We start from the raw sequence: 51,366 nt of genomic DNA on the forward strand, positions 1-51,366 counted from the left end.
CGTCCCGCATCACCTCGTACTCCAGCTCGACCCAGCCCGCGATGGACTCGGTGATCAGCACCTCGCTGTTCCGCGAGAGGCGGAGCCCCTTGCGGACGCGCTCGACGAGCTCCTCGAACTCGTCGACGACGCCGGAGCCGGAGCCGCCGAGCGTGTAGGTCGTGCGGGCGATGACGGGGAGGCCGCCGACCGCGTCGACCGCGTCCTGCACGCGCTCGCGGAAGTACTCCTCGTCGAAGTCGGTGACCGACTCGTCCTCGTCCAGGGAGATGGTCGTCGACTTCGGCACCGGCTGCCCGAGGTCCTCCATCCGCTGGCGGAACAGGTCCCGGTCCTCGGTCGCGTAGATGGTGTCGAGCGGCGTCCCCATCACCTCGACGTCGTACTCCTCCAAGATGCCCTCCTCGGCGAGCTCCGCGGTGACGTTGAGTCCGGTCTGACCGCCGAGCCCCGCGATGACGCCGTCGGGCTCCTCGATCCGGATGACCTCCGAGATGGCCTCGGGCGTGATCGGCTCGATGTACACTCGATCCGCGGTCTCCGGGTCGGTCATGATCGTCGCCGGATTCGAGTTCACTAGGACGACGCGGGCCCCCTCCTCTTGGAGGGCGCGACACGCCTGCGCGCCGGAGTAGTCGAACTCGGCCGCCTGTCCGATCTGGATCGGTCCGCTGCCGATGAGTAGAATCGTCCGGTCCTCGCTCATTACGCGGACGGAATACGCTCATCGTAATAAGGCCGGCGGTAGAGTACGAATCTCGCAGCGAGTTTTCGATTTTCGCAAGTGAGAGCGTACCACGGTGGTCGGTACACCGTGGCACGTGGAACGGTATCGTCCCGTCGTCTCCACCCGTCAGGGCCGGTTCGATCGCCGCGTCACCGTCCGCCCGTCGGTCCGAGCAACTCGCCGCAAGGGATTTACCCCGAAACCGAAAACGCCGTGACTGGTATGACCTGTTCCCGCCGCCGCGCCCTCCGACTGCTCGGCGCCGCCGCCGCGACCGCCGCGACCGCCGGGTGTCTGAATTCGGGAAGCCTCGACTCGTACGCGCTCATCGCCGACGAACTGGACCTGTCGTCCGTCGGACGCCCGTACCTGCAACCCGATCCCGCGGCCGTCGACGCCGCGACCCGCGTCGACTTCACGACCGAAGCCAAGACCGCGTACGTCTCGGAGCTGTTCGACACCGGCAGCGTGACCGTCAGGCAGTGGCCGCTCGTCGGCCGCGACAGGTGGGGGACCGAGACCAGACCGCGACCGACGTTCCTCGAACGCGACGGGACCTTCTACGAGGTCCGGATCACCGACGAACGACGCCTCGAACGGGAGCGGTGGCACTTCGGGCTCGAACGGCTCGACGAGGCGCCGCCCGACGACGCGGCGGTCGCGCGTGAGCCGTTCGACCTCTCGGACCAGGATGAGCGCGTGCTCGACGCGGCGCTCGACGCGGTGTACGCGGGCCACGACGGCTTCCTCGGCGACCCCGAGTTCGACGAGCTCCAGGCGGTCGAGTTCCACCACGGACTCGACGCCGAGGCCAGCGCCCTCGTCCCGTCGCCGCCGTTCGAGTTCGTGGAGTACGAGGACGAGTTCTTCCGGGCGGTCGCCGAGCGACGGACGGTCGAGGTCCCGGAGTGGACGTACGCGATCGCCGAGATCGCCGACTCGCGTGGCGAGTTCACCGCGTACGCGCGAGACGCGATAATCGAGCGCGACCTGGACGAGGTCGGGCTCTCCGAGCCGGCGGCCGGCGTGTTGGACGACGCCATCGCCGAGGAGCCGCGCCGCTACGAGGAGGGCGCGCCGCCGTCGGAGAGGCTCGACGAGGCCCTCGGGGCGCTCGGTATCGCCGAGGACCTCGAACCGATAGCGAACTACGAGGACCGGGTCGACTTCCGGAACGTCGTCCTCGAGTACCGGGACGGCGTCTACCGGTTCGACCTGATCGTCTCGCCGTGACGGCGACCGGGGCCCGACGCCCGCCCGTCTCCCGCCGTGAGCGGTCGCCGGCCGGCGCAGGACCCGGCACTCACGTTTCCAGCCGGTACCGGTAGGGGCGGTCCGCGATGACCTCGACCTCGCCGCGCTCCGCCCACCGGCCGAGCACGGTCGCGACGCGGTGCGGGCTGTCGAGCTCCTCGCACTCGTCGGCGAGCGCGAGGATCTCCCGCGCCGTCAGCGGCTCGTCGGCCTCGGCGAGCACGCCGCGAATTCGGTCGTATCGGTCGTATTCGCCGGCGCTCATGTGTCTTACGTACGGTATCCGCACGTATATGCTTCAGTGAGACAGGAGTCGGACAAACGTCTGACACGGCGGCTGAGACAAGCGTTCTCCGGGGTTTCGGCGGTTCGCGGCCGACCGTCCGTCGCCGACCGTGCACCCCTTCTCGGGTCCTCAGGCGTACGGGTCCTCGGCCTCGAGGTCGCGCTCGGCGCGGTACTGCTCGACGAACTCGCTCACGTCGAACTCGACCATCTCCCGTTCGAACGCCGAGAGCGCCTCGTCGTCGTCGGCGTGGCTCACGGCGTGTTCCATCAGCTCGACGACGAGCTCGACGACGATCTCGTGGAGGCGTCGGGAGTCGAAGTCGGTCACCCACGCCATCGCGTACCCGACGTCCGCGTTCTCGCTGGCGTCGTGGGCGACGACGGACTCGGGGAACTCCTCTAACACCACGCCGAGCAGGTGCGGCGTGTCGAACTCCGGCATCTCCTCGCTGGTCGTCTCGATCGCCTCGCGGAGCACCTCGACCAGGAAGTCCGGGAGGAACCGCTCGGGCGGATGCACGTCCATCACGACCGCGTGCGTCTCGCCGCAGTCGCACTCGAACTCGCGCATCCCGAGGTCCAGCTCGCCGGCCGCTATCGTCCGCCCGCAGGGCAGCTCCAGCGCCTTCTCGTCGTCGCCCGGGACGCGCGGCTGGGACATGCTTCCGCTTGGTCGCTGGCGGGGTTAAAAGACGCGGAACGAGATGTTCGGAACGAGACGTCCGGACCCGGGACGGGCGGGCGCTACTGGAACCCGACCCGGCCGCCGGTGTCGCGGAGCGTCTCGCCGCCGCCGCCGAACTGCTGTTCGATCTCCTCGTAGTACGAGAGGATGTCCTCGTTGACGGTCGGCCGCACCGACTCCATGGCGCGCCGGAAGTGCTTCATCTCGACCTCCTCGGCGTCGTCGTCGTCGCGCAGCGCCTCGATGGCGGCCTCGCGGGCGATCCCCTCCAGGTCGGAGCCGACGTACCCGTCGGTGATCTCCGCGACCTCGCGGAGGCTCACGTCGGGCGCGAGCGGCGTGTCCTGGGTGTGGATGTCGAGGATCTGCTCGCGGCCCTCTTGATCCGGCTGGCCGATCATCACGAGGCGGTCGAACCGGCCCGAGCGCAGCAGCGCGGGGTCGATCATGTCGGGGCGGTTGGTCGCGCCGATCACCATCACGTCGCCCATGTCCTCTAATCCGTCGAGTTCGGTGAGGAGCTGGTTGACGACGCGCTCGGAGACGTTGCTCCCCATCTCCTGCCCGCGCGAGGGCGCGAGGCTGTCGAGCTCGTCGAAGAAGATGATCGTCGGGCTCACCTGCCGGGCCTTCCGGAAGGTCTGCCGGATCGCCTTCTCCGACTCGCCGACCCACTTCGAGAGCAGCTGCGGCCCCCGCACCGAGATGAAGTTCGCGTTCGTCTCGTTGGCGACCGCCTTCGCCATCAGGGTCTTCCCGGTGCCGGGCGGGCCGTACAGCAGCACGCCCTTCGGGGCGTCGACGCCCATCCGGTCGAACTTCTCCGGGGAGGTGAGCGGCCACTCCACGGACTCTTGAACCTGCTGTTGGGCCTCGTTGAGCCCGCCGACGTCGTCCCACGAGATCTTCGGTAGCTCGACGAGCACCTCCCGCATCGCCGACGGCTCCACCTCCGTGAGCGCGCCCGAGAAGTCGTCGCGCTTGACGATCATCCGGTCGATGAGGCTCGGCGGGACCTCCTCGTCGTCGAGGTCGATCTCGGGGAGGTAGCGCCGGAGCGCCTTCATCGCGGCCTCTTTCGTCAGGCTCTCGATGTCGGCGCCGACGAAGCCGTGCGTCTCGTCGGCGAGGTGATCTAAGCTCACGTCGTCCGAGAGCGGCATGCCGCGCGTGTGTATCTGGAGGATCTCCTTGCGGCCGGTCTCGTCGGGAACGCCGATCTCGATCTCGCGGTCGAACCGCCCCGGGCGGCGGAGCGCGGGGTCGACGCTGTCGACGCGGTTGGTCGCCCCGATGACGACCACCTGCCCCCGGGTCTCCAGGCCGTCCATCATCGTCAGCAGCTGCGCGACGACGCGGCGCTCGACCTCGCCGGTGACGTCCTCGCGCTTGGGCGCGATCGAGTCCAGCTCGTCGATGAAGATGATGCTCGGACTCTCCTCCTTCGCGTCCTCGAAGATCTCGCGGAGCTGCTGTTCGGACTCGCCGTAGTACTTCGAGATGATCTCCGGGCCGGCGATCGAGAAGAACGACGCCGACGTCTCGTTGGCGACCGCCTTCGCCAGCAGGGTCTTCCCGGTGCCCGGCGGGCCGTGCAGGAGGACGCCCTGCGGCGGCTCGATCCCGAGCTTCGAGAAGATCTGCGGGTGTTTCATCGGGAGCTCGACCATCTCGCGGACGCGCTGGATCTCGTTCTGGAGGCCGCCGATGTCCTCGTAGGTGATCCCGCCGCCGGTCTTCTCGAACCCGGAGATCGGCTCCTCGCGGAGTTCGACTTCGGTGTCCTCGGTAATGAGACAGACGCCGTCGGGCTCGGTCTCGACCGCGATCAGCGGGATCGCCTGCCCGGGAGACCGCATGAACGGGTGGTTCGTCGACGACATCACGGGGACGATGTCGCGCTCGACGACCGGGCGCTTGAGGATCTGGCGTTTCACCATGCCGGCGGCGTCGGATCCGAACTGGACCGACGCCTCCTCGGGCGGGGCTAAGACGAGCTTGTCGGCCTTCTCGGCCTCCGCCTTCCGGATGGTGACGCGCTCGCCGATGCCGACGTCGGCGTTCTGGCGGGTGAAGCCGTCGACGCGGACCGTGTCGGTGTTCCAGTCCTGCCGGTCTGCGCGCCAGACCTTCGCGGCGGTGGTCTCCGCGCCCTCGATCTCGATGATGTCGCCGGGCGAGAGCTTGAGATGCAACAGCGTGTCGGGGTCGAGTCGGGCGATGCCGCGCCCCGAGTCGTTCGGGTACGCCTTCGCCACTTCGAGTTGGACTTCGTTCATAGTTCCTCGCGGGGGTTACTCGTATCTCCTTCCGGTTCGGGAATAAGCCTGTTGCCCGTGTCGGCGCCGCCGATCCGTCGGAGGGAATCGGCGGGCGCGACGGACTGTGATATCATATGGCACGGTACGGAGCCCCGACTTAAAACGCCGTCGTAAGCGTGCGTTTTCGCCGTCGATCGGCGGCCGGTCGCGGCGCACGGTTTTTGTCCGTTCGAGGCGATTTCCGGACGTGTTCGAGTCGCTCTCCGACCCGATGCGGTCGCTGCTCTCGCGCGTCGCCTTTCTCGCTGCCGGCGCGCTCCTCGGCCTCGGGCTGTACGCGCTCGGCGCGGGCGGCGCCTTGGTCGTCCCGCTCGCGGTGGTCGGAGCCCTGGTGATCGGCGAGCTGTACCTGTTCGCGGCCGCCGAGACGGCGTAGCGGCCGCCCCCGTCGGCGGTGGTTCGAACGCCGCCCCCGGACCACGGGGTATTTGTCCCGCGATCGCCTCCGGTCTGCCATGCGAACGCTCGTCTTCGACGGCCGGACCGGCGCCGCCGGCGACATGGTCTGCGGCGCGCTGATCGCGGCCGGCGCCGACCCCGGGGTCCTCTCGCCCGTGACCGACCGGCTCCCGGTCCGGTACGAGGTCGGGGAGGCGACGAGGAACGGGATCCGAGCGACGACCGTGGACGTGCTCCTCGACGGCGAGGACGGCGATCGCGGTCACGCCTGCGAGCGCGATGACGATGATAAGCATCCCCACGAGCACGACCACACTCACGGCGATGAGCACTCCCACGAACGCGCGCACGCCGAGGGCGCCGGCGTCACTCGCAGCTACCCCGAGGTCGTCGCGCTCGTCGAGTCCATGGATCTCCCCGAGGCGGTCGAATCGGTCGCGCTCGACGCCTTCGAGCGCCTCGGTCGCGCCGAGGCGTCGGTCCACGGCACCGACCTCGACGAGACGCACTTCCACGAGGTCGGCGCGGACGACGCGATCGCCGACGTGGTGGGCGCGGCGCTCCTCCTCGACGATCTCGACCCCGACCGCGTCGTCACCACGCCGGTCGCGACCGGCGGCGGCGAGGTCGAGACGAGCCACGGCGTCTACCCGGTCCCCGCGCCGGCGACGACCCGGATCGCGACAGACGCCGACTTCTCGGCCGGCGGCGGCCCGGTCGACCGCGAGCTGCTCACGCCGACCGGCGCCGCGATACTAGCGGCGGTCGCCGAGGGCGTCGACCGGCCGCCCCGGCTCGGCCTCGACGCCGACGGCTACGGGGCGGGCGACGCGGCGTTCCCCGACCGCCCCAACGTCCTCCGCGTCCTGGTCGGCGACGGCGGTGACGCGGGCGAGGCGGGCGTCGACGAGGCGGCCGCACCCGCCGAGCGCGGGCTCGTCCGCGACGAGATCGCGGTCTTAGAGACGAACCTCGACGACGCCTCGCCCGAGGTGCTCGGGGGGCTCCAAGAGACCCTGGCGCGCGCCGGTGCCCGAGACGTGACGGTCGTCCCGACGACGATGAAGAAGTCGCGGCCGGGCCACCTCGTGAAGGCCATCTGCAAGCCCGAGGACGCCGAGGCCGTCGCGGAGCGGCTCGCCCGCGAGACGGGGACGCTCGGGGTCCGTCAGTCCGGCGCGAACCACCGGTGGATCGCCGAGCGCGAGTTCAAGACGGCGGTCCTCTCGGTCGACGGCGACGACCGCGAGGTGTCGGTGAAGGTCGCGTCGACCGCCGACGGCGACGTCTACGACGTGAGCGCCGAGTACGACGACGCGGCCGCGGTCGCCGAGGCGACCGGGCTCCCGATCCGGGACGTGGTCCGGCGCGCGGAGCGGGCGGTGCGTGACCGACTCGGCGAGTAGGGGAGGCGAACCCCGGTCACCCCGGCGGCTCGACGCGCTCGACGCGTTCCGGTTCGACGCCGAACCCGCCGGCCAGCCGGTCGGCGACGCGCTCGGTCGGCCGGTCCGCGTCGGGGACCGAGAGGGTCGCGACCGCCTCCACTATCGTGTCGTTGAGCCCCGGCTGGAGGCCGGCGATCGACAGGTCCTCGACGCTCACCCCGTCGACGCGTTCCAGCTGTCGCCGAGCGCCGGCCGCGAGGTCGCCGTTGGCCGCCTGCGAGACGCGAACGGTCACCGTCGCTTCCACCGTCTGCGTGCGGATGGCTGCCGCCATGAGCCCCTCGCCGCGAGTCGAACGCGGCGCGGACCGGTCCGCGGCCTCGAACGCGGGTCCGCCGCGGCGGGCGGACCCGTCGCTCGCGAGGGGGAACGGTCACGTCCGGCGGTCGGCAGCGGTTCGACGGCACAGCGACGGCTGGAGAAGTCGGGGTGCGGTCCGTCCCGCGGGGAACTCCCCAGCCGACGCGCGTCACGCGGCCGGCGGGACGGACCGTGTCTCCGGAGCCGAATACCCGATCCACCCGGGGGACGCGACGCTCGCGCGGTCCGCGAGTATCGAGGTGGTGATACGGGTCATGATCGGTCTCCGCGGCGCGGAAGGCGCCGTCGATACCCAAATCCATCGGTTTCGTATTAAAATTACGTTAGCTATGCTACTACGTGACACGCGGTTTCGGAGCCGCGACTCCTCCCGAGAATCCACCGGAGCGGCCGCGGCCGCCCCGTTCCGCCGACGGCGAGACGACAGGCCTATGCCGAACGCCCGACCAGTTGCGCGTAAGCAGACCGTCATGATCGAGCGAATCCACACGTCGGACGTCGAACCGGACGCGGACGAGGTCGCCATCGCCGGCCACGTCCACGAGATCCGCGACCTGGGAGGCCTCGTCTTCCTCATCGTGCGCGACCGCGAGGGGCTCATTCAGATCGTCTTCAAGGAGGAGCGCGAGCCGGAGCTGTTCAAGGCCGTCCAGGACGTCGGCGCCGAGGACGTGGTCCGCGTCGTGGGCGAGCCGTTAGAGAGCGACCAGGCGCCCGGCGGCGTCGAGATCGCGCCGACCGAGTACGAGGTCATCGACGAGGCCGACTCCCCGCTCCCGCTGGAGATCTCGAAGGACATCGAGGTCGACCTCTCAACCCGGCTCGACAACCGCGCGCTCGACCTCCGGAAGCCGGAGACGCTCGCCGTGTTCAGCCTGCGCTCGAAGCTGCTGACGGCGATGGAAGAGTGGTTCGACGACGAGGGGTTCGTCGACATCAAGACCCCGCTCATCTCGAAGGGCGGCGCCGAGGGCGGCGCGGAGCTGTTCCCGATCCTCTACTACAACAAGGACGCGTTCCTCTCGCAGAGCCCCCAGCTGTACAAGCAGATGCTGATGGCCTCCGGCTACGAGGCCGTCTACGAGACGGGGACCGCGTTCCGCGCCGAGGACTTCGCGACCTCCCGCCACGTCTCCGAGATCGCGATGTTCGACGTGGAGCTGGCGTACATCGACGACCACGACGACGTGATGGACGTCCAGGAGGAGTCGCTGCGGTACGCGCTCCGCGAGGCCGCCGAGGACGCCGAGCGCGAGCTCGACCTCCTCGACGTCGACCTCGGCGTGCCCGAAGAGGACTTCCCGCGGATCACCTTCGACGAGGCGCTCGACATCCTCGAAACCGAGTACGGCCACTTCCCGGACGATCCGACCGACCTCGACACGAAGGGCGAGAAGCTGCTCGGCGAGCACTTCGAGGAGCAGGGGCACCCGGCGTTCTTCGTCGTCGGCTACCCCGACGAGAAGTTCTACTACATGCAGGACGTGCCGGACGACGAGATCGCCTCCCGGAAGTTCGACCTCATCTACAAGGGCCAGGAGCTCTCCTCGGGCGGCCAGCGCGAACACGACGTCGAGCGCATGGTCGAGGTCATGGAGGAAGAGGGCGTCGAGACGGCCAACTTCGAGTTCTACATCGAGGCGCTGAGCTACGGCACGCCCCCGCACGGCGGCTACGGGCTCGGCATCGACCGCCTCGTCCAGAAGGTCGCCGACCTCGACAACATCAAGGAGGCGATCATGTTCCCGCGCGACCCGAACCGGCTGGAGCCCTGACACGGCCCGCGCCGACTCGACGCGCGCGACCCGACCCGTCTCGACCGAGATCCGCGGCCGCGTCGCCGACGGCGGCTCCCTGATCTGCTCTTTATGAGTGGCCGCCACTCTTTCGACGAACGACCCCGTCAGAGCGCCTTCCGGTGATTAAACCGAGTTAAATCGGGCGCAATTCGGCTGAACGGCTTGCGTCATTGAAGTGGGTCGGGCGCCGAGGGGAAGTCGCTATGAACGCGATCCGAACGACGCTGCTCGTGGCGCTGGCCACGGTGGTACTGATCGGGACCGGCGCGGCCGCCGGCGCCGTCGCGGCGACACCCGGGCCGGGCGACGCGCCCGGCGACGCGGGGCCGCCGAGCGACCTCCCGGACCAAGTGCCGGACTTCGTCGGCGGGGTCCTCGATAGCGTGAACGAGTTCCTCGGCGGCGGCGTCGACGACCTCGGTGAGACCGTGAGCGAGGTCGCCGGGAACGGCGCCGGCGATGGCGAGGATGACGGGTCCGACGCGAGCGACGGGGAGGAGGCGTAACGTGACGGACCGGACGCCGGACTCGGACGCGTCCGCCCTCGACGCTCTCGACCGCCGGACGTACCTGCAGGCGACCGGGGCCGCCGCGCTCGGCGCGGCCGGCCTTGCCGGCTGCGTCGGCCGCGCGACCGGGACGCTCGCGACGCGGGTGACCGACCAGCCGGCCGACATCGGCGACTTCGAGTCGCTCGTGGTCACCGTCGAGGGCATCTGGCTCGGTCCGGAGGGCGCCGAGAGCGGCGCGGACGGGAACGAGACCGACGACGGTGACATGAGCGACGGCGAGGCCGCCGACGGCAATGAGACCGCCGACGGCAACGAGACCGACGGCGACGAGGAGAACGAGCCCGCCGGCCGCGAGTACTTCGAGTTCGACGAGCCGCAGGAGGCCGACCTCGTTCAGCTTCAGGACGGCGAGACGCAGCTGATCGACGAGCGCGAGCTGGCGGTCGGTACGTATCAGTTCCTCCAGCTCGACGTCTCGAACGTCGACGGCACCCTAGATGGCGGCGACGAGACCGAGGTCGACCTCCCGGGGAACGCCCCGCTCACGTTCAACGAGTCGTTCGAGGTCCGCGAGAACACGCGGACGAGCTTCACCGCCGACTTCGCGCCGGTGCGGCGCGGGAACGGCACGTACCTCCTGCGCCCCGTCCCGCGGGGGGTCGAGGTCACCTACGAGGAGAGCGGCGGGAGCGGAGGCGGCGAAGGCGGAGACGACGGAGACGACGGAAACGCGTAGCGACGGCGACCGGACCGACGGAGCGCGCTCCCCCGGTCCCCCGTTGAAGCCGCGTTCGACCGGCCCCCTCGGCGGGGCGCCGCGGCTTCGGGGTCAGGGCTGGGACGGTTCCCGGGAATCGGGGACCGGGGGAATGCACGCTCGCATCGGTCCTCTCAGAGGCACACGACCCGTTTCGACCGCCCGGCGGCGCGAACGCCGCCGGACGGTCGACGACGTCCCGCACAGCGTCGCGGTCCCGACCGGGACCGCTGAGTTACGGCGGTCGACCGGCCTGCCCCGACCGCCCTGCCGCGGATCCACCGCGACCGCGATCCCCTGCCCGATACCTGCCCGATACCTGCCCGATACCCGCCCGCCGAGACGGTCACGCCGTCGACGCGGGCTCTTCTCCGCGCAGTGTCCGATACGCCGGCCCGGCGAGCAGCAGCGCTCCGACCCCGGCCATCGCGACCAGCGCCGTCGGGTCGACCGCGGAGAGGTCGCCGGCGGCGAGCCGGTCGAGCGAGACCCCGACGGCGACGCCGACGATCACCCACGGGAGCTCGCCGGCCGCCGTCCCGAGCAGGAACTGTCGCGGGCGGATCCCCGAGGCGCCCGCCCCGACCGAGACCGCGTCCGAGGGCAGCGGGAGCAGCCGGGTGGCCGTCACGGCCCGGACGCCGCCGGTCGCCGTCGCCAACCGCTCGCCCGCGTCGCAGAGCCGGTCCGCGGTCCGCCAGGCGCCGCGGGCCCGGACATGGCCCGTCCGCGCGAGGAGGTAGGGCGGGAGTGCCGTCGCGACCAGCAGCGCGACGCCCAGCGGGACGCCGACCCAGCCGTACCCGAAGCCGACCGCCACGGCGAGCAGCGTCGTCGGCCACGCCAGGAACGGTCTGACGGCCGTCAGCGCGAGCAGCGCGACGCCGAACCGGAGCGGGTCGGCGGCGAGGAGCGAGAGCCGCGCGAGGGCGGCCGCCGGCGAGGCGAGCCAGGCGGCCGCCGCCGCGACCGCGACCGCGGCCCCCGCGGCGACGTATCCGAGCAGGACGAACCGACGGTTCACGGCCGACGGTTCGCTCCGGGGAATAAACGCTTTGTGGGCGCGATCGGTGGCGGCGGCGTCACCGACTCACGAGAGCTTCCCGAGCGCCTCGAAGAAGTCCGACGGGGGGCCGGCGATCCGCATCGGCGGGGTCGTCCGCTCGACGGTCACCTCGACCGGCGCCTTCAGGGTCGTCTTGTTCCGCCCGTCGCTGACGACGACCGCCTCCGCGACGCCCTCGACCGCGACCGTGACCGCGGCGTCGACGTCGACGACGAGCGGGGGCATCCCCGTCTCCGCGGCCATCTCGTTCACGACGAGCCCGCTCACCGCCGGGCTCACGAGGGGTCCCCGCTCGGAGAGGTTGTACGCGGTCGAGCCGGTCGGCGTCCCGACGAGGACGCCGTCGGCGTGCCCGCCGGAGTAGCGGCTCCCGTCGACGCGGACCTCGTAGTCGACGCCGGCGCCGGGACCGCGGCGGCCGCTCTGGACCACGATCTCGTTCGCCGCCGGCACAGAGGTCCAGTCGCCCGCCCGCGCCGCGAGCCGCGGCGCCTCCCGGACGTCCAGCTCCCCGCGGTCGAACGCCTCGACCTCGGCGACGACGGCCTCCTCGGCGTCCGCCGGGGGGACAGCGTTGAGGAACCCCACCTCGCCGAGGTTGACGCCGACGATGGGGGTGTCGCCGGCGTTGCGCGCGACGAAGAGGAACGTTCCGTCGCCGCCGACCGCGACGGCGAGGTCGGCGCCGCCGAGGGCGTCGACGGAGCGCCCGCGGTCCCCCTCGCCGAGCGCGTCGGCCGTCTCCGCGTCGAGCCAGACGGACTCGCCCGCGGCGACGACCGCGTCGCGTAGGTCCGCCGCGAGGCTCACCGCGCGCTCGCTTCCCTTCCGCGCCACGATACCGACCTCCATGGGCCACCGATTCTCGCCGCCGGACAAAAGGATGCGGACTTCGGCCCCGGTTCCGGAAAGTTTCAAGCCGACCCGTCGCGTTGCCGGAGACATGTCGACCGCCCACGGCCGACTGGAACGATGAGCGAGGAGGACGACTGGTTCGAGCGCGCGCTGCGCGACCTCGACGAGGAGTCCGACCGCTCGGCCGACGACGAGGGCGACGAGACTGCCGTGGGCGACAAGAGCGATGAGACCGGCAGAGACGACGCGGAAGTCGACGACGAGGGCGGCGAGGTCAGCGAGTTCGGCGAGGCCGACGAAGACCGCGAGGGCGACCCGTTCGGCGGCGTCCGCGACGAGACGGACGCGACCGAATCGGCCGGATCAGACGATCCGGGTGATCCCTTCGGTGGTGGATCATTCGGTGACGACGACGCGTCGCTCGGTGACGACGACGCGACCGAGACCCCGAGCGGAGAAGCAGGCAGGGAGCGGTCCCCTGGAGAGGACGGAGGCGGTGAATTCGGCGAGGGAGACTTCGGCGGGAACGACTTCGACGCCGATTTCGCCGAAGGGGAGTTCGGCGGCTCGGCCCCGTCCGAGACCGATGAGGGCGACGCCGGGGATCCGTTCGGGGGGTCCGGCGCAAATGGTGGCGACGATCCGTTCGGCGGGCCTGACGCAGGCGGCGGCGACGATCCGTTTGGCGAGCATGACGCAGGCGGCGGCGACCCCTTCGACGCCGGGTCGTTCGGCGACGACGACCCGTTCGGCGGCTATCGCGGGAGCGCCTCTGGGCCGTCTGAAGACTTCGGCTTCGGCGACTTTGGCGGTGGCGGCGGTGACGCCGGCGGCGAGACGGAGACGGGGTTCGACGTCGACCCCGACGAGTTCGAGTCGGCGATCGATCGCACCGACGTCGGCATCGAGGGGCTCGACGACATGATCCTCGGCGGGGTCCCGAGCCGCTCCCTGCTCTCCGTCATCGGCGGGGCGGGGACGGGGAAGACGACGTTCGCGCTTCAGTTCCTCAACCGGGCGCTCGAATCCGACGGCAAGGGCGTCTACATCACGCTGGAGCAGACGCGCGAGTCGATCTTCTCGACCGCCGAGGAGAAGGGGTGGGCGTTCCGCGAGGCCGCCGACGAGGGCCGGCTCGCCGTGGTCGCTATCGACCCGATCGAGATGGCGAACTCGCTCGCGTCGATCCGGAACGACCTCACCCGGCTCATCGCCGAGTTCGACGCCGACCGGCTGGTGCTCGACTCCGTCTCGCTGCTGGAGATGATGTACGACCACCCGGCGAAGCGGCGCTCCGAGGTGTTCGGCTTCACCCGGTCGCTGAAGGAGGCCGGCGTGACGACGCTGCTCACCTCCGAGGCGAGCCAGGAGACGCCGTACGCCTCCCGGCACGGGATCGTCGAGTACCTCACCGACGCGGTGTTCGTGCTCCAGTACGTCCGCGGGTCGGACTTCCGCGAGACCCGGCTCGCGGTCGAGATCCAGAAGATCCGCGACGCGAACCACTCCCGCGAGACGAAGCCGTACGAGATCACCGACACCGGGATCTCCGTCTACGGCCGGGCGAACATCTTCTGATTCGCCGCCGGCCGTCTCATCCGCACGGGCGTCGCTCTCTCCACACGACAAGGTTCATTCCGCGCCCGCCGGTGTGTCGCCCATGGCCGCGTCACAGGTCACCACCGAACTGGTTCCGAAGTACGTCGGGCTCCTCTCGCAGGTCGCGGAGTTCCTCGTCGTCGCCGCGGCGCTGTACCTCCCCGGCAGGTACATCGTCAGGCCGCTCGTCGGCTGGGTCTTCGACCGCCGCGGCCTCGAACCGACGCTCGAACGGACGCTGGAGAAGCTGCTCGGGGTCGGTACCTTCCTAATCGCGCTGGTCGTCGGCGCGTGGGCCGCCGGGTTCACCGGCTTCCTCGGCGGCTCGGCGCTCATCGTCGCCGCGCTCACGCTGGCGGTCGGGTTCGCGGCGCAGGACGTGCTGTCGAACTTCGTCGCCGGCGTCTTCATCGTGCAGGACCGGAACTTCAACATCGACGACTGGATCGAGTGGGACGGCAACGCCGGCTTCATCGACGACATCGGCTTCCGGGTGACGCGCGTCCGCACGTTCGACAACGAGACGATCACGGTGCCGAACACCGAGCTCGCGACGAACGCCGTGACGAACCGCATGAGCAACGACACGCTCCGCATCTCGACGACGTTCGGGATCGGCTACGCCGACGACATCGACGCGACGACCCGGATCCTGCTGGACGCCGCCGCCGACCACGAGGATGTCATCGCCGAGCCGGCACCCTCGGTCCGCGTCGCCCGCCTCGCGGACACGGCGATCGACCTGCAGGCGCGCTTCTGGATCGCCGACCCGGACCGCGAGGAGTTCTCGGTGACGCGCTCGGAGTACATCCGCACCGTGACCGAGCGGTGCCGCGAGGCCGGTATCGACCTCAGCACGACCAGCCAGCACTCGATATCGGGGGACTTGACGGTCGCGGGTACCGACGAGGTATAGGACGCGAACAATAGGAGCATCGGTTAGGCGGTCTGTCGGAATACTCGGCGGCGGGTACGCTTCGACCTCTCGTAGCCAGTGCAGGTGACTCGCGTGTCGGGAGGCGATTCGGATCGCCCGTACCGCGCGAGAAACCGCTGTGAAATCCCGAGGGCGCGATCAGCGGTGCGTTCGTATCCGTACGCATACCCCCCGGAAAGGGTGCTTCCACCGGAAACCGCTCACAGATTCGGCACAGATAGGCGATATCCGTTCAGAAGTTCGTGAGTTCGTGCGTATCAGACGAGGTTCTCACCGCGAACGCGCGTCCCGATGTGGTAGACCATACTGACGGCGTAGCCCAACACGCCGAGCGTTGCGAGCGCTGCCCCCACGAGGAGGACCGAGTCGTCCGCTCCGGGAATCTCGCCCGCGCTCGCGGCAGCGAGCGCGAATCCGACGGCGGCCGCCCCTGCGGTGACGGCCGGCATCCGTGCGTCGATCACCACGGCACCGAGCGCGGTCGCCCCCGCGATGGTCGAGAAGACGAGCGGCCTACCGAGGTCGAGCGGGACGACGCCGGACAACACCGACCAGTACGCTCCCGTCGAAAGGACGAACAGTCCGAGTGGCGCGAGTATCGGCTTGAGCTTTGACGCTTCCATACCTCTCCCGGTCGAAGGCGAGACGGATGTATCCGGCCGCTCTGTTTCGCCGGGGACAACACGCGTTCACCGTCCGCCGCTGCAAGAGCTCCCGGACCGCGACCACCGGTAACCGACTCGCGCTGACTGCTCACCTGTCGGACAGACTCTCCGGCTTCAAACGTGAGCCGTCCTCGGCACAGTTCCGTGGAGTCGATCGGGCGGGATCGGACTCGTTCCAGAGCCGTATCAGCCGCTCCCAACCCGACCGAGCCTGAAACTGTGAGACTTTGCACACCTGGTTACAGTAGCTCTCGGAGCGGTTCGTCGCGGCTGTCGAGATAGTAACTCGCGAGGTCGATCGAGAGTTTACAGGCGATCGCGGTGAAGATGAGGGGGCCGCGAGCCGCGCTCTCGACGCTGCCGGCGTTCCCCTCCGTGGACTCGTACGCGAGCAACACGACGAGGAGTCCGGCGCTAGTCAACGCGAACCCCTGCCAGAAGATCCCCTTCGCAGCCGCCCAGGCAGAGGTCTCGCGATGCGTGCCGTGATAGAAGTACTCCGAGACCGTCCGGCCGCCCTCGCTCAGAAAGACGACACCGGCACCCGTGAGAACCCACGCCTGGGTGGAAGTCGGATCCGACGCGGCGATCACGGGGCCGGCAACGAACCCTCCGAACCCGACCCACACGGCGGCGAGCATGGGGACGATGAACAACAGCGCGGGAATCGTTCCGACGTAGATACCGACGTCGGTACGCGGTATCGAGATCCGCTTGTCCAGCACGCCGCCGTCGCCGGACGAGGACTTCTCGCTCGCATTCTCGGAACCTCCGTCGGTAGAAAGGAGCCGTACCGCCGCCGCGAGGGTGCCGTTGAGTCCGTCGAGTCCCGACCGCCGATCAGGTCGATGGCCGGCAAACAGCGATCGTACGATCGCCCAGACGGCGAGCACGCCGAGTTCGAGCCAGTAGAACGTCAGGAGGGCCACGGCCGACGTGTCGAACGCGAGGAGTCCGACCACGGGGATGCCGTTCGCCACGAACACCGAGAGGAGGGTTCCGTTCGACAGCGGAGTTTGCGGAGGGAGCGACTCTCGCATTGAACTACGACGCGTTGTTGGACGTTCGTTTCACTTAATTTCCGTGACCCTGTCACCGCGTCTGAAACCGAGATTCGTAGTTCTGTTGAACATGAAGTCAGAGTGACACTTCGGTCGGGCCGTGGTCGGTATCGGTCACTCAGACGCCGGATACCGCCGATAGAACTGTTTCGAGGAGTGCTAGACAGGCGGCAGCAACTAACAGCAGGAGGCTGGCGGCGGAGGCGGTAAACTCCTCCGGGTCGGTCCGTAATAAACTGTAGCCGGCACTGACGAGCATTCCACAGCCGCCGATCGCCATGAGCAGTATCGGGATGCTTCGGTCACCGGCGAAGAATGAGCTCACGGCCGGCCCTCCAACCGAAGCCCCGATCACGGCGGTTGAACCGGTGTAAATGTATAGATCCTCCATGGGGGAGGCAACGGCTCGCGATCACTTGTGATTTCGACACCGATCGCCTCCGTTTCGCCACGCTCGCAGGTCCATTGAACAGCTGTTTCAGACCAAAATGTACCCGAAAACAGCAATTCAGCGGAACCGTATCGATGCCCGCGGGTGGCGGGTCGTCGACGCGAGGATCGTTCGAGAAATGCACCGTCCGGGAGTCACGCCAGCGGGCCGAGCGTGACAACGGACGGTGCACGACCGAAGGGAGTTTGCCGAGCGAAGCGAGGTAAACGTCGACTGACGGAGTCAGTCGACAGTACACCGTCCGGGAATCGAACCGAAATCAGACGTGCTCGCTCGCACGGCTCGTTGCGCGCGACTGATAGGGTTCAATTCGCCTGCTGATTCCTGCGGCTCACGAGGTTGTTCGCCGCAGGAATGCACCGTCCGGGAATTGAACCCGGGCTATTAGCTTGGGAAGCTAATGTCCTACCACTGGACCAACGGTGCTCGCTCTGAGATATCCGACCGCCACACTTCAACGTAGCGTTTCCCGTGCCGCGAGCCACACGCTTAACAGCCTTCCGCGGCAGTCGACGGCATGCACTCGCAGCCGACCGGAACCGACGCGTCCGTCGACCCCGAGGCCGTCGAGCGCGTCCGCGAGCGACGCGACGCGCTGGCCCCCGCGCTCGGCCGGACGTGGACCGACGACGAGCCGTGGTGCTTCCTCACCGACCTCACCGCGATCGGAAGTCGCATGGCCGGAAGCGACGGGGAGCGCCGGGCGGCGGGGGTCGTCGCCGAGGCGTTCGAGCGCGCGGGCCTCGCCGACGTCGACACCGAGCCGTTCGAACTGGACGCGTGGGAACGCGGGAGCGCGGCGCTCCGGGTCCGGATCCCGAACCGGGACGTCGAGGGCGGAGAGACTGTCCGCGAGTTCGAGTCGATCGCGCTTCCGTACTCGCCCGCCGGAGCGGTGGCGGGCGAGCTCGTCGACGTCGGGTACGGCACGCCGGCCGAGATCGACGAGCGCGGCGTCGAGGGGCGGATCGCGGTCGCCTCGACGACGACGCCGCCCGGCGGGCGGTTCGTCCACCGAATGGAGAAGTTCGGGTACGCGATCGACGCGGGCGCGGTCGGCTTCGTCTTCGTCAACCACCTCGACGGGCAGCTCCCCCCGACCGGCTCGCTGACGTTCGGCGGCGAGGCCGACGCGGTCGCCGTCGGCGTCTCCAAGGAGACCGGCGCGTGGCTCCGGGAGTACGCCGTCGGCGAGTGCGGAGGTGGCGTGACGGACGGCGATTCAGTCGAGGCCGAGGTCGCGGTCGAGGCGACCACCGAGCCGGGCGAGAGCCGGAACGTCGTCGGCCGCGCGGGGCCCGACACCGAAGAGCGGCTCCTGCTGCTCGCGCACTACGACGGCCACGACATCGCGGAGGGGGCGCTCGACAACGGCTGCGGGATCGCGACCGCCGCGACTGCGGCGCGGATCCTGACCGAGGCCGACCTCCCGATCGGGGTCGACGTGGTCGCCGTGGGGGCCGAGGAGGTCGGGCTGCTCGGCGCGGAGCACCTGGCCGAGACGGTCGACCTCGACCGGGTGCGCGGCGTTATCAACGTCGACGGCGCGGGGCGCCACCGCGACCTCGTCGCGCTCGCGCACGCCTCCGACGCGGCCGCGTCGATCGCGGAGTCGGTATCGGCGGCGACCCGCCAGCCGATCGCGGTCGACACGGAGCCGCACCCGTTCTCCGACCAGTGGCCGTTCGTCCGGCGCGGGGTGCCGGCGCTCCAGCTCCACAGCGACTCCGGCGACCGCGGCCGGGGGTGGGGACACACGCACGCCGACACGCGGGACAAGGTCGACGACCGCAACGTCCGGGAGCACGCGATGCTGACGGCGTTGCTCGTCTGCGAGTTCGCGGCGCCCGAGCGCGACGCCCCCAGGCTCGACCGCGACGACCTCGCCGCCGCGTTCCGCGACGCCGACTTCGAGACGGGGATGCGCGCGGCGGACCTCTGGCCGGACGACTGGAAGTAGGGCGGCGCGGCCAAAAGCGACCTATCGTCCGCGTCCGGTCGGCACGTCGGGCGTCGTTCGCTTGTGGGCCGTGGCCCGGTGTCGCGCGAGCAGGTCGGCGACCGTCTCCTCGTCGATGCCGGCGACGTCCTCGTCTCCAGACAGCCGGTCCGCGATCGCCGAGGCGTCGAGCCCGCGGTCGACCCCGAGCCGGAGCACGCGGTCGATGGCCTCGTACGGGGCGCCGAGGTCGTCGGCGTCGCGCTGTCCCGGGAGGAACCCGGCGGTCGGCGGCTTCTCGACGACGAACTCGGGGACGTCGAGCTCGGCCGCGAGCGCGCGGACCTCCGTCTTGTACAGGTGCCCGATCGGATGCACGTCGGCGCCGCCGTCGCCGTGTTTCGTGAAGTAGCCGAGCAGCAGCTCGCTCCGGTTCGCCGTCCCGCAGACGAGGCGATCCGTCGCGTTGGCGGCGAGGTACGCGAGCGTCATCCGGAGCCGCGCGACCGCGTTGCCGGACAGCACCGGCTCGTCGTGGAGGTCGAAGCGGTCGGGGGCGACCGCGCCGAACTGCGCGAACAGCGAGTGGAGGTGGACCGTGTCGTGGTCGATCCCGAGCGCGTCCGCGAGCGCCTCCGCGTCGCGGGCGTGGTGCGCGCCGACCTTGTTACACGGGAGGATCAGGCCGTAGACGCGGTCGGGACCGAGCGCCTCGACGGCGAGCGCCGCCGTCACCGTGGAGTCGAGCCCGCCGCTCATGTTGACGACGACTCCTTCGGCGCCGGCGGCCGCGACGGCCGACTCGACGAACGAGCGGACGCGCTCGCGCTCGTCGCCGGGGTCGCGCAGGTCGAGGCCGGCAGCGTCGGGCGACCCGTCGGAACCCGCCCCGTCCCCGGGCGTGTCGTCGGTCGCGGCCGCACCCGCAGGGGCGTCCGACCGGACTGCGCCCGCGGCGCGCTCCTTCAGCGCGTCGCCTTCGAAGGCGGGAGACCCGCGCTCACCCATCGCTCGGGACCCCGTTCGGTCGGGCCGTTACCTCGCGATTCCGCCGAGAGATCCGACTCGATGCCGCGGTTCGGCCGCGGCGCGGTCGGGATCGATCGTCGGTTCGACGGTTCATATCTACGCGGCGCTTCCGAACGGACGGATAAATACCCATGGTTCCAACTGTATAAGGTATTATGCGGATTTCACGCCGTATCGGCACACGTATCGAAAATAGCTACCGGAAGTGTATACAATATCCGAGTATAATCCCATATTCTTCTGTCTATTCCGCGCACACTAGACATAGTTTGTGTTCCATACAAGTATATAGCTGTATTGCGGATGAATACTGAATTATGAAGTTGCTTAGAACCGTATCAGGTGTATAAGGTGCGTAGAAGCAAACGTTTATTCATCTTAGTATTGTTGATTCGCGTATGACGACGATAGAGCTCACGTCGAGTCAGGAACGCGTGTTGACCGCGCTCGTAAACCTCGCGGAGAACGCCGACCGCCCGGTGTCGGGGAGCGAGATCGCCGAGTCGATCGACCGGAACGCCGGCACGGTTCGGAACCGGATGCAGAGCCTCCGCGACCTCCGGCTGGTCGAGGGGGTTCCGGGCCCCGAGGGCGGGTACGTCCCCACCGACGGCGCCTACGACACGCTCGGCGTCGAGCGGATGGACGACGCCGAGATCACGCCAGTCGCGGTCGACGGCGACCCGGTGGAGGGGGTGAACGTCGAGGAGATCGACCTCTCCAACGTCGCCAACCCGGAGCTCTGCCGCGCGGAGATCGTGATCCGCGGTCCGGTCGGTCCCTTCGAGGCCGGCGACCACGTCACCGCGGGGCCGACGCCGACCGCGGGGCTCCGGATCTCGGGGACCGTCGACGCCACGAACGTCGACGGCAACACGCTCCTGCTGCGGGTCGACGGGATGGAGACCCCCGCGGCCGACGCCGCCGACACGGCCGACGCCGCCGACCCGACCGACGCGGCCAGCGCGGGCGCGGCCGATTAGGCGGCGTCGCCGTCGCGTCGCTCCCCCGGCTCATCTTCAGTGCCTCCCGCGATCCGGTCGCGGATCGCTTCCGTCGCCGCGGCGACCTGACGGGCCGTTCGGTACCGCTCGCCGAACGCGACGCGGGCGCTCTCGGCGGCCTCCCGGTCGACGTCGAAGGCGACCCCCTCGTAGGCGACGTCCCACAGCACCAGCGGCTCGGGCGGCGCGGGGCCGACGCCGATCTCGCCCGGCACGGGCTCGGGGTCGAGCAGTCGGTCGATCCGCGCCGGCTCGGTGCGTCCCCGACCGACCGCCCGGACCGCGGCGACGAGCCGCCGGACCAGCGCGCGGGGGAAGCCGTCGGCGGCGACCTCGACCACGAGGAGGTCGCCCTCTCGCGTCGCGGTCGCGGTCAGATCCCGGACGGTCCCCGCGTCGTCGCTCGTCAGGTTGTGAAAGTCGTGACGGCCCGAGAGCCGGTCGAGGGCGTCGCGAGCGCGGTCGTCGCTCACGGCGTGACGCGAGTCCGCCTCGGGGGTCCCCGCCTCGGGCGCGTAGAGGTGGTATCGGTACGTCCGCCGGGTCGCGTCGTGGGTCGCGTGGAATCCGTCCGGGACGTCGCCGGCCGCCCAGACCCGCACCGATCCGGGGAGGTGGCCGTTGAACGCCCGCGGGGTGAGCCACGCCGGCGCCTCGAAGGCGACCGTCTGGGCGACCGCCGAGACCCCGGCGTCGGTGCGTCCCGCCGCGGCGTACCCCGGCGGCGTCGCGTGCGTCGGGCCGTCCCCGCGGTCGAGGACCCCGTGTTCGGCGAGCGCTCGGAGGAGAGTCCCCTCGACGGTGGTCGCGTGCGGCTGGCGCTGGAAGCCGGCGTACTCGCGGCCGTCGTACGCGACTCGGAACGCGCGGGTCGGCGCGGCCGCGCTCACGACTCGCCGGCGGCCGACCCGTCACGTTCGTCGGCCGCTCCGGCCGTCTCGCCCTCCTCGTCGGCCATCGGCACGGTGACGACGGGGACGGGTGAAACCCTGACCACCTTCTCCGTGACGCTCCCGAGGAGGACTCGCCGGAGGCCGCTGCGGGCGTGGCTCGGCATCACGACGATGTCGGCGCCGGCGTCGGCGATCGCGTTCTCGATGACGTCGACGGGTTCGCCCTGTCTGATGTCGCCGACGACGTCGACGCCGGCGGCCTCCAGCTCCGAGGTCACCGCCTCGACGCGCTCCTGTGCCGCGGACTCGACGCGCTCGGCGAACGCGCCCGCCTGCGGCCCCCGGAGCGTCCGCGCCAGGGTGTCGATCGCGCTCACGACGTGGACGGTGGCGCCGTACCGCTCGGCGAGGCTGGCCGCGTGCGGGACCGCGTCGTTCGCCTCGCCGCCGGGCGCGACGGGGAGGAGGATGTCGTCGTACATGCGTGACACTGCTCGGTCCGGGTGCAAAACGGTACCGGCCGGACGGACGTTCGGGAGGCCTCGGCCTCCGGCGGCCGCCCGCGACGACGCGGATGGGCAGGGTTTTCCGACGCGCGCTCCTCCACGCCGACATGGCACGAGAGGTTTCCAACCCCGACAACCCGCAGGTGACGCTCCGAACGACCCACGGCGACGTCGTCGTCGAGCTGTTCGCCGACCGCGCCCCGAAGACGGTCGAGAACTTCCTCGGGCTGGCCCGGCACGACCCCGCCGCGGACGCCGACCCCGCGCGGGACACGAACACCTGGGAGGACCCGGAGACCGGCGAGGTCCGCGGCGACTCGCTGTACGAGGGGAACGTCTTCCACCGCGTCATCGAGGGGTTCATGATCCAGGGCGGCGACCCGCAGGAGAACGGCCGCGGCGGCCCCGGCTACCAGTTCGACGACGAGTTCCACGACGACCTGACCCACGACGGCCCGGGGATCCTCTCGATGGCGAACTCGGGCCCGGACACGAACGGCTCGCAGTTCTTCGTCACGCTGGACGCCACCCCGCACCTCGACGGGAAACACGCCGTCTTCGGCCAGGTCATCGACGGGATGGACGTCGTCGAGGAGATCGGCTCCGTGCCGACCGGCCGCAACGACGAGCCCCGCGACACGGTCGAGATCGAAGGCGTCGCCGTCGACGAGTAGACGAGCGAGCCGTCACCGTCGACGAGCAGGGCCCGAACAAGGCCCGCGATGGCGACGACGCGGTCCGTCGCCTCGGCCCCTCACACGACCTGATTCTCCAGTTCGGCTCCGCCGTCGAGTCGGTCGAGGTTGCCGGCGAGGATCTCGGCGACGCGGTCGTAGTAGTGCGGGGTGTGACCCGCGTTGTGCGGGGTGATCGTGACGTTCCCGAGTCCCCACAGCGGGTGGTCCTCGGGGAGCGGCTCGGGGTCGGTCACGTCGAGCGCCGCTCCGCGGATCCGGCTGTTTCGGAGCGAAGAGACGAGCGCGTCGGTGTCGACGACCGGGCCGCGCGCGACGTTGACGAGGACGGCGTCGGCGCGCATCGTCTTGAGCGCGTCGGCGTCGACGAGCCCCCGCGTCGTGTCCGTGAGCGGGCACGCGAGCACCACGTACTCCGCGTCGGTGACCGCCTCGTGGAACTCGTCGAACCCGTACACCGCGTCGGCCGGCCCGCCCTTCTCCGGGGAGTACCGGACCCCGATCGCCTCGACGTCGAACGGCTCCAGCCGGTCGAGGATCGCCCGCCCGATGGCGCCGAGTCCGACGACGGCGACCGTCGAGCCGTACACCTCGGTCGTCTCGTAGGTGCGCCACTCGCGCTCCGCCTTCTGCCGCTGCGCGAGCGGCCACTGCCGGGCGTGGGTGATCATCGAACCGAGGACGTACTCCGCGATGTTGGGCTCGTGCACGCCCGAGGCGTTGGTCACGGCGACGCCGCGGTCCGCGAGGGCGTCGCGCGGCAGATGCCCGGTCCCGGCGAACACGCAGGCGAACAGCTCCAGCTCCTCGGCCGCGGCCAGCAGCTCCTCGTCGATGTCGAGCCCGACCGCGACGCGAGCGGTCGCGATCAGCTCGCGCTCCTCCGCCGGCGTCCGCGCCAGCGCGACCTCGCGGTCCGGGAGCCGCTCGCGGAGCGACGCGGCGAGGTCGGACGCGTCCGCTCCGTGGATCGTCTGCCGCAACACGAGTACGTCTGGGTCGCTCATGACGGGTGACTCGCCGCGACGGTTATAAAGAGTGCCCGTGCGGCGAAGGGTGCCGGATTCGGCGGGTGGAGCGGCGGCCGGTGCGGAGCGCGGTCGCGGCGGAGTTCGCTTACTCCAGCGCCGCGTCGAACGCCTGCCGGAAATCGGCCTTCATGTCGTCGACGTGTTCCAGGCCGACGGAGACGCGGATGAGCCCGTCCGTGAGCCCCGCCGCGAGCCGCTCCTCGCGCGGGATCGCGGCGTGGGTCATCGCGGCCGGCTGTTCGATGAGGCTCTCGACGCCGCCGAGCGACTCCGCGAGCGTGAACACCTCGGTCTCGCTCACCACGGTCGACGCCTGGTCGAGGCTTCCGTCGAACTCGAATGAGAGCATGCCGCCGAACGCGTCCATCTGCTCGGCCGCGAGCTCGTGGTCCGGGTGGCTCTCTAAGCCGGGGTAGTAGACGCGGCTCACGTCGTCGTGGGACTCCAGCCACTCCGCCAGCGCCATGGCGTTCTCGCAGTGGCGGTCCATCCGCACCGGGAGCGTCTTCGTCCCGCGGAGCACGAGGAAGGCGTCGAACGGGCCGGGCGTCGCGCCCACCGAGTTCTGATAGAAGCCGAGCCGCTCGTCGAGGCCGTCGTCGTCGACGATCAGCGCGCCGCCGATCGTGTCGGAGTGGCCCCCGAGGTACTTCGTCAGGGACTGGCAGACGATGTCCGCGCCGTGTTCGAGCGGCCGCTGGAGGTACGGGGTCGCGAACGTGTTGTCGACCGCGCAGAGCGCGTCGTTGGCGTGGGCGATCTCCGCGAGCGCGCCGATGTCGTTGACGTTCATCAGCGGGTTCGTCGGCGTCTCCACCCACACGAGCTCCGTCTCCTCGCGCACCGCCGCCCGGACCGCGTCGTGGTCGGTGGTGTCGACGAAGCTGGTGTCGACGTCGTACTCGTCGTACACCTGGGTGAGGATGCGGTGGGTGCCGCCGTACACGTCGTCGCCGGCGACGACGTGGTCGCCCGCGGACAGCAGGTTCAGGACGGTGTTGATCGCCCCCATCCCCGACGAGAAGCAGCGCGCGTGGCTCCCCGACTCCAGCGACGCGAGGTTCGCCTCCAAGTCGGTCCGAGTGGGGTTTCCGGTCCGGCTGTACTCGTAGCCGCGGTGGTCGCCCGGCGCGTCCTGCTCGTACGTGGAGTTCGCGTGGATCGGCGTCATCAGCGCGCCGGTCTCGGGGTCCGGCTCCTGGCCGGCGTGGATCGCGCGGGTCTCGAAACGGGGATCGTCGGGCTGGTCGCTCATATCCGAGCGTCGTCGCCGAGCGCCGTGATTCTTCCCCTTCGTGTAAGACGCCACGAGAACGTCGGAGCGGGACCCGCGAGAGCGGCGCCCCCGCTGGCGACGCGGGTCCGTGAGAAGTGCTCGGTCAGGGATTTGAACCCTGGTCGTCGGCTGACTTCCGAACCGGCGCGCCGTCGCGCCGCGTCCGTCGAAAGGCCAACATGATTGGCCGGACTACACCAACCGAGCGCACTTTCGGCTTACGTCGCATCCGATTTAACTCTTCTTAACTCCCGCCGGTGTGGGAGGGATCGGCGGAGTGGCGGTCGCCCGGTCCGCCGGACCGGAACGCCCGCCGAACGCCCGATCGCTGCCGGAACGCCTCTCCGGTCCGCACCCGGGAGCGCCGGCGTCGAAGATCGCCTTCGGAACCCTGTCGATCGGGTGTGATTGATCGGGATATTACTACTATATAGGTCTATATAAATTTGCTGATTTGACCCGAATGGGTACGGCGTAACGCCTGAAAAATGGTTTGAGAAGCGCTATATTAGTGTTTCAACGGCTCAGATCGGATTCTAACCGAGGTATATATTTTAGATACATTTAAGTGAGATCGTGTGTGATACCGAGCCATGGAAACGAGGAAGGTGCAGGTCACCGGCGGCTCGACGTACACCGTCTCGATCCCGAAGACGTGGGCGACCGAGAACGACGTGGAGGCCGGCACCGAGATCGAGTTTTTCCCCGACGGCGACTCGCTGTTCCTCACGCCGCGGTCGGAGGAGGAGCGCACCCGCGGGAGCCTCGACGTCACCGACCTCTCGGGACAGGCGCTCATGCGCGCGGTGACGACGATGTACGTCAGCGGGTTCGACGTCATCGAGCTGGAGGGCGTCGAGGTCACCACCGAGCAGCGCTCCACGATCCGCGAGGCGGTCCAGAGCCTCGTCGGGCTGGAGGTGTTAGAGGAGACCCGCGACCGCGTCGTCATCCAGGACCTGCTCGACTCCTCCGAACTGTCGATCCACAACGCCGTCACCCGGATGCGACTGATCTCGCTGTCGATGCTAGAGGACGCGCTCGCCGCTCTCTCCGAACTCGATCACGACCTCGCCCGCGACGTGATCGGTCGCGACGATGACCTCGACCGGCTGTGGCTCGTCGTCTCCCGGATCTTCCGGGCGACGCTGCGCACGCCGAAGGCGGCCGAGGAGCTCGGGCTCCCGCGCGAGGAGTGCTTCGACTACCACTCCAGCGCCCGCCAGCTGGAGCGGATCGGCGACCACGCGACAAAGATCGGCCATCTCACGCTCAGCATCGACGAACCGCTCCCCGACGAGGTCGTCGAGGCCGTCAACGAGCTCCACGCCGACGCGGTCGAGGTGATCGACACCGCGATGGACGCGCTGTTCGCCGACGAGAGCGAGGAGGCGACCCGGCTCGCGAACGAGGCGCGTACCGGCGTCAGGGCGATCGACGAGCGGGTCCGCGCCATCGACGAGCTCCTCCGCGACCTGGACCCGGCCCGCGCGCAGCTGCTCGGGCTCGTCGTCGACTCCGTGCTTCGGTCCGCCGACTACGGTGGCAACGTCGCCGAGACGGCCCTCCAGAAGGCCGCGCCGACGCCGTGAGTCGGGTGGGTTTTTCACCGTCGCGTCCCGAAATTCGCGCATGCCAGAGATAGAGCTCGGTGTACCGCGAGGAGTCGTCGAGTCGCTGCCGGAGGAGGACGGCACCGCCGAGCAGGACATGCGGCGCGCGATCGCCGGGATCCAGTCGCGGATCAACGAGGAGATCGAGGGCGCCGAGCCGGCCGAGGCGGCCGAGGTGGTCGCCGACGCGGTCGAGCGGATGGAGTCGCAGGCGAGCACGTACCACGAGTTCGTCCCCGAACTGCGCGCCTGGGGACAGTCGCCCATCTACGCGATCGCGTGGCGGAACCTCTACGTGGAGCTGGTCGGCCAGCTGTACGAGCACGAGTGGCTCGGCGACGAGCTGGGTCGCGAGCGCAACTTCCGGCTCGTCGAGGACGGGATCCGACTGTCGGACCTGTAGACGGTTCGCCGCATTCTGCGAGCCCGATCCGACCGCAAGCGGTTCGGTCTGAGAACGCAGCGATATCCGCGGCCGCCTCTTTTTAAACTGCGGGACCCAGATATGCGAGTATGAAACTGGAACTGCGGTTCTTCGCGACGTTTCGCGAGGCCGCCGGCGGAAAGATCGTCGAGGCGGAGTTCGCCGACGGGTCGAGCGTCGGCGACGTGTTACTGGATCTGGAGTCGGAGTACGAGGAGATGGCCGGTCGCCTGATCGTCGACGGCGGCCTCGCCCCGCAGATCAACGTGCTGAAGAACGGGCGCGAGGTGCTCCACCTCGACGGGTTGGAGACGTCGCTGGAGGACGGCGACCGCCTCTCGGTGTTCCCGCCGGTGGCGGGCGGCGCATGACCGCCGAGGGCGACGCGGAGGCCAGCGAGGCCGGCGAGGCCGCGGTCGACTTCCCGCCCGCGGAGGCGGGCTGGAAGCGCGAGACGGTCGCGTACCGCGGGATTTCGCGGCGGCTCGCGGCCCATTACCTCGTCAACCTCGGCGGCGAACTCGTCGGCACAGACGACCCGGCGGAGGCGACCCGCGTGGACGGCGACGGGTGGCGCGTCGCGCTCAGCGCCGAGAAGGTGACGGCCGCGGCCGCCATCAGGCTTACCGAGGTGACCGCGGCGTTCGTCGGCGACCCGGAGGCGCTGGCGGAGCTCCTCCCGAAGTACCAGCAGAAGGCGATGCGAGCCGGAGGCTGATGACCGACGACGAGGGACAGCCGGACGCGGGGTCGACTCCGCCCGCCGACGGGTACCCGATCGACGGCACCGCGCTGGTGAAGACGGCGGCGCTCGCGAGCGTCCCCGCCGAGCGGCTCCCCGCCCTCCTCACCCGCGTGCAGGCGGACCTGGGGCCGCGGATCGACGACTACCGCCGGCGGTACGAGCGCATCGCGGTCGAGCCGGAGCGCGAGACGTTCCTCGTGGAGCCCGACCACTGGGCGAGCGTCGGCGAGCGGCTGGGGCTCACGGACCGCGAGCGCGACGCCGTCGCCCGCGCGCACGAGACGGCGGTCGAACGGGCTGGATCGGGTCGGACGACCCGCGAGGAGTTCGAGACCGCGCTGGAGATCCGATCGGGCGTCGTGATCGGCGTCGGCGGCGAGGGGCGCGACGGGGAGTGACGGTTGACGGGCGCGACAGGGGTGATCGCCGGTCAAGCGCGGCGACCGACCGGGACCGACGCCTTTTCGGCGCCCCGCGCGGACGTGCCGCCATGCGACTCGCACGCCTGCTCACGACGGACGGACCGGTCTCCGGACGCTACGAAGACGGGACGATCGTCGCGGACGACGGCCGCTACGAGGTCGGCCGCGACGGGCGGCTCCTCCCGCCCTGCGACCCGGGCGCGCTCTACTGCGTCGGGCGGAACTACGCCGAGACGCTAGACCAGATGGAGTACGAGCGCCCCGAGGAGCCCGACTTCTTCATCAAGCCGCCGGCGAGCCTGCTCGCGCACGGCGAGCCGATCGCGTACCCCGAGTGGACCGACGAGCTGACGTACGCCGGCGAGCTTGTCGCCGTCATCGACGAGCGCTGTCGGGACCTGAACCCCGGAGATGTCCCCGAGGTCGTCCGCGGGTACACGATCATGAACGACGTCGACGCGCTCGACCAGCAGGGCCGGACCGCGCGCAAGGCGTTCGACGGCTCCGGGCCCCTCGGCCCGTGGATCGAGACCGACGTCGACCCGACGAACCTCGACATCTCGACGACGGTCGGCGGGGAAGAGCGCCAGGACGCGAACACCGAGCTGATGCTGTTCGGACCGCACGAGATCGTTTCGTACCTCTCGGAGCGGTTTACGTTCGAACCCGGCGACTGCGTCGCCTTCGGCAGCCCGGCGAACCCGGGGCTCGTCGAGCCGGGCGAAGAAGTCGAGATCACCTACGAGGGCGTCGGGACGCTGTCGAATCGAGTGGTCGACGAGGCGTAACCGGAGACGCTTTCTAAATTAAATATACGGTGGCGCGTGCCTGCGAGCGGCCGACAGGCCGCGAGTCAGCACGCGCGAGGGAGTCAGTCGCCGAGCGGAGCGACGGCGACTGACGAGGCTGGGGAGGCGTGAGGCCGCGGTGCTGTGAGGGGTGGGACTCAAAGGGGCAGCCGCGAGGGCGATGCCTGACGACGCAAGGACCGCAGGGAGTGAGCAGCGCGAGCGACCGAGGACCGCAGCGAGTCACGCGAGTCCTCGCGGCTGGGGCTTTGGAGGTGTTCGCTGGCTATCTCAGGTCAATCATTTATAAACGGGCAGCTTGGGCTTTGGAAGTATTCACCGTGTCGCTGGCAGTAACAGAACGAACTGCAGGTGAACCGACAAAGAGACGCTCTTCATAGCTCGATTATTCTGGGTTCCGTAGCGGCTGTCGCTCGCCGTACGTCAGCGTTCGCCAGACCCACTCGACGGGGCCGAACCGATAGTAATTGAGCCAGAGCACGGACAGCACAACCTGCACGACCCAGATCGCGAGGACGATCCCGTACTGCTCGACGCGGGTCACGGAGCCGAACAGCCCGAGCCCGTGGCCGTAGAAGATCGAGGTCGCGAGCACGGTCTGGAGCAGGTAGTTCGTGAACGCCGTCCGGCCGACCGCGGCGAAGGTCCGCGTCACCGGGCCGTCCGGCCGCCGCTTCGCGTACAGCGTGACGAGACCGAGGTAGCCGCCGGCGACGAGGAGGCTCCCCCAGTAGTTGAACTGCCGCCAGTACAGCGCCGCGGCCGCGCTCCAGTCGTTGGCTTCGATGTACGCGACGCCGGCGACGACGACCCCGACGCCGACGACGCCGCCGGCGACGAGGCCCTTGTAGACGCGCGCCGACCGCTCGCCGGTCAGCACGCCCCAGCGGTAGAGGGCCATCCCGAGCAGCATCACGCCGCCGACCCGCCAGAAGCTGGAGCCGATGAAGCCTGTCGTCTGCCGCTGGAACGAGGAGTCGACGCGGTGATCCAGCTGCTCCAGCCAGCCGCCTCGGTATGTCGCCACCTCCTGCCGCAGCGCGGCCTCGCTCGGCGCCCACTGCGACGCGATCGCGTCGCCGCCGATGCTGACGGCGGCGAACAGCTCGGTGGCGGGAACGAACAGCAGGAAGAGCCCGCCGAGCGCCGCGAGCTGTTTCGCCCCCGAGTCGCGGAGCGCGATCAGGAACAGCGCGGTGAAGCCGTAGGCGACGAGGATGTCGCCGTACCACAGCAGGTAGGCGTGCAGCAGGCCGATCGCGATGAGGACCGCGGTGCGCCGGTAGTGGAGCCGGACCGCGTCCTGACCCTTCTCCTCCTTGCTCTCGACGAACAGGAGGATTCCGGCGCCGAACAGCGCCGAGAACAGCGTGATGAGCTTCGACTGCGCGAACACGTGGCCGGCGAACCACGCCCAGTAGTTCGCGCCGGTGAACTCGCCGTAGACGGCGCCGTCGGCGTAGACGGTGGGGTTCAGCAGCGACGCCTCCGGCATCGCGAACACCCAGACGTTGATGAGTAAGATTCCGAGGAGGGCGAACCCCCTGAGCGCGTCGAGGCTGACGATGCGTTCGGAGGGCGGTGTCGGGCCGGCGTCGCGTGTCACGGATTGGTTCCGACGAGAGGCCCCACGACCGAATAGCTTCGGATAGGCTCGGACCACGGAGCGGTCGCACGGCGGAACGGCAGTCGGTCACACGGCGGACCGGCGGTCGGCCGCACGGCGGACCCGGATCGGCTGCTCAGTCCAGGCGGACGGCCTCGCCGCGCTCGGAGGACCGGTAGATCGCGTCGATGACGCGCTGGACGGAGAGCGCCTCGTCGACCGCGTTGATGTCTGGTGCCTCGCCCGCCGCGACCGCGTCGAGGAACGTCGCCTGCTCGGCGGCGTGGCCGTCGCCCTCGCGGGTCGTTATCTCGGCGTCGGAGAAGTGGTGCCGGTCGCCGTCGAACGCGCTCGCCTCGTGGATCGTGAGCTCGTCGCTGCCGCGGTCGAACGTCGCGCCCGCCTCGGTTCCTCGGATCACGAACTCGTCGTTCGTCGGGCGGTTCGTCGCCCACGCGACCTCCAGCGAGACCGTGTTGCCGTCGGCGTCGCGGAGGAACGCCGACGCGGAGTCCTCCACGTCGAACCCCTCGCCCCCGTCGTCGTCGCCCCACATGTGGACGTACGCGTAGTCGTCGCGCCCCCCGAACTCCGAGCGCGTCTCGCCCGACACCTCGACGATCTCCGGGTGGTCGAGGAAGTACAGCGCCAGGTCGATCGCGTGGACGCCGATGTCGATGAGGGCGCCGCCGCCGGCGACCTCGCCGGAGGTGAACCACGAGCCGCGACCGGGGACGCCGCGGCGCCGGACGTAGTTCGCCTCGACGTGGGTCGTCTCGCCGAACCGACCCTCCGCTTGATACTCCTTGATCACCTGTACCGGCTCCGCGAACCGGTTGTTGAACCCGACCATGCAGAACCCCTCGGCGTCGCGGGCGGCCGCGGCGATGCGCTCCGCGCTCTCGACCGTGTGCGCGAGCGGCTTCTCTAAGAGCACGTCGAGGCCGGCCTCCAGCGCCGAGACGGCGTACTCCTCGTGGAACCGGTTCGGCGTCGTGACCAGGACGGCGTCGCACTCCTCGTAGAGGTCGCTCTCGCTCTCGTATGCGTGGACGCCGAACTCCTCGTGGAACCGCCGGCGGGCGTCCGGGTCGATGTCCATCCCGCCGACGAGGTTCGCGCCGCGCTCGGTCAGCTTCGTCGCGTGGTGGTTTCCGATCCCGCCGAGCCCGACGATGCCGACGGCGACGTCGTTCGCGTGAGTCATGGCTCAAATTCACAACGAAAGTTGTTAAGGTTCACGCTCCGGATCACGGGGCGGCTTCGACTCACGAAGCGGCTCCGGTTCACGAAGCGGCTTCGATCCGCGGGGCGGCCTCGGCTCCGGGAGGCGCGACCGCGGTTCAGAGGACGCCGAGGAGCGCATCGATCAGTTGGACCACGCCGTCGAGCGACTCCGCGCCGCTCCCGAGCTTCCCGTCGCCCGGCGCGAGCCGCCGAATCCGATCGGACTCGCGGCTCCAGACGAAGCGGCCGACCAGCCATCCGCTGGCGAGCAGCGAGACCGTCGCGAGGAGCCGCGATATCGCGAACAGCCGCAGGATGAGGGGGAGCAGGAGTACCAGTACCGCCCCGGCGACGACGTACGTGACGGCCGAGCGCAGCGACGCCGCGAGCGTCAGTTCGACCGTCCCGGTTCCGATGAGGAGCGCGGTCCCGCCGACCCCGATCAGCAGCGTCCCCCAGACGATCGCTCCGAGCAGCCGCACCCGACCGCCGTACCCGGAGTCGGCGGTTCCAGATACGTCGTCGTGGACCCACGGATTGCGCATACGGAGCCTCGCTTCTCGGCCCGTATATATCTCGCTTCAGATACCCGAAACGCGGCGGGTGAAACGTTCGATTGCGACGCGCGAAAGGTCCGGGGGTATCTCGTCGCCGCGGGGGACGGGCCCCGCGGGACCCCCGCTTACCGCTCTCGGTCGGGACGGGGGTCTCGGGTCATCCACTCGCTCGCCTGCGGCTCCGTCGGGTCCGTGACGACCTCGACGAGCGCGGGGCCGTCGCGGCGGCGGGCGGCGTCGACGGCGTCCGCGACCGCGTCACGGTCGGTCACCCGTTCTGCGGGGACGCCCATCCCGGACGCGACGGCGACGAGGTCGAGGTCAGCCTCCCCCCACCCGTAGGCGCCCTCGGGGAAGCCGTACGAGCGCGACGCCTCCTCGCTGATGATCGCGTAGTCGTCGTTGTTGAGCGCGACGACGGTCACGTCGATGTCCTCGGCGGCGAGCGTGTGGAGCTCGTGCACGCACATCATGAGCCCGCCGTCCCCGGTGAGCGCGACGGCGTCGCGGTCGGGGTTCGCGAGCTTCGCGCCGATCGCGGACGGCAGGCCGGTCCCCATCGTCGCCCACGATCCGGGATTGACGTACGACCGCGGGCCCGCCGCCGGGAACGAGACGAGCGTCCAGAGCCGGAAGCCGCCCGCGTCCGCCGTGACGACCGTCTCCTCGGGAAGCGCCTCGCGGACCTCGCGGAGGACCTCGACGGACCGGAGCGGCTCGTCGGGGGCGCGCTCCTCCGCGAGGGCCGCGAAGCGCCTCTCGTCGGCCGACCTGACCGCTCCGGCGCGCTCGGCGCCGTCCGCCGTCTCGGCCTTCCCGGCCCCCGCTCCCGTGGCCGGCGTCGAGCCGTCGACCGCGTCGACCTCATCCAATCGGTCCGAGAGCGCCCGCAGGAACCGGTCCGCGTCGGCAACGACGCCGAGTTCCGTCTCGTATCCGAACCCGATGTCGTCGCCGTCGAGGGTGACGTGCACGAGCCGGTCCGGCGTCGGGGCCGACCACGAGGCGGTCGCGACCGCGTCGAGATCGGAGCCGACGACGAGCCCGACGTCGGCCGCGGCGAGCAGCTCCCGGAGCTCGGCGCTCGACCCGCCACAGAGGACGCCCGCGGAGAGCGCGTGCGTCTCCGGCAGCGTCCCCTTCCCCTTGTACGTGGTCACGACCGGCGCGTCGAGCGCCTCCGCGACCGATCGGAGCGCGTCGCTCGCGTCGGCGCGCCGCACGCCGCCGCCCGCGAGCACGACGGGCGCGTCGGCCCCCGCGAGCAGTTCCGCGGCGCGGTCGACGGCCTCGGCCGGCGGTGCCTGCGGCGCGCTCGGCGACCGCTCCCCGACCGCGGGCTGGGCCGTCCGGCTCGCGAGGACGTCCTTCGGGATCCCGACGCGGACGGGGCCCTGCGGGTGTTCGCGGGCGACCCGGATCGCGTCGGCGACGGCGGGGACCGCGCCCGCGGGCGAGTCGACGAGGACGTTCTCCTTGACGACCGTATCGTACGTCTCGGGCGGCGTCTCGTGGATCCCGTCGCCGCCGCGGACCTCGCGTTCGGTCTCGACGGCGAGGTGGAGGAGCGGGACGCAGTCGTTCAGGGCGTTCTTCAGCCCGTTCATCGCGTTAGTGTCGCCCGGGCCGGGGACGACGACCGTCGCCGCCATCGCGCCCGGATCGCTCGTCTCGGCGTACCCCCACGCCTGGTGGGTGACGGCCGTCTCGTGGCGCGCGACGACGAACCGCGCGTCGCGGTCGGCCAGCGCCCGGTTGAGCGGGAGCGTCTGTTTCCCGGGGATCCCGAAGGCGACGTCCATCCCCCGGGCGAGCATCTGGTCGACGACCGCCTCGGCGACGGTCGGGCCGTCGGAGCCGCCGGGATCCGTCCCGCCCGAGGAGTCGGTGGTGTCCATACCGCGAGGTCGGCGGAGCGGGTGTTCAAAGCTTCGGCGGCGTGCCGGGGGTCGACCGCCAGTCAGTGTCGTCGCGACCGCGATGTACCCGAACTGATACGTCGCTGGGCGAGAGACGCCCGACATGGTCGACGTCGCGGTCCAACTGTACGCGCTGCGCTCGCTCGACGCGCCCCTCCCGGAGCTGCTCGACCGCGTGGGGCGGGCCGGCTACGACGGGGTTGAGTTCGCCTACCGAGTTCGCGAGTGGCCGACCGACGAGGTGCTCGCGGCGCTCGACCGGAACGGCCTGGACGCCGCGTCCGCGCACGTCCCGATCGAGGCGCTGGAAGACACGCCGCCCGAGGCGCTGGAAGCCGACTTCGACGAGACCGTCGACCGCTACGACCGGCTCGGCGTCGACACGCTCGTCGTCCCGTGGCTCGACGCCGAACACTTCGAGAGCGCCGCCGGGGTCGACGCGGTCGCGACGCGGCTGACCGACCTCGCGGCGGCCCTCGAGGCCGAGGGCCTCCGGCTCGCGTACCACAACCACGACGGGGAGTTCGCGACCGTCGACGGCGACCCGGCGATCGAGCGGCTGATCGACCGGACCGACGACCGCGTCGAGTTCGAGGTCGACGTCGGGTGGGCGCTCGCCGGCGAGGCCGACCCCGCCGCGCTGATCGACCGACACGCAGACCGGGTCACGCACCTCCACGCCACGGATATGGATGTCGATCGCGGCGAGTCGGTCGCGCTCGGCGAGGGCAACGTGGACCTCGACTCGGTGGTCGCGAGCGCGCGAGACGCGGGCGTCGAGTGGCTCGTCTACGAGCACGACGACCCGGCGGACCCGATCGCGTCGGTCGAGCAGGGGGCGAGAGCGCTGCGCGACGGGCTGGACTGACCGATTCGGCCGCCGGCGCGCCGCTCTGCTTCGCCGCCGGCGCGCCGCCTCACTCCGCCACGTTCGTCTCGCGCACCCGTATCCCCTTGCGCGCGAGGTGCCGCATCTGGCGCTGCGCGAACTCCTCCTCGCCGGAGCCGCGAGTCGCGAGCACGTAGACGAGCGCGGAGCCGGCGGGGCGCATCGTCCGGCCCGCGCGCTGAGACCCCTGCCGGCGGGAGCCGCCGAGCCCGCTGGCGACGACCGCGACCTCGGCGTTCGGGAGGTCGATCCCCTCGTCGCCGACGCGGGAGACGACGAGGGTGTCGATGTCGTCGCCGTCCGAACCGAGCTCTTCCCGCTCGTCGTCTCCGCGCCCGCCGCTCTCGCGGAACCGCCGGAACAGCTCCGCGCGCTCCCGGTGCGGCGTCTCGCCGCTGATGAAGGGGACCCCGAGCGCGTCGGCGATCGCCTCGCCCTGATCGAGGAACTCGATGAAGACGAGCGCCTTCTTGTCGCGGTGCGCCGCGAGGAGGTACCGGATCTCCTCTATCTTCGCGGGGTTCTCCGCGGCGAGCCGGCGGCGCTCGCGGCCGTCCGCGCTGGCGTACTCGTTCTGGGCCAGCTCGTCGCGCCACGGGACGTACCGGATCTCGACCTCGGGCTCCTGGACGAACCCCGCCTCGAACAGCTCGTCCCAGTCGGCGCCGATGGGTTGGCCGATCAGGGTGTAGATCTCCTCCTCACTGCCGGTCTCGCGGACCGGGGTGGCGGAGAGACCGAGGCGGTGTTTCGCCTGTAACTCCGCGGATCTGGAAAACACGGGGGCCGTGATGTGGTGGGCCTCGTCGAAGCAGATCAGTCCCCACTTCCGGGAGTCGAACAGACTCCGGTGGCGGTCCATCCCCGCGGTCTGGTAGGTCGCGATCGTGATCGGTCGGATCTCCTTCTGCCCGCCGTGGTACAGTCCGATGTCGGCGGGATCGACCGTGGAGTGTTCGAGAAGCTCCTCGCGCCACTGGTCGGCGAGCTCTCGGGACGGGACGAGGATGAGCGTCTCGCCGCCGACCGCCGCGATGGTCGCGATGGCGGCGACGGTCTTGCCCGAGCCGGGCGGGCCGACGTACACCCCCGAACGGCGTTCGAGGAACGTCTCCACCCACGCCTCCTGATACGGCCGGAGGTCGGTGGTGAGGTCGATGTCGACCGGGTCGCCGACGTCGAGGCCGCGGTCGTCCTCGACCGGGTAGCCGGCGTCGTAGAGGGCGCGCTTGACCTCGGCGACGGCGTCCTCGTTCACCCACGCCTCCGTCTCGGAGATGGGCGCCCGGAGGTGGTCGTCGTCAAGGTGCTGGTCGGCGACGTTCCCCATCAGGCTCTCGGAGGCGGCCGCCAAGACGACGTAGTCGTCTTCGTGGGTGTACAGGCGGAAGCGGTGCGCGCGGCGCCACTGGTCGCGGACCCACTCTTCGAGGTGGTCGTACCGGCGCGGGAGCACCGACCGGAGGCTCGCGATCAGGGCGTCGGCGTCGTCGAACGGCGCGGCCCACACGTCCTCCTGCCGGATCCGGTAGAGGTACCCGCGGGTTCCGGGCTCCGTTCCGGTGGTGTCGACGAGGTGCGCGAACTGCGAGAGCCGCGCGCGGGTGAACTGCGTCGGGCGGTCGACGACGATCTCGCGGCGGTTCGGGAAGGCGACGACGCGCTCGCGGGTCGCCAGTCGGCCCCAGTCTGTCGGGTAGAAGACGACCGGGTCGCTCTCGACGTCGAGCCGGTCCACGTCGCCGCGGTCGACGAGCGCGGCCAGCGCGTCGCGGGCGGCCGACTGCGTCGTGCCGAGCCGGCGCGCGACCTCGCTGGCGGTCGCGATCGGGCGCTCCTCGGCTTCGAGCGCCTCGTGAAAGCGGTCTAACGAGAGGTCGCCGTCGGCCGCGGAATCGTCCTCGCCGGCGGCGTCGCCGGGGTCGTCGGTCATTGGCTCCGGTTCGGGCGCGACGCTGAAAGGGGTAGCGTCCGCGGTCGGGGGCCGGCGGAACGCCCCTCGGCCGCGGATTTACCGACCGGAGCGCCCGTGACAGCCGCGGGACGTGATCGCGTCCTTCGAGCGGAACCGGCAGCCGCAGTCGGCGCAGCGGACATACGGCTCGCCCGGCTCGGTCTTCAGGCGGTGGTCGCCGACGACGAACGGGCGGGTCACGGTCCGAGGCCGGATTCGGTCCGGGATCGGCGTCGACGACGACTCGCTGAGCGCCGCCCGCACGGCGATGGTGTCGACGTCGACGGGGTCCCACCGGCGGGCGTCGAGGGCCGCCTCGCGGTCGGCCACCTCGGTCCAGCCGGTGACGACGACCGGGGAGTTGGTCTCCGTGTCGCCGACGACGACGACGAACCGGATCCCGCCCTCGACGAGGGCGAACCGCCAGCCGTCGGTCCGGTTCCAGCGGAGTTGCCCCCGGCGGATCGCGTCGCTCACGGTGCGCGTCGACACGTAACGGCCGGGCTGTTCCAGCCGGTCGCGGAAGTGATCGGTGAGGGCGTAGAGCCCGGGGTCGCGGATCGGCGGGTCCTCCGCAGTCCGCGCCACCGAGGATCGGTGACCGGAAGACCGGCGACCTGCGGACCGGCGATCCGAGGCCGAGCCCCGCCGGCGGGAGTCGCCGGTCTCGGGGTCGAAGGGGAGCGGGTTCGACCTCGCCGCCCGCCGGCGTGACCCCGCCGGCGCGGTCGTGGACGCGGTCCGACGCTCCGTCGATCCGGGACGGGATGACTCCGCGTCTCCCGGCCCGCCCTGTCGGGATGCCACTAACTGTGGGTACAGAGCGTGTTCTTAAGTGTGTTACGGCGACACAGGGGTTCTGACCGGTGACTCACTGCGGTCGCCCGGGTCGCGGTGATGCGCGGTCTCGACTTACAACGCCGGGGGCGCGTCGCGGCCGATGACGATCTCCTGTCCCTCGACGTCTTCGAGGGCCGCGACGCGGCCGCCGATCTCGACCTGACCGGACTCGGTCTCGACTATCAGCGAGGCGACTTCCTCCGACTCCTCGAACGCGAGATCGACGACGCGGCCGCGGACGGTGACCGATTCGCCCGTCTCGATGTCTCGTCCCTCGACAGCGGCGTAGAAGCCCTCGCCGCCGAACTCCCTGATGTCCTTGACGGCGCGGCGGATCGACGCGTAGCGGCGCGGGAACGGGCGATCCGCCCCGTCGGTGGCGAGCGTCTCGGCGGTCGTCCACAGCACGGTGCCGAAGAAGCCCGAGACGAGGAAGCCGAGCGCGGAGCGGTTGAAGATGACGCCGTAGCGTTCGCGGTCGTCGCGGAGCGCGTCCTGGGTCGCGTAGACGGAGTACTCCCCGTCGGCGACCGCGAGGACGGGCGTGGTGATCCCGCGGCGCGCCCGAGCGATGGTCGCGACCTCGAGGTAGTCGAACTCGTCCGGGTCCGGCGCCTTCGACGCGGGGGTGACGAGCAGCTCGACGCTGACGCCCTCGGCGACCTTCGCGGCGAGGTCGTCGCGGAAGCGACGGAGCAGGCCGGGGGTCAGCGAGACGGCGAGCTCGTACTCCGCGCCGGCGATGATCTCCTCCAGGTACCGGAGGATCGTCGATCGCGACTTCACGAGGGAGACGGCCTCGGTCTCCCGGGTCGGGGCGGTGTAGCGCGCCCCCAGCTCGTCGACCATCTCCGCGAACGACGACCGGAGGTCGCCGAACGCGTCGTCCGGGTCGACGGCGACGATCTTCATCGGGCGCGACTCGCGGAGCTCCACGAGCCCGCGGTCCGAGAGGCTCCGCACCGTGTCGTAGACGCGCGGCTGCGGGATGTCCGTCCGGTCGGCGATGTCGCTCGCCGTCAGTTCGCCGTGTTCCAACACCGCGAGGTACGCGTCGATCTCGTACTCGCCGAGGTTGAACCGGTCCCCGACGTGATCGAGGGTGTCGCGGAGATCGTCGGTCATACCGATATCGACGCGTCCCTCCGGTATAGCTTTTTACTATGAGCCGAGTAGTACGCGCTTTCGGAGCCGGGTCTATCGACGGCGGTCAGCCCCGCGAGGCCGAACGACGAGAAGCCGGCGACGAGGACGTCGCTCGCGCGGACTCGTTCGTGACGCTGGACGACGGCCGGGCCGGCGGGGTGTCCGACATGATCGGTGGTTGGCCCGGCGGGGTGTTAGTGATTGCCCAGTCCCGCGGGAATCTCGGTAGAGGATCGTTTGCGAAGGACCGTTCGCGAGGGACCGTTCGCGGAGTATCGTTCGCGGAGGACCGTTTCGAGCTGACCCCGCTCGCGGGGAGAAACCCTTTTTCGGGTGGGCGACGCCGGATTCCCTATGGCACTGCCCGCGGGCGCGGCGCCGGGACAGGTTCTCGGTCCGGTGACGGACGCCGTCTCGCGGTTGGCCGGGATCCCCGGTTCGCGGGTCCTAGTGGTGGTCCTGTCGGTCGCGCTGGGCGCGCTCGTCTCGAAGTTCCTCGTCCGGCTCATCGGGCGGCCCGTCGCGCGGCGGGTGTCGAGACAGAGCGTTGCGCAGACGATCGTCCGCGGCGTCCGGGTCGGGACGGTCGCGGTCGCGTTCCTGATCGGACTTCAAGTGGCCGGCTTCCAGTTCACCGATCTGCTCGTCGGGACGGCGGTGTTCTCGGCCGTGATCGGGATCATCCTCGCCCCCCTCGTCGGGAACTTCATCAACGGCGTGTTCATCCTCGCGGACCAGCCGTTCGAGATCGGGGACATGATCGAGTTAGAGAACGGGACGACGGGGTTCGTCGAGGACATCACCATCCGGTACACCAAGATCTTCACGCTCGACAACACGTTCATCGTCGTTCCGAACGGGACCATGCGCGAGCGCGACGTGACCAACTTCTCCGCGGAGGACGAGCGCACGCGGCGCACCATCGACGTGCTCGTCACCTACGAGAGCGACATCTCGGAGGGCCGGCGCCTCATCGAGCGGGCGGCCCGGGACTGCGACGCGGTGATCGACGGGGGCCCGGACATCCGGATCGGCGTCGCGCGCTACACCGCCAGCCCGGACTGCCGCCTCCACGAGTTCGGCGACGACGGGATCCTGCTCCGGCTCCGGTACTGGGTGAAGAAGCCGTACAAGCTCGCGAAGGTGCAGTCGGACGTCAACACCCGAATCCGCGAGCGCCTCGCCGACGCCGACGTCGAGATGGCGTACCCGCACCGCCACCTCGTCTTCGACGACACCTCCGGCGTCGCGCGGGTCGGGGGTCCGGAAGACGGGCGCCCCCCCGGCGAGCGGGCCGGGGACAAGCCCGACGACGGCGGGGCCCGCGGCGGTCGGACGGTCGACTCGCGAGCGGCTGGTCCCGAGAGCGGTGATTCGGATATCGAGGAGTCCACCGGTGAATCCCCGGAGCGGGACGTCCCGACCGGCGGCGACGGGGACTGAGGCGGTCCGACGCGCGGGCCGCCGGAACCGGAAGTCTGATTCACGGAGCGGCCGATTTATAAGTCAGTGAGCGACGAGCCCTCCGAGAATCCAACAGATTCCGATCCGGGAACCGCCGAGAACGGTTCGCGCGACGGCGACGAAGCCGGCGATGGCGACGGCGACGACGTCGGTGGTGGCGATATCCACGGCGCCGGTGGTGGCGAAGTCGACGGTGCTGATGATGACGGCGACCACGGTGAAGCCGGTAGCGACGACGAGCGCGTCCCCGAGGAGTCGATCACCGAGGGGAGTCTGGTGCGGCCGCTGTTTCGACTCGCCTGGCCCATCGTCGTCATCCAGCTGTTACAGGTGACGTACAACGTCGTCGACACGCTCTATCTGGGGCGCCTGTCGGCGGAGGCGGTCGGGGCGATCAGCCTCGCGTTCCCGCTGATCTTCCTGCTCATCGCGGTTGCCGGCGGCTTCACCACCGCCGGCGCCATCCTCGTGGCCCAGTACACGGGGGCCGACGGCGACGGGTCGGCGGGGCTGGTCGCGGGACAGACCATCTTCACGGTCTCCGTGCTCTCCGTGTTCATCGGGATCGCGGGGTACTTCTACACGCGTCCGGCGCTGGAGCTCCTCCCGAGCGACCCGGCCACGGCGGCGACGGTGATCCCGCTCGCGGCCGATTACATGGAGGTCATCTTCGCCGGCATCCCGCTGATGTTCGGCTTCTTCGTCTTCTCCGCGCTGATGCGCGGCTACGGCGACACCCGGACGCCGATGGCGGTGATGCTCGTCTCCGTCGTGCTGAACGTCCTCCTCGACCCGTTCCTCATCTTCGGGTTCGCCGACAACCCGCTGTTCGCTTGGCTCGCGGGAGTCCCGGCCGTGGGCGCCCTCGACCCGGTCGCGCTGGAGGCGTCGCTGTTCGCGGTCACCGGTTTCACCGGATACGGTATCGAGGGGGCCGCGCTGGCGACGATCCTCTCGCGGGGGGTCGCCACCGGCATCGGTATCTGGCTCCTGTTCGCCACCGGGCTCGGGCCGGCGGTTTCGGTGAGCCACCTCGTGCCGGATCCGACGTTCATCCGCGACATCTTCAGTCTCGGACTCCCCTCCAGCGTCGAACAGACGACCAGCGCGCTCGCCATGATCACGCTCACGGCGATGGTCGTCACGTTCTCGCCGCCGGTGGTGGCGGCGTACGGGCTCGGCAACCGGCTCATCTCGCTCGTCTTCCTGCCCGCGATGGGACTCGGGCGCGCGATCGACACGATGGTGGGGCAGAACCTCGGTGCGGACCGGGCGGACCGCGCCGCGCGGTCGGTCAAGCTCGCCGCCGGGACCGGGGCGGGCGTGATGTTCCTCGTCGCCGTGGTCGCAGTGACGTTCACGGAGCCGATCGTCGGCGCGTTCCTCGGCGACGTGCCCGACGCGCCGGCGACGGTCGGGTACGCGGTCGAGTACGTCAGGATCCGCTCGGTCGAGTTCGCCTTCATCGGCGTCTCGCAGGTGATCCTCGGCGCGTTCCGCGGCGCCGGCAACACGAAGACCGCGATGGTGATCTCGATACTCACCCTCTGGGTCGGCCGCGTCGCCAGCGTGGGCTACCTGGTGTTTATCCTCGGGTGGGGAGAGACAGGGGTCTGGGTCGGGATGGCGCTCGGGAACATACTCGGAGCGATCGTCGGCGTCGCCTGGTTCGCTCGGGGAACGTGGACTGACCGGTACATCGACGATCCGGAGCCAGAGGTCGATCCGGTCGCCGGCGACTGAGTTTAGACACCGGCGACTGAGCGGTTCAGTCGCTGGCGACAGACCGATCAGTGCCGGAAGAGGTGGATCGCGTCCTCGTCGCGGAGGAGACAGAACCTCGCGCCGTCGCTCTCCGGGAACGTCGTCCCCGTCTCGCGCGTGGTGAACAGCCGTTCGAACGGCGCGTTACAGACCGGGCACGAGACGTCCTTCCGGTTCTCCCAGAGGGCCGTCGATCCCGTGTCTCTGAGCTGTTTCAGCGCGTGACGGTGGTCGTGGACGTCGAACCGCGGCATGTCCGGAGGTCTGCGGGCCGGCGGTTGAATGTGACCCCGAAAGTATCAGGCGTGATTCCGTCGCGGTCGTCGCGGCTCAGGCGTCCAGTTCGGCCAGTCCCGACCGGGCCCGTTCGACGGCCGCGTCGTCGCCGGTCCGGACGTACTCGCCGAGCGCGTCCGCGGCGTCGACGAGAGCGTCTGCGTCCGTCGCGGGAACGTCGCCGTTGAGCGCCTCGACGCGCTTCGCTCGGTCGCGGAGCCGTTCGAGGAGCTCTCTGGTCGGGGCGATCCGTGACCGAGGATCGTCGCCGTCGCCGCCCGTGTCGACGGAGACCGTCGGTCCGTCGGCCGCCGGACCCTCGCCAGTCGCGGAACTCTCGCCGGTCGCGGAACCCTCGCCGGTCGCGGAATCGTCCCCGGTCTCGAGTTCGTCGAGGAACGCGAGGAGGTCGCTCCGGTACTCGTCGACGGCGCCCGCGGCCGCCATCCCGCGAGCCTCGCGGAGCCGCTCGGGGACGGTCGCCGTCGCGGGGCGGCCGCCGTCGTCGGCGCCGGCCAGCAGTTCGAGGAGGTACTCGCTGTCCGCGTCGGCGGGATCGCGGAGCCGGTCGTAGCAGTCGACCGCCTCCAGCAGCTCTCGGGCCGCGAGGTACGTCCCGTCGAGCGGGAGGAGCTCGCCGCCGCGGACGAAGCCGCGCTTCCGGACGTACTCGCGGAGGTCCGACTTGAGTTCGTCGACGCCCTCCGCGGGAAGGGTCCCGCTCGCGTCCCCAAACCGGGCGCGGTGGGCGCCGAGGTCGAGCGTCGCGGGCGCGTCGGTGTGCGTCGTGCGGTCGTCGACGCCGACGCTCCGGAGGTCCCCGCAGTCCGGACACTCCACGCTCCCCGTCTCGTAGTACGACCACCGGGCGCCGCACTGCTGGCACTCTCGCTCCCCGCGAATCTTCATACCCGACTCCACGCGCCGTTCGGCGTAAAGGACTGCGGTCGGGCCGAGGCGGGCGATCCGATCTCTCCCTCGACATGTTATATATGGGATCCGCGAGAACCGCCGCACATGAGTTGGCACGCCGTCGACGCGCTCGACGACGCGGTCGACGCCACGCGCCGGTTCCTGTTCCCGTTCAGCCTCGTCCGCTGGGCGAAACTCGCCCTCCTCGTGCTCCTGATGGGCGGTGGCGGCGGCGCGAGCGCGAACGCGACCGTCTCCCTCGCGTCCGATGCGGGGGTGACGCCGCCGGAGGGAATCGATCCCGATCCCGCCGTCGGCTCGGAATCCGGGGGCGTCAGTGGGGGATCCGGGAGCGGCGGCTCGGGATCCGGGGGCATCGATCCGGGTTCGATACCCTCCGACGCGCTCACCGAAGCGGTCGATCCGGGCGTGATCGCGGTCGCCGCCGGTGCGGTCGTTCTCCTGATCGTCGCGGTCTCGGTAGCGTCGCTGTCGCTGCGGCTGGTCTTCTACGACGCGCTTCGGACGAATCGCGTCCGGCTCTGGCGGCCGTTCCTCGCGCGCCTGCGCCAGTCGCTCGGCCTGTTCCTGTTCACCGCGGTACTGAGCGCCGCGGCGGCGGCGCCCGTCGCGCTGGGGATTCTCGTCGCGGTCGCCGCGGACGCTCCGACCGGGTGGGCGCCGCTCGACTCGCTCGCCGGGACGGTGGGATCGCTCTCGGGCGGGCCGCTCGTCGCGCTCGGTCTCGCCGGGGCGGCGCTCGTCGCGCTCGCCGCGCTCGCGCTCCGCTTCACCTACGAGTTCGTTGTGCCGACGATGGTCGTTCGGGAGACCGGCGTGCTTGGGGGGTGGCGGCGGATCTGGACTACGCTGCGCGCCGAGTGGGCCGAGGTGCTGGTGTATCTCGTCGCCCACGTCGTCGTCGGTCTGGGGCTGTCGGTCGTCGAGGGAGTCGCGTTCGCGTTCGCCCTCGCGCTCGTGGCCGCGATCGGCGGCCTCGCGCTCCTCCTCGTCGCGGCCGCGCTGGGCGGGCTCGGTGCGCTGCTCGGAACCGCGGCCGGAGCGTCGGCGGTCGTGCTGGTGGCGCTCGCGGGAGTCGCCGTCCTCTTGGCCTTGGTGTTGCCCGTGCGGGTGATCACGCGCTCGTACCGGATCGCCTATGAAGTCTCGACGCTCGGCGGACTGGACCGAGACCTCGCCCTGCTCCACCCTGATCTCGGCTCCAAAGCGCATGGATCGTCGAGACCGGGCGCCTCTGGATCGGGTGGTTCGGAATCGCGCGCCTCGGGATCAGACGGTTCGGGGTCAGATGGTTCGGAGTCAGATGGTTCGGAGTCGAATTCCGGCGATTCTGGTAACCGGTAACTCTGGTGACGGGCAGATTCGGTGACCGCTAACTCCGGTGACCGCTGGGTCGCGATCCGGATCGTCTCTCGACTGCGGATCGCCTCTTGACCGCCGAATCGCCTCGCCTCTTGACCGCCGAATCGCCTCGCCTCTTGACCGCCGAATCGCCCCGTCAGCGTCGACTGTCGTATTGTATCTGATGCCTCGGGCGAACGTTCGATTTCGATCGGGAAACGTCGAACGTCGAACGACACCTTCGACGTGTTCACATACCTTTTTACTCTGTTCGTGAATGGAGGTGGACATGGGACTGGATGACGACGCGCGGGAATATCACCGAGAGGAGCCGCCGGGGAAGATAGCCATCGAGACGACGAAGCCGACGAACACGCAGCGAGACCTCTCGTTAGCGTACTCTCCGGGCGTCGCGGCGCCCTGCCGCGACATCGCTGCAGACCCGGAATCCGTCTTCGAGTACACCGCGAAGGGGAACCTCGTCGCGGTCGTCTCGAACGGATCGGCGGTCCTCGGGCTCGGCGACATCGGGGCCTCGGCGTCGAAGCCGGTGATGGAGGGGAAAGGCGTGCTGTTCAAGCGCTTCGCCGACATCGACGTCTTCGACATCGAGCTCGACATCGATTCGGTCGACCCGTTCTGTGAGGCGGTCTCCGCGATGGAGCCGACGTTCGGCGGCGTGAACTTAGAGGACATCAAGGCGCCGGAATGCTTCGAGATCGAGGAGCGCCTCCGCGACGAGATGGATGTCCCCGTGTTCCACGACGACCAACACGGCACCGCGATCATCTCCGGCGCCGCCCTGACGAACGCGGTCGAGATCTCCGGGAAGGACCTCTCCGAGATCGAGATCGTTTTCTCGGGGGCTGGCGCGTCCGCCATCGCGACCGCTCGATTCTACGTCTCACTCGGCGCGCGCAAAGAGAACATCACGATGTGCGACTCTTCCGGGATCATCACCGAGGAGCGCGTCGACGCGGGCGAGGTCAACCAGTACAAGAGCCAGTTCGCCAGCGACGCCGCGGGCGGGGATCTGTCGGACGCGATGGAGGGCGCCGACGTCTTCGTCGGGCTCTCCGTCGGCGGAATCGTCTCGCAGGAGATGGTGCGGTCGATGGCCGCCGACCCGATCATCTTCGCGATGGCGAATCCCGACCCGGAGATCACCTACGAGGACGCGAAGGACGCCCGCGACGACACGGTGATCATGGCAACCGGGCGGTCGGATTACCCGAACATGGTGAACAACGTCCTCGGGTTCCCGTTCCTCTTCCGGGGCGCGCTCGACGTGCGCGCGACGGAGATCAACGAGGAGATGAAGCGGGCCGCCGCCGAGGCGCTCGCCGAGCTGGCGCGGAAAGACGTCCCCGACGCCGTGGTGAAGGCGTACGGCGACGACCCGCTCCAGTTCGGCCCGGACTACGTGATCCCGAAGCCGCTCGATCCGCGCGTCCTCTTCGAGGTCGCGCCGAGCGTCGCGGAGGCGGCGATGGAGTCGGGCGCCGCGCGGACGGAAATCGACCTCGAACGGTATCGCGAGGAGTTGGAGGCGCGGCTCGGGAAATCCCGCGAGATGATGCGCGTCGTCCTGAACAAGGCGAAGAGCGACCCGAAGCGCATCGCGCTCGCGGAGGGGACCGACGAAAAGATGATCCGCGCGGCCTACCAGCTCTCGGAGCAGGGCATCGCGGATCCCGTGCTGCTCGGCGACGCCGACGAAATCGGTCGGACGGCCGACCGGCTCGGGCTCTCGTTCCAGCCGGAGATCGTCGATCCGGAACACCGCGACGTGTCGGCGTACGGGGACCGGCTCCACGAGCTCCGGAAGCGGAAAGGGATCACCCGCCGGGAGGCGAACGAGCTGGTCCGACGCGACACGAACTACCTCGGGAGCGTCATGGTGAAGTCCGGAGACGTGGACGCCATGCTCACCGGGCTGACGCACCATTATCCGTCGGCGCTCCGACCGCCGCTGCAGGTGATCGGATCTGACGACGACACCGACACGATCGCCGGCGTGTACATGCTCACGTTCAAGAATCGGGTGATATTCTGTGCCGACACCACGGTGAACCAGGACCCGGACGCGGAGACGCTGGCCGAGGTCACCCGCCACACCGCGGACCTCGCCCGGCGGTTCAACGTCGAGCCGCGCGCGGCGATGCTGTCGTACTCCAACTTCGGAAGCGTCGACAACGAGGGGACCCAGAAGCCCCGAGAGGCCGTCGATATCCTCCACGGAGACGAGGGAGTCGACTTCCCCGTCGACGGGGAGATGCAGGCCGACACCGCCGTCGTCGACGATATCCTCAACGGGACCTACGAGTTCTCGGAGCTCGACGAGGCCGCGAACGTTCTCGTCTTCCCGAACCTCGAAGCGGGGAACATCGGGTACAAGCTACTCCAGCGCCTCGGCGGAGCGGAGGCCATCGGTCCGATGCTGGTCGGCATGGATCAGCCCGTTCACGTCCTCCAGCGCGGTGACGAGGTGAAAGACATCGTCAACTTGGCGAGCGTGGCGGTCGTCGACGCACAAGAATAGCGGTCATCGACCATCGACTCCTTCGAGTCGCGTCGCTTCGACGGGCGCCCTTCGTCGGACGCTTTCTGTTGGATATTCGTTTCTCCTCTCGTCTCACCTGTTTCTTGTCTTATTTGTTCCTCGTCTCGTCTGTTCCTCGTCTATTTCGGGGAGCGATGCGTTGAGGCTAGAGTGACACACCGGGTTTCCGGTGAAATGGGGGAGTGCGGCAGATGGGGTCGTTGCGGGAGTCGGTTCTTCCCTGAACCCATCGAGAAACTTCTCGCTAAGACTACCGAGAGCTCTAAAACCACTGAGAGCTTTCTCCGACCATCTTCTCCGATCCCCGCTAATTCTATAAAGAATTATAAACTAGTTTTGAGTATACTCCATTGACCCCAATGGTCGAGAAACTTCTCTCGATAGTCGAGAGACTTTCATCGGAAAGGTGCAGGGCGATCCGACACTCTATCGTCGATTCCCACGTTTTCCGGCTGTGTGAAGCCGTATCCAGCTACGAGAAGTCATGCGATAGACACCGGGTTTCCGGTGAATACGATTGTGTGATGGAATCGATCTCCTTGTGGTTCTCTTACCTACTCCACATCGCTCTCTTCCATGCAACATTACCAGCCCTCAGGGAATTCCACTTCTATGGTACTCCACCTCCACGGAATTCCACCTCCACCTCCACGGAATTCCACCTCCACCTCCACGGAATACCACCCCAACGGAAAACTACCCACCCCACCGACCCCGTTTCACCGGAAACCCGGTGTGTGTCTCAACCCTCCTAACTCACTACACGCTCGAAACGGAACGCATTTCACCGGAAACCCGGTGTCGATCCCATGGACGCAGCGGACGACCTCTTCACTCGGGAGGACCCGATATTCGCGAACAAGGAACTCCTCGAGATCAGTCACCTCCCCGGCGAAGGCCGAATCGTCGGTCGGGACGACGAGATCGCCGATCTCGCGAATGCGGTCAACCCGGCCATCTTCGGGCAGAGTCCGAGCAACGTGCTCATCTACGGGAAGACGGGGACCGGGAAGTCGCTCTGCGCGAAGTACGTCTCGAAGCGACTCGTCTCGACCGCCGGCGAGGAGGGCGTCAACGCCACCTTCGCGTACGTCGACTGCGCGCAGGACACGACCGAGACGCAGGCCGTCCAGACGATCGCCGACGGCGTGAACGACCCCGACGCGACCGGGATTAACGTCCCGGATAAGGGGCTGTCGACCTCGACGTACTACAAGCGGCTCTGGCGCATCCTCGACCAGCGGTACGATGTCGTGCTCGTCATCCTCGACGAGATCGACAAACTCGACGACGACGCGATCCTGATGCAGCTATCACGCGCGGGCGAGGCCGGGAAGATCACGGACTGCAAGCTCGGCGTCGTGGGGATCAGCAACAAGATCCAGTACAAAGACCGGATGGACGAGCGGGTCAAATCGAGCCTCTGTGAGCGCGAATTCGTGTTCCCGCCGTACGACGCGAACCAGCTCCGGGAGATCATGCAGGCGCGGGCGGACGCGTTCCACGACGACGTACTCGACCCGTCCACGATTCCGCGCGCCGCGGCGCTCGCGGCGCGCGAGCACGGGGACGCGCGGAAGGCGATCGATATCCTCAGATACGCCGGCGAGATCGCGCAGGGAAACGACGAACCGACCGTTCGCGAGGAGTTCGTGACGCAGGCGCGCCAGCGCGCCGAGACGGACCGGTTCCGTGAACTCATCCGCGGGTCGACGCCACACTCCCGGTACGTCCTTCAGGCGCTCGCGCTGTTGTCCCTCTCGAACGGACGTAAGGACGGGTTCCGTACCAGTCGCGTGTACGAGATCTACGAGAACATCTGCCGGCAGGAGGGGTCGGACAGCCTCTCGCTTCGTCGCGTCCGAGACCTCCTCAAGGAGCACGCGTTCCTCGACATCATCGAACAGTCGAAACACAGCGGCGGGAGCGCGGAGGGAAGCTACACGAAACACCAACTGCTGGAGGACCCGAGCGTCGTCAAGGACGTACTGACGGGAGACAGCGCCACGTAACGGTTCCGGCGAGACCGATCCCCGGTCGCTTCCCCTCTCGGGGTAACCTCGTACGGTCGATTCCGCGCCGACGCTTCGCCGACCGACCGAGCACTGCTGGTTCGACGCCTCGCGACTGATCGAGCCGATACGATCGAGCGAACGCTCAGCCGAGCAGACCGAGTCCCTCGATCCGCTCGACGATCTCTTCGACGGCCTCCTCGGCGTCGTCGGTGCGTTTCCCGCCGGTGATGACGATCTTCCCGCTGCCGAACAGGAGGATGACGACCTCCGGTTCGTCCATCCGGTAGACGAGCCCTGGGAACTGCTCCGGCTCGTACTCGACGTCCTCTAGGCCGAGGCCGATCGCGAGCGCGTTGAGGTTGAGGTTGTGGCCGAGATCGGCGCTCGACACGATGTTCTGTACGGTTATCTCCGGGTCCTCTTCGACCGGGATCTGGAGCCCGCGGAGCTTCTCGAAGATGATACCGAGGGCCTCGTGGACATCGTCGATGCTCTTCGCGCCCGTACACACGATCTTCCCCGACCGGAAGATAAGCGCGGCCGCCTTCGGTTCCTGGGTCCGGTAGACGAGCCCCGGAAAGTTGTCCGGGTTGAAATCCGCGCCCGGGAGGTCCTCCGCGAGCGCTTCCAAGTCGAGTTCTTGGCCGATTCCGGTTGATGCAACGACGTTCTGGATCTCGATCGAATCAGCAGGGTTCGTCATCGTTCGCTTTTATATGCGTCCCCCTCCCTTATAAACGCCCGTGGTATAAACGATCGCTCGCGACGCGTCCTCGCCGTCGCCGTTCGCTCGCCCTTCGAGCCCGAGTGCGGGTACCCGAAACCCGCGGACGCCGACGAACGGGGACCACCGGTGAGAAATAGTCGTCTCCGAACTCTCAGTGATGCGCTCTGAACTCCCGGCGGTGCACCTGGAACGCTCGGCGATCTATTGACAGAAAATATATAAATACTCGCAGATCGGCTCCGATCGCTCGGACGAGAACTCTGCTGCACTGATCGCCGTGACGGGCCCCGGTCGCACCGTGTCGTGACAACCGCTCTCATTGAAATCGCATGACGTGGCGGTGGTAGTTCGACGGTGTTAAGTATAACCCGGGATTCGTGTTGAATGCGAAGGTCCCCCGGCGCGGGGGACGACGGTCGGCCGCATCGCGGCCGGTCGAAGTGTTCCGACGTGCTTAAGTGTATAAGCCCGCTCGGTTGTAATGCGAAGAACGCATCCGCGAATTCGGCCCGTTCAACTCGGCCCGGTTTCGCAGAGTCGGTTCGTCCGACTCACTGATATGAGGATTCCGCCCCCTGCGCTCCGGCGTAAGCGGGAATCTGATGTGAGCCGTG

47 protein-coding genes, 2 tRNA genes and 1 pseudogene are annotated in these 51,366 nt (G+C 69.4%); 23 read left to right on the forward strand and 27 right to left on the reverse strand.

The window, feature by feature from the left end; translation table 11 throughout:
* Positions 1 to 706, reverse strand: a pseudogene (locus SD626R_RS15095) (carbamoyl-phosphate synthase large subunit); the annotation flags it as partial.
* Between the two features lie 243 nt (positions 707 to 949).
* Here SD626R_RS15095 and SD626R_RS15100 point away from each other — a divergent pair.
* A complete protein-coding gene (locus SD626R_RS15100; protein ID WP_092567143.1) occupies positions 950 to 1,960 on the forward strand; it encodes a hypothetical protein in 1,011 nt (336 codons plus the stop codon).
* Between the two features lie 70 nt (positions 1,961 to 2,030).
* On the opposite strand, the gene SD626R_RS15105 is transcribed toward SD626R_RS15100, so the two are convergent.
* The 3 genes from SD626R_RS15105 to SD626R_RS15115 all read right to left on the reverse strand — a co-directional run bounded on the left by SD626R_RS15105 (position 2,031) and on the right by SD626R_RS15115 (position 5,233).
* Positions 2,031 to 2,246: a hypothetical protein gene (locus tag SD626R_RS15105; RefSeq protein WP_092567144.1), complete on the reverse strand. Its 216-nt coding sequence runs from the start codon at positions 2,244 to 2,246 to the stop codon at positions 2,031 to 2,033.
* Positions 2,247 to 2,396: 150 nt separating this feature from the next.
* Complete coding sequence (locus SD626R_RS15110) at positions 2,397 to 2,930, reverse strand: DUF5815 family protein (protein WP_092567145.1); 534 nt, start codon at positions 2,928 to 2,930, stop codon at positions 2,397 to 2,399.
* Positions 2,931 to 3,013: 83 nt separating this feature from the next.
* Positions 3,014 to 5,233 carry a CDC48 family AAA ATPase gene (locus SD626R_RS15115; RefSeq protein ID WP_092567146.1) on the reverse strand — a complete coding sequence of 740 codons (2,220 nt, stop codon included), beginning with the start codon at positions 5,231 to 5,233 and terminating at the stop codon, positions 3,014 to 3,016.
* 229 nt (positions 5,234 to 5,462) lie between these two features.
* Between SD626R_RS15115 and SD626R_RS15120 the strand changes: the two genes are divergently transcribed.
* Together SD626R_RS15120 and larC are read left to right on the forward strand one after the other, a co-directional pair.
* Positions 5,463 to 5,651: a hypothetical protein gene (locus SD626R_RS15120; protein ID WP_092567147.1), complete on the forward strand. Its 189-nt coding sequence runs from the start codon at positions 5,463 to 5,465 to the stop codon at positions 5,649 to 5,651.
* Between the two features lie 79 nt (positions 5,652 to 5,730).
* Positions 5,731 to 7,080: a nickel pincer cofactor biosynthesis protein LarC gene (gene larC / locus SD626R_RS15125; RefSeq protein WP_092567148.1), complete on the forward strand. Its 1,350-nt coding sequence runs from the start codon at positions 5,731 to 5,733 to the stop codon at positions 7,078 to 7,080.
* A 16-nt stretch (positions 7,081 to 7,096) separates the two neighbouring features.
* On the opposite strand, the gene SD626R_RS15130 is transcribed toward larC, so the two are convergent.
* Positions 7,097 to 7,396: a hypothetical protein gene (locus SD626R_RS15130; protein WP_092567149.1), complete on the reverse strand. Its 300-nt coding sequence runs from the start codon at positions 7,394 to 7,396 to the stop codon at positions 7,097 to 7,099.
* A 517-nt stretch (positions 7,397 to 7,913) separates the two neighbouring features.
* On the opposite strand from SD626R_RS15130, the gene aspS reads away from it, so the two are divergent.
* From aspS to SD626R_RS15145, 3 genes are all read left to right on the forward strand, one after another.
* Positions 7,914 to 9,218 (forward strand): aspartate--tRNA(Asn) ligase, encoded by a 1,305-nt coding sequence (gene aspS, locus SD626R_RS15135; RefSeq protein WP_092567150.1) that lies wholly within the window; start codon positions 7,914 to 7,916, stop codon positions 9,216 to 9,218.
* A gap of 227 nt (positions 9,219 to 9,445) precedes the next feature.
* Positions 9,446 to 9,748, forward strand: coding sequence for a hypothetical protein (locus SD626R_RS15140; RefSeq protein WP_092567151.1), 303 nt, complete (start codon positions 9,446 to 9,448; stop codon positions 9,746 to 9,748).
* A 1-nt stretch (position 9,749) separates the two neighbouring features.
* The gene (locus SD626R_RS15145; RefSeq protein ID WP_241996655.1) at positions 9,750 to 10,490 is read left to right on the forward strand and encodes a DUF4382 domain-containing protein; all 741 of its coding nucleotides are present in this window, start codon (positions 9,750 to 9,752) and stop codon (positions 10,488 to 10,490) included.
* 367 nt (positions 10,491 to 10,857) lie between these two features.
* Here the strand turns inward: SD626R_RS15145 and SD626R_RS15150 are convergent, their stop codons facing one another.
* Positions 10,858 to 11,535, reverse strand: a complete 678-nt coding sequence (locus SD626R_RS15150; protein ID WP_092567153.1) for a TVP38/TMEM64 family protein — start codon at positions 11,533 to 11,535, stop codon at positions 10,858 to 10,860.
* 66 nt (positions 11,536 to 11,601) lie between these two features.
* Positions 11,602 to 12,429: an NAD(+)/NADH kinase gene (locus tag SD626R_RS15155; RefSeq protein ID WP_092567154.1), complete on the reverse strand. Its 828-nt coding sequence runs from the start codon at positions 12,427 to 12,429 to the stop codon at positions 11,602 to 11,604.
* Positions 12,430 to 12,549: 120 nt separating this feature from the next.
* Here SD626R_RS15155 and SD626R_RS15160 point away from each other — a divergent pair, with 120 nt between their 5' ends.
* Positions 12,550 to 14,010: a KaiC domain-containing protein gene (locus tag SD626R_RS15160; protein ID WP_092567155.1), complete on the forward strand. Its 1,461-nt coding sequence runs from the start codon at positions 12,550 to 12,552 to the stop codon at positions 14,008 to 14,010.
* 82 nt (positions 14,011 to 14,092) lie between these two features.
* Positions 14,093 to 14,947, forward strand: coding sequence for a mechanosensitive ion channel family protein (locus SD626R_RS15165; RefSeq protein WP_092567156.1), 855 nt, complete (start codon positions 14,093 to 14,095; stop codon positions 14,945 to 14,947).
* Positions 14,948 to 15,225: 278 nt separating this feature from the next.
* On the opposite strand, the gene SD626R_RS15170 is transcribed toward SD626R_RS15165, so the two are convergent.
* From SD626R_RS15170 to SD626R_RS15185, 4 genes are all read right to left on the reverse strand, one after another.
* Complete coding sequence (locus tag SD626R_RS15170; protein ID WP_092567157.1) at positions 15,226 to 15,591, reverse strand: hypothetical protein; 366 nt, start codon at positions 15,589 to 15,591, stop codon at positions 15,226 to 15,228.
* Between the two features lie 281 nt (positions 15,592 to 15,872).
* Positions 15,873 to 16,673, reverse strand: a complete 801-nt coding sequence (locus SD626R_RS15175; RefSeq protein WP_241996656.1) for a DUF6498-containing protein — start codon at positions 16,671 to 16,673, stop codon at positions 15,873 to 15,875.
* A gap of 139 nt (positions 16,674 to 16,812) precedes the next feature.
* Positions 16,813 to 17,085 carry a hypothetical protein gene (locus SD626R_RS15180; RefSeq protein ID WP_092567158.1) on the reverse strand — a complete coding sequence of 91 codons (273 nt, stop codon included), beginning with the start codon at positions 17,083 to 17,085 and terminating at the stop codon, positions 16,813 to 16,815.
* A 415-nt stretch (positions 17,086 to 17,500) separates the two neighbouring features.
* Positions 17,501 to 17,571, reverse strand: a tRNA-Gly gene (locus tag SD626R_RS15185).
* Between the two features lie 91 nt (positions 17,572 to 17,662).
* On the opposite strand from SD626R_RS15185, the gene SD626R_RS15190 reads away from it, so the two are divergent.
* Positions 17,663 to 19,105 (forward strand): M28 family metallopeptidase, encoded by a 1,443-nt coding sequence (locus SD626R_RS15190; protein ID WP_092567159.1) that lies wholly within the window; start codon positions 17,663 to 17,665, stop codon positions 19,103 to 19,105.
* A gap of 21 nt (positions 19,106 to 19,126) precedes the next feature.
* On the opposite strand, the gene SD626R_RS15195 is transcribed toward SD626R_RS15190, so the two are convergent.
* Positions 19,127 to 20,092, reverse strand: coding sequence for an NAD+ synthase (locus tag SD626R_RS15195; protein WP_092567160.1), 966 nt, complete (start codon positions 20,090 to 20,092; stop codon positions 19,127 to 19,129).
* Positions 20,093 to 20,511: 419 nt separating this feature from the next.
* Between SD626R_RS15195 and SD626R_RS15200 the strand changes: the two genes are divergently transcribed.
* Positions 20,512 to 21,096, forward strand: a complete 585-nt coding sequence (locus tag SD626R_RS15200; RefSeq protein ID WP_092567161.1) for an Rrf2 family transcriptional regulator — start codon at positions 20,512 to 20,514, stop codon at positions 21,094 to 21,096.
* Here the strand turns inward: SD626R_RS15200 and truA are convergent.
* Both truA and SD626R_RS15210 read right to left on the reverse strand, forming a co-directional pair.
* On the reverse strand, positions 21,093 to 22,007 hold the full coding sequence (gene truA, locus SD626R_RS15205; protein ID WP_092567162.1) for a tRNA pseudouridine(38-40) synthase TruA: 915 nt from the start codon (positions 22,005 to 22,007) through the stop codon (positions 21,093 to 21,095). The genes SD626R_RS15200 and truA overlap by 4 nt on opposite strands.
* On the reverse strand, positions 22,004 to 22,492 hold the full coding sequence (locus SD626R_RS15210) for a universal stress protein (RefSeq protein ID WP_092567163.1): 489 nt from the start codon (positions 22,490 to 22,492) through the stop codon (positions 22,004 to 22,006). Before SD626R_RS15210 ends, truA begins: the two co-directional genes overlap by 4 nt.
* A gap of 131 nt (positions 22,493 to 22,623) precedes the next feature.
* On the opposite strand from SD626R_RS15210, the gene SD626R_RS15215 reads away from it, so the two are divergent.
* A complete protein-coding gene (locus SD626R_RS15215; RefSeq protein ID WP_092567164.1) occupies positions 22,624 to 23,190 on the forward strand; it encodes a peptidylprolyl isomerase in 567 nt (188 codons plus the stop codon).
* Positions 23,191 to 23,270: 80 nt separating this feature from the next.
* Here the strand turns inward: SD626R_RS15215 and SD626R_RS15220 are convergent, their stop codons facing one another.
* From SD626R_RS15220 to SD626R_RS15230, 3 genes are all read right to left on the reverse strand, one after another.
* Complete coding sequence (locus tag SD626R_RS15220; protein ID WP_092567165.1) at positions 23,271 to 24,218, reverse strand: D-2-hydroxyacid dehydrogenase; 948 nt, start codon at positions 24,216 to 24,218, stop codon at positions 23,271 to 23,273.
* A 109-nt stretch (positions 24,219 to 24,327) separates the two neighbouring features.
* Positions 24,328 to 25,497, reverse strand: a complete 1,170-nt coding sequence (locus tag SD626R_RS15225; RefSeq protein ID WP_092567166.1) for a cystathionine gamma-synthase — start codon at positions 25,495 to 25,497, stop codon at positions 24,328 to 24,330.
* Positions 25,498 to 25,614: 117 nt separating this feature from the next.
* A tRNA-Glu gene (locus SD626R_RS15230) sits at positions 25,615 to 25,725 on the reverse strand.
* Positions 25,726 to 26,111: 386 nt separating this feature from the next.
* Here SD626R_RS15230 and SD626R_RS15235 point away from each other — a divergent pair.
* The 6 genes from SD626R_RS15235 (at position 26,112) to SD626R_RS15260 (ending at position 29,510) form a co-directional block, all read left to right on the forward strand.
* Positions 26,112 to 27,110, forward strand: coding sequence for a phosphate signaling complex PhoU family protein (locus SD626R_RS15235; RefSeq protein WP_092567167.1), 999 nt, complete (start codon positions 26,112 to 26,114; stop codon positions 27,108 to 27,110).
* A 40-nt stretch (positions 27,111 to 27,150) separates the two neighbouring features.
* Positions 27,151 to 27,534, forward strand: coding sequence for a DUF7971 family protein (locus SD626R_RS15240; RefSeq protein WP_092567168.1), 384 nt, complete (start codon positions 27,151 to 27,153; stop codon positions 27,532 to 27,534).
* Positions 27,535 to 27,644: 110 nt separating this feature from the next.
* Positions 27,645 to 27,926, forward strand: coding sequence for a ubiquitin-like small modifier protein 1 (locus tag SD626R_RS15245; RefSeq protein ID WP_092567169.1), 282 nt, complete (start codon positions 27,645 to 27,647; stop codon positions 27,924 to 27,926).
* A complete protein-coding gene (locus SD626R_RS15250) occupies positions 27,923 to 28,273 on the forward strand; it encodes a MoaD-like domain-containing protein (RefSeq protein ID WP_092567170.1) in 351 nt (116 codons plus the stop codon). The genes SD626R_RS15245 and SD626R_RS15250 overlap by 4 nt, the downstream gene beginning before the upstream one ends.
* Positions 28,273 to 28,698: a DUF8048 family protein gene (locus SD626R_RS15255; protein WP_092567171.1), complete on the forward strand. Its 426-nt coding sequence runs from the start codon at positions 28,273 to 28,275 to the stop codon at positions 28,696 to 28,698. The genes SD626R_RS15250 and SD626R_RS15255 overlap by 1 nt, the downstream gene beginning before the upstream one ends.
* 92 nt (positions 28,699 to 28,790) lie before the next feature.
* Complete coding sequence (locus tag SD626R_RS15260; RefSeq protein ID WP_092567172.1) at positions 28,791 to 29,510, forward strand: fumarylacetoacetate hydrolase family protein; 720 nt, start codon at positions 28,791 to 28,793, stop codon at positions 29,508 to 29,510.
* Between the two features lie 406 nt (positions 29,511 to 29,916).
* On the opposite strand, the gene SD626R_RS15265 is transcribed toward SD626R_RS15260, so the two are convergent.
* The 4 genes from SD626R_RS15265 to SD626R_RS15280 form a co-directional block, all read right to left on the reverse strand.
* Entirely contained in the window at positions 29,917 to 31,137 is a 1,221-nt protein-coding gene (locus tag SD626R_RS15265) for a DUF418 domain-containing protein (RefSeq protein WP_092567173.1), read from the reverse strand.
* Between the two features lie 136 nt (positions 31,138 to 31,273).
* Complete coding sequence (locus SD626R_RS15270; protein ID WP_092567174.1) at positions 31,274 to 32,344, reverse strand: Gfo/Idh/MocA family protein; 1,071 nt, start codon at positions 32,342 to 32,344, stop codon at positions 31,274 to 31,276.
* Positions 32,345 to 32,480: 136 nt separating this feature from the next.
* Positions 32,481 to 32,909 (reverse strand): hypothetical protein, encoded by a 429-nt coding sequence (locus SD626R_RS15275; RefSeq protein ID WP_092567175.1) that lies wholly within the window; start codon positions 32,907 to 32,909, stop codon positions 32,481 to 32,483.
* Between the two features lie 137 nt (positions 32,910 to 33,046).
* Entirely contained in the window at positions 33,047 to 34,819 is a 1,773-nt protein-coding gene (locus SD626R_RS15280; protein ID WP_092567176.1) for a thiamine pyrophosphate-binding protein, read from the reverse strand.
* Positions 34,820 to 34,943: 124 nt separating this feature from the next.
* Between SD626R_RS15280 and SD626R_RS15285 the strand changes: the two genes are divergently transcribed.
* Positions 34,944 to 35,708 (forward strand): sugar phosphate isomerase/epimerase family protein, encoded by a 765-nt coding sequence (locus SD626R_RS15285; protein WP_092567177.1) that lies wholly within the window; start codon positions 34,944 to 34,946, stop codon positions 35,706 to 35,708.
* Between the two features lie 49 nt (positions 35,709 to 35,757).
* Here the strand turns inward: SD626R_RS15285 and SD626R_RS15290 are convergent, their stop codons facing one another.
* The 3 genes from SD626R_RS15290 to trmB form a co-directional block, all read right to left on the reverse strand.
* Positions 35,758 to 37,662, reverse strand: coding sequence for a DEAD/DEAH box helicase family protein (locus SD626R_RS15290; RefSeq protein WP_092567178.1), 1,905 nt, complete (start codon positions 37,660 to 37,662; stop codon positions 35,758 to 35,760).
* 78 nt (positions 37,663 to 37,740) lie between these two features.
* A complete protein-coding gene (locus tag SD626R_RS15295) occupies positions 37,741 to 38,490 on the reverse strand; it encodes a hypothetical protein (protein ID WP_176697339.1) in 750 nt (249 codons plus the stop codon).
* Positions 38,491 to 38,595: 105 nt separating this feature from the next.
* Positions 38,596 to 39,648 (reverse strand): HTH-type sugar sensing transcriptional regulator TrmB, encoded by a 1,053-nt coding sequence (gene trmB, locus SD626R_RS15300; RefSeq protein WP_092567179.1) that lies wholly within the window; start codon positions 39,646 to 39,648, stop codon positions 38,596 to 38,598.
* Between the two features lie 375 nt (positions 39,649 to 40,023).
* Between trmB and SD626R_RS15305 the strand changes: the two genes are divergently transcribed.
* Positions 40,024 to 41,112: a mechanosensitive ion channel family protein gene (locus SD626R_RS15305; RefSeq protein WP_241996657.1), complete on the forward strand. Its 1,089-nt coding sequence runs from the start codon at positions 40,024 to 40,026 to the stop codon at positions 41,110 to 41,112.
* Positions 41,113 to 41,178: 66 nt separating this feature from the next.
* Entirely contained in the window at positions 41,179 to 42,876 is a 1,698-nt protein-coding gene (locus SD626R_RS15315; RefSeq protein ID WP_092567180.1) for an MATE family efflux transporter, read from the forward strand.
* A gap of 47 nt (positions 42,877 to 42,923) precedes the next feature.
* On the opposite strand, the gene SD626R_RS15320 is transcribed toward SD626R_RS15315, so the two are convergent.
* Both SD626R_RS15320 and SD626R_RS15325 read right to left on the reverse strand, forming a co-directional pair.
* Entirely contained in the window at positions 42,924 to 43,151 is a 228-nt protein-coding gene (locus SD626R_RS15320) for a DUF7385 family protein (protein ID WP_092567181.1), read from the reverse strand.
* Positions 43,152 to 43,227: 76 nt separating this feature from the next.
* A complete protein-coding gene (locus SD626R_RS15325) occupies positions 43,228 to 44,082 on the reverse strand; it encodes a DUF7117 family protein (RefSeq protein ID WP_092567182.1) in 855 nt (284 codons plus the stop codon).
* Positions 44,083 to 44,190: 108 nt separating this feature from the next.
* Between SD626R_RS15325 and SD626R_RS15330 the strand changes: the two genes are divergently transcribed.
* From SD626R_RS15330 to SD626R_RS15340, 3 genes are all read left to right on the forward strand, one after another.
* Entirely contained in the window at positions 44,191 to 45,450 is a 1,260-nt protein-coding gene (locus tag SD626R_RS15330) for a DUF7544 domain-containing protein (RefSeq protein WP_176697340.1), read from the forward strand.
* Positions 45,451 to 45,736: 286 nt separating this feature from the next.
* Positions 45,737 to 47,989: an NADP-dependent malic enzyme gene (locus SD626R_RS15335; RefSeq protein ID WP_092567183.1), complete on the forward strand. Its 2,253-nt coding sequence runs from the start codon at positions 45,737 to 45,739 to the stop codon at positions 47,987 to 47,989.
* A gap of 830 nt (positions 47,990 to 48,819) precedes the next feature.
* Positions 48,820 to 50,022 carry a Cdc6/Cdc18 family protein gene (locus tag SD626R_RS15340; protein WP_092567184.1) on the forward strand — a complete coding sequence of 401 codons (1,203 nt, stop codon included), beginning with the start codon at positions 48,820 to 48,822 and terminating at the stop codon, positions 50,020 to 50,022.
* A gap of 145 nt (positions 50,023 to 50,167) precedes the next feature.
* Here the strand turns inward: SD626R_RS15340 and SD626R_RS15345 are convergent, their stop codons facing one another.
* On the reverse strand, positions 50,168 to 50,728 hold the full coding sequence (locus tag SD626R_RS15345) for a TATA-box-binding protein (protein ID WP_015910251.1): 561 nt from the start codon (positions 50,726 to 50,728) through the stop codon (positions 50,168 to 50,170).
* Positions 50,729 to 51,366: the final 638 nt, after the last annotated feature.

The organism is Halorubrum sp. SD626R, assembly GCF_001261915.1.
Classification (GTDB): domain Archaea; phylum Halobacteriota; class Halobacteria; order Halobacteriales; family Haloferacaceae; genus Halorubrum.

What these genes read in the sequence shown, in the direction of transcription:
- SD626R_RS15275 (WP_092567175.1), bottom strand. Translation starts at nt 32,909, where the DNA reads ATGCGCAATCCGTGGGTCCACGACGACGTATCTGGAACCGCCGACTCC.
- SD626R_RS15180 (WP_092567158.1), bottom strand. Translation starts at nt 17,085, where the DNA reads ATGGAGGATCTATACATTTACACCGGTTCAACCGCCGTGATCGGGGCT.
- SD626R_RS15210 (WP_092567163.1), bottom strand. Translation starts at nt 22,492, where the DNA reads ATGTACGACGACATCCTCCTCCCCGTCGCGCCCGGCGGCGAGGCGAAC.
- SD626R_RS15235 (WP_092567167.1), top strand. Translation starts at nt 26,112, where the DNA reads ATGGAAACGAGGAAGGTGCAGGTCACCGGCGGCTCGACGTACACCGTC.
- larC (WP_092567148.1), top strand. Translation starts at nt 5,731, where the DNA reads ATGCGAACGCTCGTCTTCGACGGCCGGACCGGCGCCGCCGGCGACATG.
- SD626R_RS15340 (WP_092567184.1), top strand. Translation starts at nt 48,820, where the DNA reads ATGGACGCAGCGGACGACCTCTTCACTCGGGAGGACCCGATATTCGCG.
- SD626R_RS15280 (WP_092567176.1), bottom strand. Translation starts at nt 34,819, where the DNA reads ATGGACACCACCGACTCCTCGGGCGGGACGGATCCCGGCGGCTCCGAC.
- SD626R_RS15260 (WP_092567172.1), top strand. Translation starts at nt 28,791, where the DNA reads ATGCGACTCGCACGCCTGCTCACGACGGACGGACCGGTCTCCGGACGC.
- SD626R_RS15110 (WP_092567145.1), bottom strand. Translation starts at nt 2,930, where the DNA reads ATGTCCCAGCCGCGCGTCCCGGGCGACGACGAGAAGGCGCTGGAGCTG.
- SD626R_RS15285 (WP_092567177.1), top strand. Translation starts at nt 34,944, where the DNA reads ATGGTCGACGTCGCGGTCCAACTGTACGCGCTGCGCTCGCTCGACGCG.
- SD626R_RS15250 (WP_092567170.1), top strand. Translation starts at nt 27,923, where the DNA reads ATGACCGCCGAGGGCGACGCGGAGGCCAGCGAGGCCGGCGAGGCCGCG.
- SD626R_RS15165 (WP_092567156.1), top strand. Translation starts at nt 14,093, where the DNA reads ATGGCCGCGTCACAGGTCACCACCGAACTGGTTCCGAAGTACGTCGGG.
- SD626R_RS15160 (WP_092567155.1), top strand. Translation starts at nt 12,550, where the DNA reads ATGAGCGAGGAGGACGACTGGTTCGAGCGCGCGCTGCGCGACCTCGAC.
- aspS (WP_092567150.1), top strand. Translation starts at nt 7,914, where the DNA reads ATGATCGAGCGAATCCACACGTCGGACGTCGAACCGGACGCGGACGAG.
- SD626R_RS15220 (WP_092567165.1), bottom strand. Translation starts at nt 24,218, where the DNA reads ATGAGCGACCCAGACGTACTCGTGTTGCGGCAGACGATCCACGGAGCG.
- SD626R_RS15325 (WP_092567182.1), bottom strand. Translation starts at nt 44,082, where the DNA reads ATGAAGATTCGCGGGGAGCGAGAGTGCCAGCAGTGCGGCGCCCGGTGG.
- SD626R_RS15330 (WP_176697340.1), top strand. Translation starts at nt 44,191, where the DNA reads ATGAGTTGGCACGCCGTCGACGCGCTCGACGACGCGGTCGACGCCACG.
- SD626R_RS15130 (WP_092567149.1), bottom strand. Translation starts at nt 7,396, where the DNA reads ATGGCGGCAGCCATCCGCACGCAGACGGTGGAAGCGACGGTGACCGTT.
- SD626R_RS15345 (WP_015910251.1), bottom strand. Translation starts at nt 50,728, where the DNA reads ATGACGAACCCTGCTGATTCGATCGAGATCCAGAACGTCGTTGCATCA.
- SD626R_RS15195 (WP_092567160.1), bottom strand. Translation starts at nt 20,092, where the DNA reads ATGGGTGAGCGCGGGTCTCCCGCCTTCGAAGGCGACGCGCTGAAGGAG.
- SD626R_RS15335 (WP_092567183.1), top strand. Translation starts at nt 45,737, where the DNA reads ATGGGACTGGATGACGACGCGCGGGAATATCACCGAGAGGAGCCGCCG.
- SD626R_RS15155 (WP_092567154.1), bottom strand. Translation starts at nt 12,429, where the DNA reads ATGGAGGTCGGTATCGTGGCGCGGAAGGGAAGCGAGCGCGCGGTGAGC.
- SD626R_RS15290 (WP_092567178.1), bottom strand. Translation starts at nt 37,662, where the DNA reads ATGACCGACGACCCCGGCGACGCCGCCGGCGAGGACGATTCCGCGGCC.
- SD626R_RS15100 (WP_092567143.1), top strand. Translation starts at nt 950, where the DNA reads ATGACCTGTTCCCGCCGCCGCGCCCTCCGACTGCTCGGCGCCGCCGCC.
- SD626R_RS15215 (WP_092567164.1), top strand. Translation starts at nt 22,624, where the DNA reads ATGGCACGAGAGGTTTCCAACCCCGACAACCCGCAGGTGACGCTCCGA.
- trmB (WP_092567179.1), bottom strand. Translation starts at nt 39,648, where the DNA reads ATGACCGACGATCTCCGCGACACCCTCGATCACGTCGGGGACCGGTTC.
- SD626R_RS15305 (WP_241996657.1), top strand. Translation starts at nt 40,024, where the DNA reads ATGGCACTGCCCGCGGGCGCGGCGCCGGGACAGGTTCTCGGTCCGGTG.
- SD626R_RS15240 (WP_092567168.1), top strand. Translation starts at nt 27,151, where the DNA reads ATGCCAGAGATAGAGCTCGGTGTACCGCGAGGAGTCGTCGAGTCGCTG.
- SD626R_RS15245 (WP_092567169.1), top strand. Translation starts at nt 27,645, where the DNA reads ATGAAACTGGAACTGCGGTTCTTCGCGACGTTTCGCGAGGCCGCCGGC.
- SD626R_RS15320 (WP_092567181.1), bottom strand. Translation starts at nt 43,151, where the DNA reads ATGCCGCGGTTCGACGTCCACGACCACCGTCACGCGCTGAAACAGCTC.
- SD626R_RS15225 (WP_092567166.1), bottom strand. Translation starts at nt 25,497, where the DNA reads ATGAGCGACCAGCCCGACGATCCCCGTTTCGAGACCCGCGCGATCCAC.
- SD626R_RS15170 (WP_092567157.1), bottom strand. Translation starts at nt 15,591, where the DNA reads ATGGAAGCGTCAAAGCTCAAGCCGATACTCGCGCCACTCGGACTGTTC.
- SD626R_RS15140 (WP_092567151.1), top strand. Translation starts at nt 9,446, where the DNA reads ATGAACGCGATCCGAACGACGCTGCTCGTGGCGCTGGCCACGGTGGTA.
- SD626R_RS15190 (WP_092567159.1), top strand. Translation starts at nt 17,663, where the DNA reads ATGCACTCGCAGCCGACCGGAACCGACGCGTCCGTCGACCCCGAGGCC.
- SD626R_RS15255 (WP_092567171.1), top strand. Translation starts at nt 28,273, where the DNA reads ATGACCGACGACGAGGGACAGCCGGACGCGGGGTCGACTCCGCCCGCC.
- SD626R_RS15200 (WP_092567161.1), top strand. Translation starts at nt 20,512, where the DNA reads ATGACGACGATAGAGCTCACGTCGAGTCAGGAACGCGTGTTGACCGCG.
- SD626R_RS15105 (WP_092567144.1), bottom strand. Translation starts at nt 2,246, where the DNA reads ATGAGCGCCGGCGAATACGACCGATACGACCGAATTCGCGGCGTGCTC.
- SD626R_RS15270 (WP_092567174.1), bottom strand. Translation starts at nt 32,344, where the DNA reads ATGACTCACGCGAACGACGTCGCCGTCGGCATCGTCGGGCTCGGCGGG.
- SD626R_RS15175 (WP_241996656.1), bottom strand. Translation starts at nt 16,673, where the DNA reads ATGCGAGAGTCGCTCCCTCCGCAAACTCCGCTGTCGAACGGAACCCTC.
- SD626R_RS15115 (WP_092567146.1), bottom strand. Translation starts at nt 5,233, where the DNA reads ATGAACGAAGTCCAACTCGAAGTGGCGAAGGCGTACCCGAACGACTCG.